The organism is Nostoc sp. NMS2, assembly GCF_017115105.1.
Lineage (GTDB): Bacteria > Cyanobacteriota > Cyanobacteriia > Cyanobacteriales > Nostocaceae > Nostoc.
On the sequence record NZ_JABXKH010000176.1, the window covers coordinates 57672 to 102361 of the forward strand.

At 40.5% G+C, this 44690-nt stretch carries 35 protein-coding genes and 2 pseudogenes (1 of these 37 only partly in view); 13 read left to right on the plus strand and 24 right to left on the minus strand.

The window, feature by feature from the left end; all coding sequences use genetic code 11:
• From HWQ36_RS32730 to HWQ36_RS32770, 9 genes are all read right to left on the minus strand, one after another.
• Positions 1-662 carry the 5' portion of a glycosyltransferase family 4 protein gene (locus HWQ36_RS32730; RefSeq protein WP_292710825.1) on the minus strand. The gene continues 490 nt to the left of window position 1, outside the view, so 662 of the gene's 1152 nt are visible here — the first part of the coding sequence; it begins with the start codon at positions 660-662; its stop codon lies beyond the left edge, outside the window.
• 114 nt (positions 663-776) lie between these two features.
• Complete coding sequence (locus HWQ36_RS32735; RefSeq protein WP_292710828.1) at positions 777-1670, minus strand: glycosyltransferase family 2 protein; 894 nt, start codon at positions 1668-1670, stop codon at positions 777-779.
• 76 nt (positions 1671-1746) lie between these two features.
• Positions 1747-2763, minus strand: coding sequence for a hypothetical protein (locus HWQ36_RS32740; protein ID WP_292710831.1), 1017 nt, complete (start codon positions 2761-2763; stop codon positions 1747-1749).
• Positions 2764-2787: 24 nt separating this feature from the next.
• Positions 2788-4059, minus strand: coding sequence for a glycosyltransferase family 4 protein (locus HWQ36_RS32745; protein ID WP_292710833.1), 1272 nt, complete (start codon positions 4057-4059; stop codon positions 2788-2790).
• Positions 4040-5314 (minus strand): O-antigen ligase, encoded by a 1275-nt coding sequence (locus HWQ36_RS32750; protein ID WP_292710836.1) that lies wholly within the window; start codon positions 5312-5314, stop codon positions 4040-4042. Before HWQ36_RS32750 ends, HWQ36_RS32745 begins: the two co-directional genes overlap by 20 nt.
• A 32-nt stretch (positions 5315-5346) precedes the next feature.
• Positions 5347-6273: a glycosyltransferase family 2 protein gene (locus tag HWQ36_RS32755; RefSeq protein ID WP_292710838.1), complete on the minus strand. Its 927-nt coding sequence runs from the start codon at positions 6271-6273 to the stop codon at positions 5347-5349.
• Positions 6274-6328: 55 nt separating this feature from the next.
• Positions 6329-7651, minus strand: coding sequence for a flippase (locus HWQ36_RS32760; RefSeq protein WP_292710926.1), 1323 nt, complete (start codon positions 7649-7651; stop codon positions 6329-6331).
• Between the two features lie 78 nt (positions 7652-7729).
• Positions 7730-8689: a glycosyltransferase family 2 protein gene (locus HWQ36_RS32765; RefSeq protein ID WP_292710841.1), complete on the minus strand. Its 960-nt coding sequence runs from the start codon at positions 8687-8689 to the stop codon at positions 7730-7732.
• Positions 8690-8752: 63 nt separating this feature from the next.
• Positions 8753-10957 carry a polysaccharide biosynthesis tyrosine autokinase gene (locus HWQ36_RS32770; RefSeq protein WP_292710844.1) on the minus strand — a complete coding sequence of 735 codons (2205 nt, stop codon included), beginning with the start codon at positions 10955-10957 and terminating at the stop codon, positions 8753-8755.
• Between the two features lie 1145 nt (positions 10958-12102).
• Here HWQ36_RS32770 and HWQ36_RS32775 point away from each other — a divergent pair.
• From HWQ36_RS32775 to HWQ36_RS32790, 4 genes are all read left to right on the plus strand, one after another.
• Entirely contained in the window at positions 12103-12519 is a 417-nt protein-coding gene (locus tag HWQ36_RS32775) for a hypothetical protein (protein ID WP_292710846.1), read from the plus strand.
• A gap of 185 nt (positions 12520-12704) precedes the next feature.
• Positions 12705-12977: a DUF3172 domain-containing protein gene (locus HWQ36_RS32780; RefSeq protein ID WP_292710849.1), complete on the plus strand. Its 273-nt coding sequence runs from the start codon at positions 12705-12707 to the stop codon at positions 12975-12977.
• Positions 12978-13628: 651 nt separating this feature from the next.
• Positions 13629-14648 (plus strand): RNA polymerase sigma factor, RpoD/SigA family, encoded by a 1020-nt coding sequence (locus HWQ36_RS32785; RefSeq protein ID WP_292710852.1) that lies wholly within the window; start codon positions 13629-13631, stop codon positions 14646-14648.
• 84 nt (positions 14649-14732) lie between these two features.
• Positions 14733-15233: an ureidoglycolate lyase gene (locus HWQ36_RS32790; protein WP_292710854.1), complete on the plus strand. Its 501-nt coding sequence runs from the start codon at positions 14733-14735 to the stop codon at positions 15231-15233.
• Between the two features lie 250 nt (positions 15234-15483).
• Here the strand turns inward: HWQ36_RS32790 and HWQ36_RS32795 are convergent, their stop codons facing one another.
• From HWQ36_RS32795 to ctpB, 4 genes are all read right to left on the minus strand, one after another.
• Positions 15484-15729: a CHAT domain-containing protein gene (locus HWQ36_RS32795; protein WP_292710857.1), complete on the minus strand. Its 246-nt coding sequence runs from the start codon at positions 15727-15729 to the stop codon at positions 15484-15486.
• 38 nt (positions 15730-15767) lie between these two features.
• Positions 15768-17051: a hypothetical protein gene (locus HWQ36_RS32800; RefSeq protein ID WP_292710860.1), complete on the minus strand. Its 1284-nt coding sequence runs from the start codon at positions 17049-17051 to the stop codon at positions 15768-15770.
• 630 nt (positions 17052-17681) lie between these two features.
• Positions 17682-18671: a glycosyltransferase gene (locus tag HWQ36_RS32805; RefSeq protein ID WP_292710863.1), complete on the minus strand. Its 990-nt coding sequence runs from the start codon at positions 18669-18671 to the stop codon at positions 17682-17684.
• Positions 18672-18819: 148 nt separating this feature from the next.
• Positions 18820-20160, minus strand: coding sequence for a carboxyl-terminal processing protease CtpB (ctpB, locus tag HWQ36_RS32810; protein ID WP_292710866.1), 1341 nt, complete (start codon positions 20158-20160; stop codon positions 18820-18822).
• Positions 20161-20470: 310 nt separating this feature from the next.
• Here ctpB and HWQ36_RS32815 point away from each other — a divergent pair, with 310 nt between their 5' ends.
• Complete coding sequence (locus HWQ36_RS32815; protein WP_292710869.1) at positions 20471-21169, plus strand: YdcF family protein; 699 nt, start codon at positions 20471-20473, stop codon at positions 21167-21169.
• Between the two features lie 138 nt (positions 21170-21307).
• Here the strand turns inward: HWQ36_RS32815 and HWQ36_RS32820 are convergent.
• Both HWQ36_RS32820 and HWQ36_RS32825 read right to left on the minus strand, forming a co-directional pair.
• Positions 21308-21571: pseudogene (locus HWQ36_RS32820) on the minus strand (ABC transporter); the annotation flags it as partial.
• Positions 21572-21669: 98 nt separating this feature from the next.
• Positions 21670-22443, minus strand: a pseudogene (locus HWQ36_RS32825) (ATP-binding cassette domain-containing protein); the annotation flags it as partial.
• Between the two features lie 404 nt (positions 22444-22847).
• Between HWQ36_RS32825 and HWQ36_RS32830 the strand changes: the two are divergent.
• Positions 22848-23543, plus strand: a complete 696-nt coding sequence (locus HWQ36_RS32830; RefSeq protein ID WP_190933944.1) for a response regulator transcription factor — start codon at positions 22848-22850, stop codon at positions 23541-23543.
• Positions 23544-24154: 611 nt separating this feature from the next.
• On the opposite strand, the gene HWQ36_RS32835 is transcribed toward HWQ36_RS32830, so the two are convergent.
• Positions 24155-24439: an Npun_R1517 family heterocyst differentiation transcriptional regulator gene (locus tag HWQ36_RS32835; protein WP_190933943.1), complete on the minus strand. Its 285-nt coding sequence runs from the start codon at positions 24437-24439 to the stop codon at positions 24155-24157.
• A gap of 890 nt (positions 24440-25329) precedes the next feature.
• On the opposite strand from HWQ36_RS32835, the gene HWQ36_RS32840 reads away from it, so the two are divergent.
• The 4 genes from HWQ36_RS32840 to HWQ36_RS32855 all read left to right on the plus strand — a co-directional run bounded on the left by HWQ36_RS32840 (position 25330) and on the right by HWQ36_RS32855 (position 31387).
• On the plus strand, positions 25330-25695 hold the full coding sequence (locus tag HWQ36_RS32840) for an NAD(P)H-quinone oxidoreductase subunit M (RefSeq protein ID WP_292710877.1): 366 nt from the start codon (positions 25330-25332) through the stop codon (positions 25693-25695).
• A 606-nt stretch (positions 25696-26301) separates the two neighbouring features.
• On the plus strand, positions 26302-28590 hold the full coding sequence (locus HWQ36_RS32845) for a protein phosphatase 2C domain-containing protein (RefSeq protein WP_292710880.1): 2289 nt from the start codon (positions 26302-26304) through the stop codon (positions 28588-28590).
• Positions 28591-29012: 422 nt separating this feature from the next.
• Positions 29013-30593, plus strand: coding sequence for a CHAT domain-containing protein (locus tag HWQ36_RS32850; RefSeq protein ID WP_292710885.1), 1581 nt, complete (start codon positions 29013-29015; stop codon positions 30591-30593).
• A gap of 146 nt (positions 30594-30739) precedes the next feature.
• On the plus strand, positions 30740-31387 hold the full coding sequence (locus HWQ36_RS32855; RefSeq protein WP_292710889.1) for a hypothetical protein: 648 nt from the start codon (positions 30740-30742) through the stop codon (positions 31385-31387).
• Positions 31388-31712: 325 nt separating this feature from the next.
• On the opposite strand, the gene HWQ36_RS32860 is transcribed toward HWQ36_RS32855, so the two are convergent.
• The 8 genes from HWQ36_RS32860 to HWQ36_RS32895 form a co-directional block, all read right to left on the minus strand.
• Positions 31713-33083 (minus strand): PrsW family glutamic-type intramembrane protease, encoded by a 1371-nt coding sequence (locus tag HWQ36_RS32860; protein ID WP_292710892.1) that lies wholly within the window; start codon positions 33081-33083, stop codon positions 31713-31715.
• 440 nt (positions 33084-33523) lie between these two features.
• Positions 33524-34126: a DJ-1/PfpI family protein gene (locus HWQ36_RS32865; RefSeq protein WP_292710895.1), complete on the minus strand. Its 603-nt coding sequence runs from the start codon at positions 34124-34126 to the stop codon at positions 33524-33526.
• 213 nt (positions 34127-34339) lie between these two features.
• Positions 34340-34792 carry a nitrate reductase associated protein gene (locus HWQ36_RS32870; RefSeq protein WP_292710898.1) on the minus strand — a complete coding sequence of 151 codons (453 nt, stop codon included), beginning with the start codon at positions 34790-34792 and terminating at the stop codon, positions 34340-34342.
• Positions 34793-35042: 250 nt separating this feature from the next.
• Positions 35043-35501 carry a phosphate-starvation-inducible PsiE family protein gene (locus HWQ36_RS32875; protein WP_292710901.1) on the minus strand — a complete coding sequence of 153 codons (459 nt, stop codon included), beginning with the start codon at positions 35499-35501 and terminating at the stop codon, positions 35043-35045.
• Between the two features lie 287 nt (positions 35502-35788).
• Entirely contained in the window at positions 35789-38002 is a 2214-nt protein-coding gene (locus HWQ36_RS32880; RefSeq protein WP_292710903.1) for a molybdopterin oxidoreductase family protein, read from the minus strand.
• 220 nt (positions 38003-38222) lie between these two features.
• Positions 38223-39725, minus strand: coding sequence for a NarK family nitrate/nitrite MFS transporter (locus HWQ36_RS32885; RefSeq protein WP_292710906.1), 1503 nt, complete (start codon positions 39723-39725; stop codon positions 38223-38225).
• A gap of 109 nt (positions 39726-39834) precedes the next feature.
• Positions 39835-39993 (minus strand): hypothetical protein, encoded by a 159-nt coding sequence (locus tag HWQ36_RS32890; RefSeq protein ID WP_292710909.1) that lies wholly within the window; start codon positions 39991-39993, stop codon positions 39835-39837.
• Positions 39994-40045: 52 nt separating this feature from the next.
• Positions 40046-41668: a ferredoxin--nitrite reductase gene (locus HWQ36_RS32895; RefSeq protein ID WP_292710911.1), complete on the minus strand. Its 1623-nt coding sequence runs from the start codon at positions 41666-41668 to the stop codon at positions 40046-40048.
• A gap of 474 nt (positions 41669-42142) precedes the next feature.
• Between HWQ36_RS32895 and HWQ36_RS32900 the strand changes: the two genes are divergently transcribed.
• The 3 genes from HWQ36_RS32900 (at position 42143) to HWQ36_RS32910 (ending at position 44475) form a co-directional block, all read left to right on the plus strand.
• On the plus strand, positions 42143-42556 hold the full coding sequence (locus HWQ36_RS32900) for a ubiquinol-cytochrome c reductase iron-sulfur subunit (protein ID WP_292710914.1): 414 nt from the start codon (positions 42143-42145) through the stop codon (positions 42554-42556).
• 107 nt (positions 42557-42663) lie between these two features.
• On the plus strand, positions 42664-43962 hold the full coding sequence (locus HWQ36_RS32905) for a HEAT repeat domain-containing protein (protein WP_292710928.1): 1299 nt from the start codon (positions 42664-42666) through the stop codon (positions 43960-43962).
• Between the two features lie 303 nt (positions 43963-44265).
• Positions 44266-44475: a hypothetical protein gene (locus tag HWQ36_RS32910; RefSeq protein WP_292710917.1), complete on the plus strand. Its 210-nt coding sequence runs from the start codon at positions 44266-44268 to the stop codon at positions 44473-44475.
• Positions 44476-44690: the final 215 nt, after the last annotated feature.

Genomic DNA, 44690 nt, shown 5'->3' on the forward strand with positions numbered 1-44690 from the left:
GACACAGACATATCATTACTTGGAAACTGAAATGTTTTAGGAGCAATAAGAATCACTATTTTTGCTGGTCTAAATTCTTGATAAGGGTCTTTGCTCAAAAACGATTCAGTATTTAGTAAGTCTTCAGTAACTCCATTGCCGATACTATAAATCTGTTGTGGAGTTTTACCATACCACTGAGAAATTAGTTTAGGAATTGAGTCACCTGCTGCAATAATTGGACTACCAGAAAATATCAGAATTCCCTGAGCAATATATGTCTTAATACATTGTACAAACTCCTTGAAAGGATTGGCAACTGAAAACAAGCGCATCCAGTATTCATACGCTGAAAATGTATGGAAATCCAAGACAAGAGAGGAATTTCTGTGTTTTCTAAGCTTAAGTGAAATTAAAGCAGCTAATCCAGGTAACGTTTCTTGAGCATAAACAATATCTGGACAAAACTCATCGATACATTTTTCTATAGTTTGAATATATGACTTCAGGCTTCTTGACCCAATCGAAATAGAAGGTGCATACTTAACAGATGAACAATCTAATCCTAGCTGAAAAACATCAAAATACTTAGTAAGATATTGTCCTAGATAAAAAGGTCTAGTAAATGCACCAAATGGTTGACTAGAATCAAGTGTTGAGACAATTAGTAAGCGTTTACCCATAATATACTAATGATTTCAATATTTAATAATTGATTTTTTAATCTACATTTTTTAACTTATTTAGATAGTTATGAATTATCCAAATACCATTAGTAAACGATCCTAGTAGCAGAATCAAACTTCTGAGTTGGTTTGGTTAATATCTTCAGAAAATGTGGGAGAAATTGCCAAATTTTTGTAACCAATAATTGCTCTTATATAGGGTAAAAACCAGTAAAATATCCATAATGGCCCAGAGTGTCTGATACAAAATATAGTCCAAGGCTTTAATGGAAATCCTTTAATTTGTAGTGCCTTTTTTAAGCGCTGTAATATACTTAAATTAGTATCTACCCAACTATTGCGGATAGAGTTTTTAGTACAAGTACCAATATATTCAGGAGCTACCCATATTTGACAACCTAATTTACGCGCTCTGAGGGCATAATCTAAATCTCCTAAACTGTGAATAAAAGCTGTATCAATATTGCCAACTTTTACTGCAACAGTTTTAGGGATTAGCACACAGTTCCCATACATAGCATCGCATTTTTGAATAACCGAACTTGGTTCTAAAAATTCAAACTTGTTAGAATACCACTTTTTAGATTTTACTGCTCCTCCATAGGTTGCTTTTCCTGTCATTGGGTCTTTAGTTGAACCAACTACAATTGAGTCTGGATAACCTTGTTCAGTCAAATCTTGATGAATTTGTAACAATTTACTGACAACATTGGCTTCTAGAAATGTGTCATCATTCAACCACAGATAATAGTCATATTGATTTTTTATCGCCTCACCAAAGGCGAGATGCATTCCTCCCACCCAAAATAAATTACCATTACCCTGAAGAATGTGTACCTCTGGATATTCTGCTTTGATAGCTTGTGTAGTCCCGTCAGAGCTACCATCATCAGTTAGATAAACATCACAATGATGTTTTTGCTCATATAAAGTATGTAGACAGGCGAGAGTTGTATTACGCCTGTTATGACAGGTCATAACTACAGCTATATTTGCTTTTTTCATCCTATTTACCTCATGTAATTTCTATGGAAACAAGCAATACAAATAATAAAGCTAAACGTAATTATTTCCATTACGTTTAAAGTTTAGCCATTTTTTCTATCCAGCCACTCAAATTAATATCTAAATTAAAGTTTCGTAATTTTTGTTCCATTCTTCTAATTACCAGCATATATCGATGCAAAACTGATACACGAGGCATTTTGAGTCTGACAACCTCTTGACACAACCATAGATATTTTTCGGAATCCATGTTAAGTTTTTTAAATTTTTTGATTTGTGCATTCCAATCGTTATAGAAGAATAAGTTGAAATAATGAATCGATATAATATCATTCCAATGTTTAATTTGCAATTCTGTTGATAAGCGGTTATGTAAAGGTAATGGATAACTATAATTAGCAGGAAGATGTTCGACGTTTTCTTCCAAGGCACATAAAGTTACAGACAAAACAGACTGCTCAACAAAATAAATACCTTGGGGAGGGGTGATATCAAGGCGCATGACTTTTTCAAAATTCTCTTTCCAAGCTGTAAATATACCCGCACTCCTTCTGACAACGACCAAACCAGAATTCCAGTAAGCTCTAATCCTTTTTTTACCAATTGGTGTTTCAACAAATACCTCACGCTTTACCCCCAGCACTTCATATAATTTTTGCCAGTACCATTCTTGAGAGTCTCGCAAACCTGTAGAACCAATTCCTTGACCATACTCAGGACGTAAACGAGCGTTACAATTAACAGGCAATAAAAACTCTTTTGGTTCAGAAAAAAAGCATTTATCACTGTCTAGAAAAACTAATATTTCTGCGTCGATATTTTGTTCTGCATAAGCACACGCCAGAGGCTTATTTGCTAAATAATATTCATGAAATTCTTGATTGATAGGGACTTGTTGATGATTTACCTGCAACGCTTCAAATGCTTTTTGGGTTTGCTTTGATATTGGTTCACCTACTCTAGGATGAAAACTATATATAGGTGTATCTTTCAATTCTCCACAGAACTTACGAATACTTTCTGCAAGCATTAAAGACTGAGCTTCTAAGCGCCCAGGTTCTGTACAAATTATAAAAGCTATAGGTATTGACATATTATGAAGTATTTATTTACTAAATTAGTTACTAAATGAAGATTTCTTGCCTATCATCAATATTTCCTCAAACAAAGCTGAATAACGACGTGCTTGAAGTTCTAGAGTGAATTCTTGTTCTGCTTTCTCACGAGCATAGAATGACAGCTTTTCTAACCTCTGCTCATTTTCAAGTATCCAGGCAATTCCTTTGGCGAAATCGCCAACTTCATAAGGGTTAGCTAAGTAGCCATTTTGCTGATGATCGACAATATCTTTTAAGCCAGTAGAATTAAATGCAACAACTGGAGTACCACAAGCGAGTGATTCAGAAGCTGTCTGTCCAAAAGATTCTTGCAGAGACGGCACAAGCATCACATCAGCTGCTGAGTAAACAGTTGCTAAAGATATATCATCATATAAATGCCCCAAATAGTATGTCTTAAAGCCTAAATCGGGTGGATTTTCCGGTTGAGATGCCCCAAAAATCACCACCTCAAAGTTGTCCTTCCATCCAGATTTACTCAATTCTTGTAGAGCTGGCTGCAACAAATGAAATCCTTTATTGCGATCGCTTGTTGCTTCTATGGCTCCAAAGAGAATCAGCTTCTTATCTTGAGGTAACTTCAGCGTTTCTCGGGCAAAATACTGATTAATAGGTCGGTATTTTTGAGTATCCAATCCGTGAGGAATCACCTCAATTCGCAAATTTTGGAACAAAGAACTGGAACGAGCGCACTCTGCTAACCAAGAACTTGGGGAAACCAGAGTTAAATTAATATTTTTCCAAGCTTTTACTTTGCGCCGCCATACCCAACGGGATAAATCCCACTCACTACTACTGTTGAGTTGAGGGCAAGCTCCGCAGGATACTTTGTAGCGATCGCATTCTCCAATAACGTGACACCCCCCAGTAAACCCCCACATATCATGGAGAGTCCAAACTAAAGGACGCTTCAGTTTAGGGAACGTTTCTATTTGCATAAAAGCCGCGCTAATCCAATGCAAATTGATTATATCTGGATTAATCTGAGCGACTTTAGGAATAACTCTATCTGGCAGCCATTGAATAAAAAATGGAGTATTTTTCTTTTGAGGATAAAGCTTTAATGGTAGGCTTTCAAATGTCAATTTGGCTTTGGCGATACCTTGAGATAGCCTAATTTTTGGGGCGATTACTGTTTTATCATTACTAGATTTTTCCTGAACTAGCATTTGTGACTGTAGTCCTATATCTTGCAAACCTGTATGCAAGCGATAGGCAGCCCTTGCAGCACCTCCACCAATATCGTGAGTACTAAGATGTAAAACTTTCATTTGTTTTAACTTCGTAATTACTAACTAAAATATTTTTACGATTTTGTTGATATTCAAGAGTCAAAGATAGAGACGTAGTGACATACATTAACCAATTCCAACTGGGAGTTAATAATCTTGCTTCTGAAAAATTAACTATTACAATAATAATTAGCATCTGCATTGGCCAATAATCTTCCGGTTTTTTAGCGACAGAAATAATTCGAGTCAATGCCATTACAAAGAACCGGAAAAACCCTGCGGCAAAAGTCAAAAAACCTAAGAATCCTAATTCTAACAATAGTTCTAAAAAACCATTGTGAGCATTACTTGCCCAATCATAAGTAGCTCTTAGATTAGATGCAGCAGGACTAGTCCAAAATCCAGAAAATCCATAACCTAGCCAGGGTCTTTCCCAAATCTTGGACATCACTAGCTCCCAGAGATCAGAACGTCCATTGAAGGTAAGGTCTTTGCCAGAAGTACCAACTATGGTATCGGCATTATTTACAAGTAACATTAAACCGATAATTAGTAACATTAAAGTCGAAGTAATCAGAATAACTTGTAATTTATAATTAGTTTTTTGAAATGATTTATAAACAGGTAAAAGTAATATCATTGTTAATATAATCGTCAAAGACGTTGTTGAACGTGAGAGGATAATTAGACATATAGATATCCCACATATTCCCCACATTAACCAACGATATCTATGGCTACTAAGAGCAAGGTGCAAAAAAACTCCTGCGCTCCAAGCCATCATGTATCCTAATTCGTTTTTATGACCATAGATTCCACTCCACATACCTACTAATTCACGTGATTGGTGAATATAACCCGGTATGAATGCAGAAAATATCATAGATAATAATGCAGATGCACCAAGCGCCCAAGCAATTAGTCTCATTTGTTCGCGGAGAGAATAACGCATTGCCAAATAGATTGCTAGAAAATATAGTCTGATTAAACCTCTCATATAAGTAAGACTAGAACTTAAGTCTCCTGACCATAGAATAGAAAATATAACTATTGTTAGTAGAATAAACTGTAATGGACTTTTAGTAGTTACATAAAGAAAACCTTTCCAGTATAAAAGTAGGAAATAAAATAGAATTAAATATGAAACTATATTGAATATAGTATCTAGCTTATCGCCTCCAAGAGTAGATATAGAAATTTCCTGTGCAGGGTGTATGGTCAATGCCCCTACAGTGATAAGTAATAGTAAGACAGTTAATATTTTTTCTGTTAATTTTACCTTAGTTTCTGACATTTTATCTGTCTATTAATTTACTAGATTTGTTGCTATTTTTTGACTGTTGAGTAATTTAGTTTTTTCTTCAATTCTTCTTTGAAAATATCCAATGCAGTTGCTTTATAGACTGTTTTTTGCGTAAAAACATCTGCCTCTATATTCCTCACAATAAATGGTGGATGTTTTAAGGGAAATTCCATTGCTTCCATCGACATATTAATGAACGAAAATTTTTGTTTGGAATTGAAATGAGTTGCGTCTGCACCAACACCAACATTAGAAATTAAATTGACATTGGGAATAATGCTTAAGCTACCCTGCATCCAGCAAGCGAATGTCCATTGATAATCCCAGGTTATTCCTGTAGGATTGTTATAAATAGACTGAAATATTCGTCGCCAATAATTTACTGCTTTTGTATCTATAAGAATGTCATATAAAATGTTTTCTGCTTGCACCTCTTTCCAGAGTTTCATGGTCAAATCATAATGTTGCCAAGCACGTCTCCAACTTGCCCAACCCCAGCAGTGGTTATAACGAGAAAAGTAGTAACTGTAATTTGTGCGTTTTCGTCCAAATTGAACATTTTGGGCAGATATTGTACTGATTCTAGTATCATATCTATATTTTTCCAGTAGTTCTTCACTAAATCTGAAAAAATTCGGATGAGGGATACAATCATCTTCTAAAATAATTGTCTCTTCAACATTATTAAATACCCAATCTAAACCACTAGATACTCGTTTTGCACAACCTAAGTTGATATCAGAATAATTTTTAATAACCTCACATTCCCAATCAACTCTTTCAATAATTGCCCTAGTTTCTTCACACTTTTCTGCCTCACCTTCGCGGTCAGTGCGCGGCCCATCTGCAATTACAAAAAGTTTTTTTGGCTTGGCTTGGCGAATAGCTTCAAAAACTTTCTCTGTTTTTTGTGAGCGATTGAAAATAATAATAGTTACTGGTGTTTGCATATTTAATTAATTTGGCTAATGTCATTAATATAGTATTAAAAATCAATAATAAGAATCAAAATTTATAAAAAGGAAGTAGCGATCGCATCTGAATTTTAAATATTTTTTGTGTTCTTTTATCAAACGCATTGCATAGAAAAGCAGCAGAAGCTTGAGATATTATTGTTGCGATCGCAGCACCAAATCCTGCATATTTAGGAATAAGCAATAAATTAAGAATAATATTCAATATCGCCCCAAATAAAGTTTTACCTAAAGAAACATGATTTAAACTTTCAGCAATAAACCACGGTGATGTCGCAAGACCCATAAATACAAACAAAGAAGTCCAAATATGAACTGCTAATATTGGACCTGCTTGTGCATATCCACTTCCAAACATCACCATAATTATCTTGTCAGATAGAAATGTCATTGGCAGAGCAATTGCAAAAGATATGCATGTCAATAGACGGAGTAATTGTCCTATCCTCTGATAATAAAGACTTTCTGATTTTTCCTTAGCTGCGTAAATTGAAGGAGCAACCGAAGAGACAATAGCCGCCGGAATAAAATACCAAATTTCAGAAACACGGACAGCAGCAGAATAAATTCCGACCTCGCTATTTCCGATCATTTGACCTAACATTACCTGATCGATTCTCATAAAAATCATGATGGCGAACCCCGAAAAAATTAGAGGTAAACTCTCTTTCAAAAGAGTTTTGGCAGCAGTAAAGTTCCAACGCCATGACGACACCGAAGCCCCTCTGACTTGGTAAACAACTAGCAAACCAATTGCACTCATTGCAAATTCTGCTAATGTTACCCAAGCAAAAGCTAACAATGGTGCTTTTGTTAAAATTAGTGCTATCTTGATGAGAGTATTTAGCAGAAAAGCTACATTCTTAGCGATTACACTGTATTTTGACTGCACCTGTGATTGAAACCACAGTTCAATAGTATCAGCCGCCCTAAAAATCCCTGCCATTCCTAAAATTGCAACTAGCCATATCTTCAGTGTTTCATGCTCACCTAAGAAGAACATACTACCAGCTGCCAATAAGACAGAAGCAATTCCACCGAGCAATTTTAGCCAAAAAGTGGTTCCTAAAATTTCCTCTTTATTTGATGATTGACGGACAATATGGCGAACTACTACATCGTCTAGTCCAAGAGTAAAAATCGGACTGAATAAGCTAACAAAGGCTAAAACATAGTTAAATAGACCATACTGCTGTACCCCTAAATAGCGTGCTACCCATACTCCTACTACTAAGCTTGCACCCATACGGAGAATGCGGTCAGCAAACAACCAACCTGTATTGGCAATAATTGCACGTAACCCAGAACGAGATTTTAATTGTGATAAGCCTTTAAGTCTTAATTTACTTAGCATTACTTTTTTTAACCATGTGACACTCTCTATAACAATATGCAAATTTTTATTAGCTTGCTAAATTCATCAAAATAATAATTATTGGCTACTATTTTTTAATTTTCCAGCCATCAAAATTTTAAAAAAGTAGTTTAATAACAAAATAATGCCCTTAATTTTCCAATAAAAGTTAGGCTCAAACAAAAATATTATTTTCAAATATGAAATAAAATCTTGAAGTTTCGGACATGGGATTGTTTTTAGCTCATCAAGAGAGGTGAAAGCCAATAATAATGGTAGGCTAAAGTTATTTGTTTTAATAATGTAATTAAATAAAGAATTGCGTTTCCAAAATCTTTTATATTCATAGTTTTTGTCTATATCTAAAAATTTCTTGTTATGATACTGATTATTTTGATGTATTCTATACATTACTAAAGGGTTAGACATATAAAACTTTTTAGCCCCTACCAAAGAGGCTCCCCATACCAGGCAGTCATCAGCCCTTACACGCCAATCTTCTGTATTTGGAATAGGTAAAAATTTTCTGATGATTTCTCGACGGATTGACAATGTTGAAGTTATAGAGCCAATCCATTCACCATTACATAAAGTTCGGATTACTGAATAACCCAAATCTAAATCAACTACATCAGCTTGAAATGTTCCTTCTTCTGCCCCGAATTTTTTATATGCACAAAATAGGAAATCACATTCACTACGTCTCTTATAAAAATTTAGGGCAGTTTCTAAATACTGAGGTTCATAAATATCATCGGCATCTAAAAAAAATATAATCTCTCCAGTCGCAGCTAAAAAACCTTCGTTAAAGGATGATAATTGTCCTTGATTTTTTTCTTTGAAGATACATTTAACATTATCTATTTGAGTAAATCTAGCAAGGATATCCACAGACTCATCTGTGGATGCGTCATCAACAACAATAATTTCATCAAATTTGACTGTTTGATTTAAAGCACTATCAATTGCCTCTGAAACAAATTCAGCATAATTGTAGTTATTAATTAAACAAGATGTTTTGATTTTGTTTTTATCCATATAGAAATACCTCCCAAATGCAAAACAAAATAAATTAAGATACTTGCAGTGACATTTATGCGATTAATGATCTTTGGTAAATTTGGTTAAACTGCTAGATACTAAATCTTGTTCAATTTGTCGTTTTTTGCTTTCAGGCAAATAATTATTAGACTCATTTTTAATATTCACACCATTAATGACTATCCCTAACACCTTTTGACCTGACTGATTTAAAAATTCTTTAGCTGCATTGGCACTCTTCAAGTCAACTACTCCAGGACGAACGACTAATAGGATACCGTCAGTGAGGGTGCTTAAAACAGCAGCATCTGCTATTCCTGACAGAGGTGGCGTATCAAAAATAACTAGATCGTAATCTCTACTAAAGTTACTTATTAATGTTGCCATCCGTTGAGAATCTAGCAGTGCTACTGGATTGGGAGGCAAAATTCCAGAAGTAAGAACTTCTAGATTAGGCATCACTTCTTGAACAACTGCATCTAAAGAAACTTGACCAACAATAACATTACTTAGTCCAACTGTATTGTTTAGACCCCAGACATGATGCTGTATGGGATTACGCATATCTGCATCCACCAGTAACACTCGACGACCCGCCTGAGCCATTGTCACAGCTAAATTTGCAGATACATCAGACTTTCCTTCTTTACCAACGGAACTTGTGATTACAACGCTTTTGAGCGGTTTATCAGAACAGAGGAACTTCAAGTTTACTTGGAGTATTTGGTAGGCGTTACCAAGAGGGAAATAAGGAATATCTCTGCCAATAATTTTGGGAATAGCTCTATCAATTCCTGCTATGGAAGAATGAGTTTTAGGATTTTTGCTTTGTGTAGGAATCACTCCTAAAACAGTGTATTTCAAGACTTCTTTAGCCTCTTTAACTGTCTTAACCGAGCGGTCTATCAAGTCTAAACTAAAGGCGACAATGATACCCAAGAAAAGACCAACTGCTCCTCCACCAACAATAAACAGGATTTTGCGAGGCCCTTCTGCTTTATCGGGGACTAAAGCTAGGGAAATGACACGAGCATTAGGAATCTTTTGGTTCTGTGCAATATCAATTTCTTGGCGTTTCTTTAAGAGGGTTTCGTAAGTCGTTTGAGCTGCTTGCAGTTTCCGTTCTAGCTCTCGTTGAGTCTGTTCTAGTCTTGGCAAATTATTTGCTCGTTTGATGTAAGCATCTTGCTGTCGCAAGAGGGTGCCAATTTGTCTTTCTAGACCGACACGTTCTGCTTGAGCGCGAGTAATATCTGCAATTAGGCTTTGGCGCAGTTGTCCAAGCTGTAAACTTCCCTCTGTTATCTGGGCTGTCCCAGCAACTTGTCCTGTCCGCTCTTTCAACAATTTCTTAAGTGCTACGACTTTTTCTTCTAAGCTTGTAATTGTAGGGTGTTCAGGTGAAAAACGAGTCCGCTCTATTGCTAGTTGACTTTCTGTTTCTTGGAGTTGGATAAGCACTTTTTGAACCCCAGGTGCTTGACTCAAGTCAGATGCGATTACACCTTGCCGTGAATCTAACTGAGCTTCACTGCCTAACTGTTGTAAACGTCCTTTGACATCATCTAGTTGAGCTTGAGCTTGAGAAATTTGATTTCCTAGCTTGGAAATTGTATCGACTGCTGCGGTTGCTTCTTGTTGCAGGACAACAACTTTATTTTGTTCTTTAAATACCCGCAGTTTTGATTCGGCTCTTCTAACGACTTCCTCAGCTTTGGGTACTTCTGTTACAAGAACCCCTTTGGCTGTCCGTGCTTCATCTTGGTTAGCCTGGATATTTAAATCGATATAACTTTTGATAACTTCATTGACGATTTTGGCAGCCAGTTCAGGATCGGTGCTTTTATAAGAAATTTGTACAACATCAGTGCCTTTGATTCCTTCTATTTTTAGTTGGCTTGCCAAGTCGGGAATCGATAGCATCTTGCCTTTATTATTTTTGAGGCTGAGGGTATTAATTGTTCTGTAAATAACTGGATTTGAGCCAATAACTCTCACTTGAGTTTCCAGGGGATTGTCGTTTATATTTAAAGCTTCCAGCCGTCCTATGTCGTCCGATAAGCCTGTGAGTGAGGAAGATCGATTTGTTTTAATCATCAAACTTCCTTCTGCCTTGTATGAGGGTTTTAGTGAAAAGGCATACAAGCATCCTAAGGTAACAGCTATGGTAAAAATTCCGACTAGAGGTAGCCAACGCCGTTGAACAACTTCTAAGTATTTCTGAATATTTACTTCTTCAAACTGTGGTAAAGATTCCATCGTCATAATAAAAAAGTTTTAAAATTAATGACTATTTGTATTGGTAGTAGATTTTTGTCGGGATTTTAGCGCAATGGTACTATAGATTACTTCATGTTGGTAATACATTCGACTTATCTACGCCAAATCTATTCGCTGCATATATATTAGATAGCTTAATAAGTAGCGATTTGAACTTACAGAGATTTATACTCTCCTACGAGAAACAACAGGGTAACTCACAATTTTTTTCGTAATTTATTAGCTAGTGTTCCTTTTTTTGGGTTAACTCAGTTTTGTGTTGATACTGATGTAATTATTGATTAGTAATCTAACATTCAATATCATATTATGTAAGAACACTTAATTGAATAACTTTACAAAAAATTCATATAATATGCCAGTATATTCCCTGCACATTCGCTAATCTTGAAAAGATAAGAGGAATTAATACATTAAGGGTAAGTAATATACAATTTTGCCAGCCTTCAAGCAATGCAAGGACTTCAGAGGTAGGCTTTGTGTAGTGAAAAGAAACAATTAGAAAGATTGTATGGATATTTACGTAAGCTTTTTAAAAGCTTTCAGCAACAATTAATTCTTACTCTGAATAACGATAAATTTTGGCAATTATGCGGGACTGGCAGTACTAATATTATGTTATTTGAGTATTAAAGTTGTAATAACTCGTACTCAGTTAAATTTGCTCAGACTTATGAAGGGTTTTTATGTGGCTTGGGGTGTGAAAATTACAACACAGTTCCCATCCTTGGGTTTACCTGTAAACTTGCAATCACCTTGTTTATATTCTGCAATAGAGGCAAAATAAGCTTTCCAAGATTTATCGTTTGTCTTATCTGTGTAACTGTATGGTAACATGCTTGATAGATAAACGGCTAGTAATACGGGTAACGAAATATTAATTAGTACAGTGACAACGGGAGATAGATAACAGGGTAGTGTCAAATTCAGATGTGTAAGAGAATGAATTGCTTAACTATCTCCTCCTGGATAAAAGTCTATGTACACTTAGACTCCACTATATTTTTAATGAAGTTTAGCCATACTCCATAGTACCTGTGTTAATCTGAAGTACTCAAACTAGACTGCTATTTTTGGGTGTCTGTGTTTAGCAAATTGTAATTATTAGACTGACATTAAGAAATTGAATTATGAAATCCTCTTTTATTACCTTAGTGGTTGTAATTAGCGCCCTTGCTCTACATCAGAGTGTCTATGCTAATCAAGAGAATGTTCCCATTGCAACAGTTGATGCTCCGAATGAGCCGTTTCACGATCGCAATCAGGCTGGAGTTTTATTGACGGAACCAGCGACGATTACCACTACATGGAGTAATTTTACAGGACAGACTAATAATCCCAAACAAACTGCTGAATCAATTTCGTTGGTGCAGGAGCGAGGATGCCAAAAGATGAATCCGCTTGAGTTCATCAATAATCCTGACGCTTTCTTTAAGGAATGTCAGAAGCCAGCAAATACCCAAAGTTCTCAAAGTACTGAGCCAATTGAGTATTTTAAGGTTCCTAAGCTCGATTCTGGTATTAGTGTGACAGTTACTAAATTTTGATATAGGAATTTTTTTAATCACAGATAACTAATTGTTGATAGTGTAATTTATCTAGATAATTTACGCTAAAATATGGATGAAATATTTATGTTGGCTGCTTTAGCTGAAAGTAGAAAAGCTTTGCCGGAATGTTTTGTTTGCCAAACCCCCAGGAGGCTGTGTAATCGTAGAGACCCAATAAGATAGTGTCTCTTGGGTACAGGCAAGTACCAGGAAAACACGATCCTGAGGCTGATGCACGTAAACCCTCTAAACGTAAATCTTTTCGTTTCAATAAGATATTAGTAGCGATCGCGGGTGTTACTGTCTTGCCAAGTACTATCCTTGGTGCTAGTGTTACCACTGTTACTACTTTTATTCCAAAAAATGTTTCTAAGAGCAGTCAAATTGATGATACCGCATTCAATGCAGATGTCTGCGTGCAGTATGACACAAGTACAATTGTCACAAATACCTGAGTCTTCGTCATCCTAAATCCCTAATTATTAAGTATTTAACCGGACTTTTAAAGGACGCTGTTCTTGAGCAGGATAAGTACGTTCGTTTATATTTAACAATGGGCTGCTATATATTGGGGTTAATATGATTTGATTATCTAACAAAAAATCGAAGCAAAAAAGGGGTGTTTTGTATTTAATTAATTTCACTTAATTTGGAATTACATAAAGTATAACCAAACTATAAGAATTTTAAAAATTCTGTGATTTAATAATTCAGAATTATGTTGGTATTTATTGTTAGGGAGTTATCTTGTGGAAATGAAATCGTTGCTCGGTCAATGTTTCATTTTTCCTTTAACTGCATTGAATAATTTAAGTAAACATAATTGTGTTTGAAAATATGCAATTTTCCAGAAGAAAATAGTGCGATTATTTCAAAGGATATGGTGATAATACTTTGGGTAATTGATTTGTGACTGGTGATAATGTTAGTATTAGGGGGTGGGTTGATTTTGGGTTTATTATCTCCAACAATTGACTTGTAATGTATCATAGACCAGAATTCATCAGTATTGCCAATTGATTGATTAGCAGTGTGAAATGGCTATGGGTCTAAATATATAGACTTGATACCAATAAATTGATGAGGTTACAGAGGAGCAAATAACCATGAGCAACTTAACATCTCCACCTACCGAAGTTCAAAAAACGAAGAAAAAAAGTTTAGCCGCAGATAAAAAACCTCGAGCTACAGATGATATTGTGCGTAGTTATCTGCAAGAGATCGGGCGTGTAGATTTGTTGACTCGAGAACAAGAGGTTATTTTTGCTCAACAAGTGCAGCTGATGATGAATTTATTAGCTGCTAAAGAAGAATTAGCTGTGAAATTAAACCACGAACCGACGCTGCAAGAATGGGCAGATCGAGTGGAGTTAGGTGTTGAGGTACTAGAGCAACAGTTAAGTCAGGGCCACCAAGCCAAGCAGAAAATGATTCAGGCTAATCTCCGGTTAGTGGTAGCAGTGGCGAAGAAATACCAGCACCGCAATCTGGAATTTATGGATCTAATTCAAGAAGGTACTTTGGGTTTAGAGCGGGGGGTGGATAAATTTGATCCTGCTCTTGGCTATAAGTTTTCTACCTACGCTTACTGGTGGATTCGTCAAGGAATCACGCGAGCGATCGCTCAACAAGGACGGACAATTCGCTTACCGATCCATGTCTTTGAGAAACTGAACAAAATTAAACGGGTACAGCGAGAATTATCTCAACAGCTAGGTCGCGTTCCCACTACTGCTGAAATTGCTAATGCGTTATCTTTGACACCTAGCCAAGTTAGAGAGTGTTTATACTTGGCTCGTCAACCTTTCTCGCTAGAGGCGCGAGTTGGCGAACAACAAGATACAGAATTGCAAGACATCCTAGAGGATGACGGCCCTTCTCCTGAAGACTATGCTGTTGAAGAATCTCTCCACCAAGACTTACAAGACTTGTTGGCAAAGTTGTCTCCGCAACAGCGAGAAATATTAACCCTGCGATTTGGTCTGACTGATGGCTATGAACTTTCTTTAGCACAGATTGGCGATCGCATGGGTATTAGTCGAGAACGGGTACGTCAGATTGAACAAAAAGCTCTTAGTCTCCTCCGACGACAAAAGGAACAAGTACGTAGTTATTTAGCTAGCTGAGGTTATTTTTCCACAATTTAGAGCCATAAAATTTGGTCATTTTGGGGGAAAATAAACCTAAGCAATCTCTATCAAAGATTTGGTATGGGCACATCAAAGACAGTGCAAGAATTGCAAGTAAAATGGGTGAGTTCTGAAAACTTTCGGCGTTATGGACAAGTAATTTTTGCAAGTCTTGATGGCAAAAGTTACGATCTGGAAGATGCCCAGTTAAACCTACAAAATGGGATTCCACGATTTTATATTATGCGGTTGGAGAAGAGAGGGCGAAAGTTTCACAAAATTACTCGCCATGTACAATGCACTCAATGTCTGGGTTCTTTGGAAGGTAAGGATTGGTTAATTGCTGTTTGTCCTCCTCATAATGATGTGAATGAACCAGTATTAGAAGAGATTGCTGCTTTCCGCATTCCGGGGAATTGTTTTATCAAGCTACATGAGGGTACTTGGCACGCTGGTCCACATTTTGACCATGAAGCTGTGGATTTTTATAATTTGGAATTAGCTGATACAAATGTGGTGGATCATTTCACTCATGATTTTTTGAAGAGTCATCAATTAGAGTTTGAGATGGTTTCATCCTAGAATCGTTGCAGTGTATCCCCTATTCGCCAACTTTATCTTCAAAGAAGTTGGATTTGGGCTTTCAACGAAGAGGCAAGGGGGAAGGGGGCAGGGGGCAGGGGGCAGGGGGAAATGACCCCAACCGAGAGCCGTGAAGCAGAGCGGAACATGGGTTTGAGTCCCCCACTTCTCATAAGTGGTTTTCATTCAGGTGGGGTCGAATCTTCCTTTCTGTTCTGTCTCCCCTTCTCCCTGCTCGCTTGCCTCTTTTTCAAAGCCAATTACCGATCGCAATCATTGATGCCCAATATACAGGATTATCATAGCGGGGATTTATCCCTTCGGATGACTGTAATTTTTTAGGATGAATCATTCTAATTTGGGCTTTTTGCAATGCCTCCGCAATACTCATGCCAGTATTTCGATAATTGGTGTAAAATGCTTTGACTAGTTCGGATGTTGAGTCATCTGTGACACTCCACAAAGATGCGATCGCACTTTTAACCCCAACTTGCAATGCAACTCCAGCTAATCCTATACCGCACTCAGCAACGCCTAATTTTGTAATTCTGATAGTTTCAAAGCATCGATGGTTTTAACTACTTCTGATAATTCCTTGGCGCGTCGTTCATCTGCGTAGGCGTAGCGCGTCGTAGACATCGCACCAACTTCTAGCAAATCCAGCCGCGACTGTGCCAAAGTACGATGCAATGGGCGCACAACATCGCGGAAGTCAAATTGGACATCTCGTTCGGCGGTTAAAATATCGCTGCGGATATCTTCTAGGGTATCAAATGCTCGTTGATACGATGCGATCGCTTCTTCTTTTCGATTCTGTTGATCTAAAATGCGTCCTGCTTGCCACTCCCACAAATACAAGCTATCTTTTGCACTCAACTTGTTATCTGCTGCGACTATTGCAGTTTGAGTATATTTTAATGCTGCTGTTTCTTGCTTTGGTTGGCATTCCCAGAAATGACCCAAAGCGCCGTTAGAATAAGAAAGTAGGCGATTATCTTGTAAATTTTGACTTGCTGATACTGACTTTTGTAGTAAGTTTAATACATCCGCATTGGGTAAAATAAATTTATTCGGACAGTAAGTAAAAGGCGAAGTTCCTTTAGCATCTGACTGCAAGTATGCTAAATCAATTGCCCCATAGACTTTTGTAGCTGAATCGGGTAAGATTTCAAGAACCTTCAAAGCATCATGAACAGTTTGGTTAAACTCTTGATCGTTAATAACTTTGTTCTTATTTGTCTGGGAACCCAACTGAATTAAATTTAACAATCCTCGCATCTCTGCTAAAGTTTGTTTTTGGTCGCTGGCGAGTTTTGCACTTTTCTGAAAATATTGGTGAGCTTGATTATAGTCTTCTACAGACTTTTGAGTAAATTCATTTTCTTTACTATAAATACCAGCTTTATTTGCAGAATCTGCTTGTAACTCTCGCAATTGAGCGCGACTTTTGTAAGCATTACCCAAACTATTTAACACCAAAAAGTCATAAGCTGGATAAAGTTGTTGTGCTACGTGCAAATATTTAATTGCTTGGTCATCATTGCCGATTAAGCGATATGCTTCACCGAGAATACCCAAAGCTGCAACTTGACCGCTTTTGTCGTTGTATTTGGTGGCAATTTGTGTAGCACTGTCTGGAGTGCATTCAATTTCCTGACTTTTATCGACCAGTTTACCACACAAAAGTGCGATCGCTTGGCGGGGTTGTCCCAAATTGCTGTAAACTTGGGCTAGCTCTGACTTCATGCGTGCCACTTGCTGGATATTTGCTACAGCGCCATGATTATCAAGGCTTTTATGGGTTTCGCTATTGCTCAAACTAACCTACTATTCTTCTTAAATATTAGTCAAACTTAATTTAATTCAATGGAAAAAAAGCGACCCGATTAATAAATTATCCATCTTGTGGGGTGGGCCGAAAAGCCATTGGTGTCAACTTAACGTGAAATCGTTGCAATGGCGTTATACCAATTCCACTCAATTACTAATTATCCCCTCGCAACCCCACCCCGCTTTTGTCTAGCGACAAAATCTCCCCTGCCCGTGAACGGGCAGGGCCGATTCATTCCCTAAAAGGCTTTAAAAATCAAGAGTTCTAGCAATTTAAATTTGATTATTTTGCTAAGAGCGTGTCGAGAGAACAGATAATTACACTGTTGTTTATGTGCTTAAAAGTCTATTCAGTCGCTACTCATACTTATGATTTTTATCGCTAACTATCTTGACAAATCCTGTTTAAGAGAGAACGAAACAGCCCTGCCGTGAACGGGGAGGGGATTAAGGGGTGGGGTAAAATGACTGTGGAATGAGCTTTCTGACTTAACTTGACACCAATGGCTTTTCGGCCCACCCCACAAAAATCCTCCCTTAATTCAGCAACGCCTGGATTCCTATATGAGATGTGATATGGAAATAATTGCAGGTATACTAGCAAACTCCGTAGTATTTTTACAGCCAATCAATTATCTTGGCATTCTCTGGTAATTTGGAGTCTCGTTGCCCAGCAGTACGCGCCCTCGCTGTGAACAAACCAATGGGAGTATTTAATAAATCTACAAGGGTGGCTTTATCTGCGATGCCTGCGGCGGGATGCGCCAACGCCTTTTTAATATCCCTTGGTACTTCTTTCAATAACCAACGTGCCAAACGATAGCCGTATTCTTTGGGTGTCATCTCTCGCATCAAATCTACACCGTGCAGTTCGTGCAGATAGCGATTTGAGCGTCCATAGCGCCGCCATTGACTTTGCAGTTCCTTAAGTGTGGCACGGTGGCGGTGCTGAACGATCGCATTCGGGGCAAATTCCAAACGCCCGATGTTTTCTCCCAAAATCCGCCAGCAAATATCGGCATCGCCACCAGTGGTAAGATAGGGACGAAATAAACCCGCTTTTTCTAAGGCGATGCGGCGAATCGCCAAATTAGCAGTTTGTCCATAAGGACGAAAGGAATGATTAAGGGTATGCTTTTGCGACAAAGTTTCTTCACGGTCTGCGTGTTTTTCTAGTAGAGTTGTGCCTGGTAATGCCAAAATTTCACCAGCGACAATTACCACTTCTTTGTTGACAAAAGGCTGAATTAATGCACCTAACCATTGCGGTTGGGGACGGCAATCTGCATCGGTAAAAACTATAATTTCGCTCACAGCAGCGCGAATCCCAGTATTACGAGCAGAGTATGAGCTTTGAATTTGATTTTCGCTCAAGGGGCGAATTGTGATTGGGCAGTTTTCGGCAGATGTTTTGAGGATGGTGAGAGTGCGATCGCTACTATTATTGTCTACCAACAAGTACTCTACCCGGTCTTTTGGGTAAGTTTGAGACAATAGACAATTGATTAACTCTGGTAAATCCGCCTCACCGTTATAAATAGGAACAACCACCGACACCATTGGTAAAGGGCTGGTGGCGGTGGTTGCATCAACTGGCTGATGATTCATAAATCTGAGATTTGGGAGATGGGATTACTAACTAGTATTCCCAAACCAAAATCTTAGAACGGTATATTAAGCAGTTTTCGTAACTCCAAAAATCTGGATTTGGGAATACTACTATATAAACACTTGGTAACAAATCATTTGCATCAATCTAAAATTTCAGGTTATCGGCGCGGCTCATGGGTCGAGTGGGCTGATTTGCTGGCGGTTGGGCAAAGTTGTTATTTGATAAAATTGCGATCGCACGGGCATATTGTGGATCGCTCTTAGTTCCGATTAAATCGGGATTAGAAGCTAACTGCCGCTCTTGTGCCTCTGTCAAGTCTAGCTTGATATCTGGGGCAATGCCTTTATGGTTAATATCTGTTCCCGCCGGGGTGTAGTAATGGGCAATGGTGACAGCCAAGCCGGAACCATCTGCAAGTTCATGAACTGACTGCACTAGGGCTTTACCAAAGGTTTGACCACCTACGACTACCGCCCGCTTATTATCCTTAAGCGCCCCTGTAAGGATTTCACTAGCACTAGCTGAATTACCATCGACTAAGACTGCCAAGGGACGATTTGTCAAAGCAGTGCGATTGGCTTTAGTTTCTTCAGTGCCACCCACCCGATCTACTGTCTTAACAATTCCGCCGTCATCATACCACATCCGAGCAATTTCAATGCTCGCTTGTAACAACCCGCCAGGATTTCCCCGCAAATCTAAGACATAAGAATCAACTTTTTTAGTGTTCAAATCGCGGATGGCTCGTTGCATTTGGTCTGCGGCGTGAGCGCTAAATTCCCGCAGACGGATATAACCAACGCGGCGATTTCCTTCTTGTCTGAGGGTATAACGTACCGTTGGTACTTCAATACTTGCTCTTGTCAGTTTCAACTCAAAAGCATTTTGCCTTGCTCGTCCCAGCCGTAGCTTGATGGGAGTACCTGCTTTGCCACGAATTAACTTAGAAGCGTCATCCACTTTCATTTTGAGAGTGGATTTGCCGTCAATTGCCAAAATTTCATCGCCTGCTTTGATCCCAGCTTTCAGTGCTGGAGAATTTTCTATGGCTTCGACGACAGTAAGGCGCTGAGTTTTTTCGTTTACTTCCATCCGAACGCCAATACCAGAGACTTCGCCAGATGTTTGGCTAGTCAAGGCTTCAAACTGTTTGGGGTCCATGAATCGAGTGTAAGGATCTCCCAACTTTTGTAAAGCTTCGCGGATGGCAGTGTATGCTTCTTCCCGGGAAGAATAGTCTTTGCTCAACAGGCTTTGCCTGGTTGCTTGCCAATCTTGTTGATTAAATTTGCCATCAACATATTCATGATTCACCAGTTGCCACACTTGGTCAACTATCACTTTCGGGCTGTCTTGTAGGGCTAGAGCGGCACGGACACCACGAGTCCAAGCGGAGCCGAATACAGACATCGTAGCAGTCGTAGCGATCGCTCCACCAATCAAGGCTACTTGGAGCGGTGAGTAACTTTTCGCAGATTGGTTCATGTATATTAACTGGAATAATTGTGTTGTTGACAGTTTAGCAATCAGGCTTTCCAGAAATTTTTAAGTTTTTATACCCCAAACTAAGCTATGCTTTCTTCATCATTTTTATCGTTGTAATGATGCCGAAAATCCTGCATTATTAACAACCATTTCTCAGTTTGTTAGCCGTCTCCGGAAGGCTATACTAAAGATGTGACACTTTGATTAGCGTCATGTTTGTACTGATTCATTACTTTTATAAGATAGCACTTTGATCGCTTAATTGCAGCGTTGTTAGACAGCTATTAAATCAGGTTTTCTTACCGAAGTCATGAAACGTAAATTTACCATCAAATCGTTAATTTCTATTAAAAAAAAAATTGCTAATCTGTGGCAATTGTTACAAAAACTAACTAGTGTATTGTACTTTGTCTTAGGCACTTGGCTGATTTTTACTACTATAACCTTAGTTTTTGCTTCTTCACAGCCAGTAGATGCCTTCTTGGTGCTTGGTGGCAGTATTCGTCGAGAAACTTATGTGGCCCAATTAGCAAAACAATACCCCCAAACCCCAATTTTAATTTCTCATGGTTCCCCAGACCCTTGTATATGGTTAATTTTTCAGCCGGAATTAGTAGAGTTACAAAACGTTTGGTTAGAAAAGTGCGCGAATTCTACCTTTGAAAATTTTTATTATGGTATTCCAATTCTCCGGCGTTGGGGAGTGCATAAAGTCATGTTGATTACTTCGCCAAGTCACTTACCCAGAGCTAAATGGATGGCACAGATTCTCTTGGGCGCTCATGGTATTTGGGTAGAGCCTGAGATTGTTGAGGAGTCGGGTATTCCTGGAAATAATGAATCTTGGAGCAAAACTGGATTAGATTTAACGCGCAGCCTGTTGTGGGCAATTTTAAGTCAAATTATTCAACCGCAATGCTCAAATGTGACAAAGCTTGCCGAAGTAGATATGCAAGCTTGGGAGCATAAAGGTTTTCATTGTGAACACCAAGGAGGGTTGGGGAGATGAGGGGCAGGGAGAAGGGGGTAGGGAGCAGGGAGCAGGGAGCAGGGAGCAGGGGGGAAGAATTAGAGACAAATTATTTATTTGTATCAGACATTTCGTGAAATGGTATTAAGCTGCTACGCAGCTTAATAACTCTATATTCTAGTTTCTAGAACCTATTTTCAAACTGGTTTTGATGTTATTTGCTAGTTGTAGAGAATAAAGGTTTGCATATACTCCCCTTTGCTCCATCAATTGTGTATGTGTACCTTGTTCGATGATTTGTCCTTGCTCGATGACTAATACCTTGTCTGCGTTAGTGACTGTAGCCAGACGGTGAGCAATAATAAAGCTGGTGCGACCTTAAAGTAAATTAGCGATCGCTTCTTGAACTAATTTCTCTGTTTGGCTATCAATATTACTAGTACCGCAGGGCGTAATTCGTAATTCGTAATTCGTAATTCGTAATTACTGTACCGTAAGGGTTTCATTGATTTGGAATGGGTGGTTTATTTACGCCGCGCTGTACTAGTTGCTTCGTCCAAAATCAAGATGCGCGGGTTTATCAAAACTGCGCGGGCGATGCTGATTAACTGTTGTTGTCCTTTGCTGAGATTTATTCCCCGTTCTCCTAATTGCGTTTTATAGCCTTGGGGTAAAGTCAAGATAAAGTCATGAATATTTGCAATCTTTGCAGCCGCTTCAATTTCTGCCGTTGTTGCTTGGGGATTACCAAAGGCAATATTTTCGGCAACGCTACAGCTAAAAATCATGGTGTCTTGCGAGACAACACCAATTTGACGACGTAGGCTTGCTTGGGTAACTTTTCGGATATCTATATCATCAATTTTTATAGCACCGCCTGACACATCATAGAAGCGGGAGAGTAGGCTAATTATAAAAGAAAGAGTTTCGGCTTCGCTGCGGATATCCAAATCACTAAATTCGCTTTCAATTAAGGGGTCAAGTTGTAATAATTGCAGCGCTTCTTCGAGACGTTTTTGGTTTACAGGCTTACCCGCCAGCCGTGCAATCCGGGAACGCACGTATGCAGTTTGCAATCTTTGTAACCCTAAAATAGAAATTCCTTCAAGTTCGCCTTCCACAACTTGGATTTGCACAACACCTCTAGCGATATCTTGATTGTTGAGAATAAATGCACCACTGGTGATATAACCATTATCAACATAGAGTTTGGTGATTTGCGATCGCAGTTGCAATAATTGCTCAAATGTGATGTTTGTATTTTCTAAGAGTTGTTTTAACTTGATGATTTCATCTTTTAAAACAGAATAGCCAACCGTTTCTTTAATACTCAGATTAAGGGAAATGACTAGGTAATGCATTCACAATTTATGCATATATAGTTGCATGAATTGGATGGTGCGATCGCATAATAGTACGTGCTATTTTGCAGAAAACTGCATATAGCATTTTGTAGCGTTGCCAATCAAAAATATACAGCACCTTGCAAGTAAGTCAGGTACAAATGCAAGACTCACACATTAGATAGGGGTTTCTACCTCCTGTCTCCTGCCTTCTGCCTCCTGCCTCCTGCCTCCTTCAATACAGAGGTTAAAGGGTTGAACGAGTCCAAGGTGTCAACTTTAAAAGTTTTAGGGGCGGTAGAGATGAATGTAGAATGTTCAATGACTGTCAACTTTCGCTAAATTGGAAAAAGGAAAACTCAAGGAAAGCTTAAATGTCAGCACAATTGTTACTGGTGGATGATGAACCAGGGATACGGGAAGCCGTGAAAGACTATTTGCAAGAGAGCGGTTTCAGCGTTCAAGTCGCCAGTAACGCCCTTGAAGGTTGGGAATGGATGCAGATGAATACACCTGACTTAGTGATATCCGATGTCATGATGCCCCAGGTGGATGGCTATCAGTTCCTCAAGCAACTGCGAGAAGACCCCCGCTTCCAAGCGCTGCCTGTAGTATTTTTAACTGCTAAGGGTATGACAGGCGATCGCATCCAAGGCTATCATGCTGGTGTTGATGCCTATTTACCAAAACCCTTCGATCCTGATGAGTTAGTGGCTATAGTCGAAAATTTGCTAGCCCGTCGCGCTGCTAAGGCTGCAACTACTGGAGATGACGGTGAAACACCCGACCTTGCCGAACTAGCCAATCAGATTGCCCAAATTAAGGCATTATTAACTCAAAGAAATGCCATTTCCCAATCGCCAGCCCCTTTTAAAATTGATTTGACTCCCAGAGAACAAAGTGTTTTAAACTTGGTCGCTGAAGGGTTGATGAACAAAGAAATCGCCCGTCGCTTGGAAACCAGCGTCCGCAATGTAGAAAAGTACGTCAGCCGTTTGTTTAGTAAAACTGGCACTAATAGCCGTACAGAGTTAGTTCGTTTTGCTTTAGAACACGGTCTGGCTAAATAGATATGGGGCATAAGAGGCAGAGGGGCAGGGGGCAGGGGGCATAAGAGGTAGAGGGGCAAGGGGGCAAGGGAGAAAATGAATTACCTCTTTCCCCTCTGCTCCCTGCTCCCTCATCTCCCTCATCTCCCCCTGCTCCCTTACTCTTAGGTAATTGGTAATAGGTAACTGGCTGCTAAACCATAACCTAATACCAGTAATAGATAAAACATAAGTATTTCAGCAAATCAGGCACTTAGCTAAAGTAAAAAGCTAAAAGAAAGGTTATTTATTTTTACTTTGGTCTTTTAGGTTTTCATTGGATTTGCGCCTGTTGTCCAATTCCCCATCTGTAAAGACACAGGTTTTTTGTTCCTGCAATTTTTTGATAAAAACTCGGTAAAATGCACCCGGTTGAGTTTGCTCTCAGATTCTACCAGTACCCTTTGCTACAAAGTTTTTTAATAGAGGAAACTATTCCTGGGACTTTGTGCTGCTAAATAAGACTTTCACAAAGTAGAAATCACAATATTTGATGAATTCTACTTGCTGCTTAGTTTTTATTGCAACGGGGCTATAGGGTCAACATTTGATTTGATGCCCAATTCATGCTTTTCACTACTCAAATTACACCTTTAAGGTTGGGGATTTTCAGCAGCATTACGCAAGCGCATAAGCTGACGTCGCATTTGAGGTGAAGCTTTAAACTCAGACACCTCCTGCGCTTTAACGGACGCTTGCAGCGTCTCTAGAAAGTCATCAGAACCTTCGGTCAAAGCATCAAGTAGCACTTGTAAGAGTTGCTCGCGATCGCTCAATAGACTCTTTTCCTCAATCAACCGGAATTTGAGATGGATTTCGCACTCATAAACACCTACTTCGAGATTATTTATCTGGCGTGGCAATGCTTTGGAGTTCATAGCTATTGAGATTCCTTTACTTGGTTGTCATGAGGGTAAGGAGGTAGATGTCCAGCAAAAATTCTTTATATCTCTTTTGAATCCAAAGTGCTTGAATTAAGAATTTTTCTTCATCAATCACTTTTGTATTACATTTCACTCTCCTGTGTTTTATTTACAAGCTAAATTTTCACTGTCTAGATTTTGATGTTTCTGTGCCAGATGTAGCTTATGGTAAGCCATAACTATTATTCAGTTTTTAAGATTCTACACAATAAAGTTTCTGTAAGAAGTTGTTCAACCTTTTTAAAGGTTTTTACATCAACTTTATGTGAACGTCAATAACAGTTTGACTTGTTACTTTAGTTTTGGTGTTTATACGTAAGTAAAATCGCTTAATTTTTTGGAACTTATTACAGCCAGAGGTCGATGTAGCGTTATTCAGTGAAACTACTTGATGTACGTTTTTTGCAATAGAAAATTCCGAATAAATTAGTGAGCAGAATTATTAAGGTAAAAACTTTTGTTCTCCAGAAAAAAATGTACACAGATCAAATTATTCCTTGTGAGTGCTTCACCTTACTGGCTTTTAGGCTTGATGAGTAAGAAAATCCTAGCAGTAGTTAAGATTCACACACCGCTTTGATTTGTTTGTATACCCTAAATAAAAATACTTTCCCAATAATTTTTACAGAAAAATAATTGGACTACTGTCAGTACTAGCTGCTAACTGCGTCTTCAACTCCTAACAAAAGTAGTAAGTTAATCAGTACAGGTGATATTTTTACTTATGCCCATTCAATATACCCTTTTGAAACTGCGTTCAAAGCTTGTAAATTGAGAGCATTCAAGCTTGAATATAGCGTTTACAATAATTTCAGTGTAATTCACCCAAATCTTACACCCTATTTATGGATAACCCGATGCTGCTCAAGTCCACAACCCGTCATGTCCGCATTTTTGCAGGCGAAATTGACCGGGATGGCGACCTAGTTCCAAGTCAACAGGTCTTAACGTTAGATATTGACCCAGATAACGAATTTAACTGGAATGAAGACACGCTGCAAAAAGTTTATCGAAAATTTGATGAACTAGTAGAAGCATCCAGTGGCGCAGACCTCACGGACTATAATTTGCGCCGTGTGGGGTCAGACTTAGAGCATTATCTGCGATCGCTCCTGCAACTCGGCGAAATCAGCTACAATCTTTCTGCCCGCGTTACCAACTACAGCATGGGAGTTCCCCAAGTTGCAATTGATGACAAACAAGTAAGCTAAAGAGTTGCTAGCAGTCTGGCTGAACCCTTCTGACAATTCAGCTCATCTGCAAATAACGATTAACCTAACCTCCTTCCCGACGCAGGAAGGGGGGAAATTCAAATTCTTTCTCCTAAGCTGCTACGGTTTACACACTTGGACAAAACCAAAATCGTTATTCTTAATTAAAGTTAATTGTTGCTATCCTACTTATAAACTAAATAAATGCCAACATTCTCTGCCTCTGAATAATGCGATAATTCAGCCAAAGCAAATAGCACAGTTATGCTTGGGTTATGCTTTGGTAAAAGGTTGGAGCTAGTTGCTTTGGCGATTGAGAGTCACAGAGCAATAGAAGCTGTCAGAAACCCTACGGCTAAAGCCGGGGGCTTGAAAAAAGCCCAAATCTGACCAGACTAAGTTCTTAACTGAACTACATGACGAGGCTGGAGGGTTGACTTAGGAGCGTGTTTTTTAAATAAGTTAAGTATTAGCACCTGCTGATATCCGCCAGCTAAAATCATCATTTAAAGTCTGGATATGTCAAGTTTAAGAAAGATGAGCGGTCTAGATTGTCCCCACTAATGCTGTTAAAGAAATTGCCAATCGCTGATCGGTGCGAAAACTATGGAAAATGACGCGGCAACGCTCTACTGTCCAAATGAAAATTGTCAGGCTGCAAACCCCCTGACTCACAAGTTTTGCCAGCGATGTTCCACGCCCTTACCCAAAAATTACCTCTGGGCTGTGGTAGATGGCCCAAGTGTGGGTAGCCCTGGAGAAATATTAGCCGATCGCTATTTAGTCGTTGATAAATTTATTCTTTTAGACACGAAACCTGGTTTATTAGCGCTAACGCCTGAGTTAGAGAATTTACAGCCGCTAAGAGCTTACCTGAGACTCATTCCCTACCGCTTACACGTACCACAGGTATATGGAGTGATTTTTATAGCTGACGGATCTTCCCATGAAAGAGAAATATTACTCTTAGAAAAACCGCCACTATTAAAACCGCCATTATTAGTAGATGACACAATCCAACAAGTGTATTTGGGCAGCGAGTTAACCACCGCTTGGCGTGATGCAACATCGATGCGCCAACTCAATTGGTTATGGCAAATAGCTCATCTGTGGCAACCTCTGGCAAGTGAAGGTGTCGCTTCTAGCTTGCTAGATTCATCTGTATTACGGGTAGAAGGATCGTTAGTCCGGTTGTTGGATTTGCGTTTCGACAGCGAAATATCACCAGAATTGCCGCAGTTAGGTGAATTTTGGCAGCAGTTGGTACATGAAGCCAAACCAGCCATAACTGAATTTGTTCAGCAGGTTAGCCTTTCTTTAATTCAGGGACAGATTAACTCAACTGACCAATTGATTGCAGTTTTAGATGGGGGACTGGCACAATTAGGGCGATCGCAAACGCCCACGATCAAAATTATCACCAAAACCGACACTGGCCCAAGTCGCCAACGCAACGAAGATGCTTGTAGCCCTCCCAGTGGAACTCTGATAAGCAAACCACCCCAGCCAACAGCTTTAGCAATCGTCTGTGATGGCATCGGTGGTCACGAAGGTGGCAATGTCGCCTCAAATTTAGCCATTGAAACGATCCAGCAGCAGGTACAGCAACTAACAAAAGTTCCCTACGACCACATAGACCCCTCACTACTGCTTAATGACCTAGAAAAAGCAGTGGCAATTGCCAATGACAAAATTAGTCAGCGCAATGACGGTGAAAATCGCCAAGGACGGCAGCGCATGGGCACGACTTTAGTCATGGCATTGCCTGTTGCACACGAAATGTACATTACCCATGTAGGTGATAGTCGGGCTTACTGGATTACCCGCAACGGTTGTTATCAAGTTACCCTTGATGATGATGTCGCTTCCCGTGAGGTGCGGCTAGGCTATGCCATTTACCGCGATGCTATACAACAAAGTTCTGCCGGCTCTCTCGTCCAGGCTTTGGGTATGGGGCCCAGTACTTCATTGCATCCCACATCGGCACGGTTTATGCTCGACGAAGATGCTATTTTTCTGCTTACATCCGATGGTTTGAGTGATTTTGATCGGGTAGAGGAATACTGGGAAACAGAAATTTTGCCGATTTTAGTTGGGGAAGCAAACATCGCCAATGTTGCCGATAGATTAATCGAAATCGCTAATACTAAAAATGGACACGATAATGTCACCATCGCTCTAGTCCATTATCAAGTCCAATACTGGGAACCAGAAATTACCATCAAAGCCTTCATTCCAGAGAGTTATTCTGCCAAAACTGTTGATTTAGCATCCAGGGCAACAGATCCAACCCTTTTAGGTAGCCCAAACCATAAAACTCAGGTGATTCCCGACACTGAGCCTGCTAAAAGTCGCCAATTACCGCTACAGTGGATTGTTCCTTTAATATTTGTGGTAATAGCAGGCTCTTTAGGATTCTTCGTGAAAGAATTGCGATCGCCATCAGGCTCATTTCCATTTCTCCCCAATCCCACACCAACTCAAAAGCCTACCACCGAAGCGACACCCGCAGCGCGATCGCTTGATAACCTTTCTCCTGGCTGGGTAATTAAAACTAACAATCAAATCTCCTTGGGAAACAACCAATCGCTTCCCCCTGGAGCTTTTTTACAAGTTATCAACACAAATCCAAATCCTAAACCTGCTTCTGGAAATTTTGCAGTGTCTATGCGGGTCTGTCCAAGCAAAAACACGCAAACTCCAGCTAATACTAATAAACCAGCAGTCACTTCCTCAGTTCCACCCAATTTGAAACCTTTACCGGAACCAGTATTGCTGGACTTATCCCAACTAAAACGCTTTGGTGTATCTGTTTTACAATCAGATGTACCAAATCCATGTGCAACCGTCACGCAACCGCCAGCGACTCCATCCTCTGATACCAGTCCAACTTAATCAAATACTCGATAAACTGGTAAAAACCTGGAATAATAACAAGTAACAATCAAAGTAAAAAACTTACAAGGTCAAAAAATAAAAATTTTTCACCTTGAAGAATTGTTATCAAAACAGAATTCAGGAGTCAGGAGTCAGAATTCAGAATGAATTATGTACCACTAGTAGATAGCGCAGCGTAAAGCCTACGGTATGGCTTCGCTGAGAGCGAGTATTCGATACTCCTGCGGGGATCTTACTACGCGCAGCGTCTCGTATGAGCATCGCGTCTGAATAACCGAGTTCAATACTCCCACCATATATCTAAGTTTGGTGCAAAACAATTAATGCCGGGTTTAAATCCCCCACTCATTTATTCTGAATTCTGAATTCTGACTTCTTCTATTAAAATTATTTGTTTTAGCTTTTAGTTTTATGAATCCATGCCATCCCTGAATTTGGCGATCGCCCGTCTCCTAAACACTGGCACTGACAACTTCGCTATTTGGGTGGTCAAGGCTCCCTATCCCAGTGGCTACGTTTTACGTGACTGTGTATGGCCTGTTGAACTCAATCAAGTCTGGCAAGAATGGCAGCAAATGTTTGCTGGCCATAGTCGGCTAGATATTTCCCCAAACTCAACATCTCAAAAGTCCAACCCATTCCCTATAGATTGGATTTCACCCCCTTCTGGTCAAACCACTGGCCCTTACAGCAGTCGTTTGATGCAATACTTGGGAATGAATTTATGGCGCTGGGTATTTGACGGGCAAATTCTCGGTAGTCTAGAACGGAGTCGCGGGATTGCTATGGGTCAGCATACACGTTTACGCTTTCGGCTAGAAATTCGTGACCCGGATCTGATCGCTCTCCCTTGGGAAATTATGCAGCGTGAACCTGGTCAATCGGCAATGTCTCTCTCACAAGATTTGCTATTTAGTCGCACTAGCAGTGAAGTTGACCCATTACCATATTTGCGAACTGACCAGGCTTTAAGTATTTTGCTAGTTTTAGGTCATGATGAAAAGCTGCAACTAGAACAAGAAGCGGCTATTTTACAGCAAAGTCTTGTAGATACATCTGTGGATGGTAATTCTCAAAGATATGCACCTTGTATAGTGAATCAACTCATACAACCAACTCCACAAGAGTTGATTCAAGAATTAGAAACCAAAGCATACAACGTTTTCTTTTACGCTGGACATGGTTTGCCAGGAGCAGACGGAGGGTTACTGTTTTTGCGACCAGATATGCCCCTGAATGGGATAGAATTGGCGCAAGTATTGACCCGTACAGGTGTGAAACTAGCACTTTTCAATGCCTGTTGGGGCGCACAACCAGCTGCTATCAATCATCAAGCCATACCTGCCAGTAGTTTAGCAGAAGTACTGATTCGTCATGGTGTGCCTGCCGTTTTGGGGATGCGCGATGAAATCGCCGATCACGAAAGCCACAGTTTTATTCAAGCGTTTACCGAAGCTTTGCGATCGCACAAACCAATTGATGAAGCCGTATCACTGGCTAGGCAAGAGTTATTAACACTGTATAAATTTAATCAACCAGCTTGGACTTTGCCTGTTCTCTACCTGCATCCAGATTTTAATGGCGAACTCATTAAGAATCTAGATGAAGGTATTACCGAACTACCAGACACAGCCATTCCTGATGTAAGTTCACCGCTTCCGACTGCTTCGTTGCGATCGCTCACTCCCAATGGTAAAACCTGGTTGGTGCGTTATGGAGTCACCCGCATCGGCCGCACGAGAGATAATGATATTGTCATCGCTGAACCATCTGTATCCAAACGCCACGCTGAAATCTTCTGCCGTAATACTCTTACTGATGCTACATTGGAGCGAACTTATTACTTGCAAGATTTTTCCACCTACGGTACAACCTGGTTTTTAGGCCCTAATGGATGGCAACAAATCCTCCGAGAGGAAGTACCTTTGAAATCGGGAATGCAGCTAAAGTTTGGAAGTGCTAGAGGTGAAACCTGGGAGTTTATTATTGAAGACTCCTAGTATAGCTATTGCATAAGTGGATTTTGATGTTTAACATCAGCTTTTAAAATCTATTTTTCCCAGAGAAAAAATCAACTGTTTTTGCGGAAATCTCTTGTAAGGAATTGTAGTTGTCAATACCACCAGATAATCGGGAGACAATAAAAATGGCTAAAATAATTAACGGCTCAGACACCTTCTCTTCTTTGCCGTCTCAAGTAGATTTAGATTTATTAGAAGCGCTACTAGAACCAGACGATGCTACTTATCCCTGGAATCCAGCCGATGAAGAATCAGAAGCTTATTTTCATGAATTAGAACAACAGTTCGGAATGCAAGATTTACTTGAGGAAGAACTGACAACGCGATCGCAAGATTTTTATAGCAATCTAGACACACTTTGGTCTAATATCTCCCTTACGTCAAGCTATCATGACAATCACCAACAGGCACTAGTACTGAATCTTCAAGAAGCACTACGTACTACTTTTGCCGCCTGTGTTCCCCAAACATTGCTCAATACCATCGCCCAGAAAGCTACTGAGATTTTTACTGCCCAGCAATCAATGGGTGAACAACTAGTTGAGTGTGTTCAGACAGTACTACCAACTTGGGGAACTGAGGATCTTTTAGTTTTAGCTCGTCCTTTTGCTTACGCTATGCGAAGTAGCGAATCGAAAAACGCGGCATCTGCCATCAGCAATCTTAACAATAGCGAGTGGACAGCTTTATCAGAAGTAGAGAAAGCAAAGGTTAGTTTAGCGATCGCTTCTTATGCTTTTACTCAACTCAACCAGTCTCAGCCTGAGGTATGAATGGGGAATTGGGAATCGGGGATCGAAAAAGTAGAGAAAGCTAAATTTTCATCATGCGCTGTGTTCGCATAGCCCACCCTTTGTAATCGCTATACGTTCAGAGTCATCTCTTGCAAAAATGTTGATTTACATTACGCAGAGAGGCAAAAAAAGAGTCGAAAATCAAGACTTTTGCAAGAAGTTGAATGATTTTTATTTTTTAGGCATAGCTAACCCATAGTAAACTTACGATACGCTTATTTTCTAGCCAGGCCATCTATCCAAAGATATAAATATTCAAATTATTCCCTTGCTCCTCTGCCCCCTGCCCCCTGCCCCCCATCTCTTATTTTGGCCCTAGAAATCGGGTAGCAAAATTTTGCGATCGCGTTGGTGATAGCGCCCGTGCCTTGAGAATTGCTGCCATTAAAAAGGCGTAAGATAACACCCCAACAACTACCAACAGCAAAGCATTGATAGATCCTGTAGCATTCCACAGAGCGTGGAGTGCAGCAGCACTAAGATAACCAATAGAAAGAATTTGCCAACTTCTACTGGGCTTGAGAACAGCCAACCCGATAAAATAGCCCAGGTAGCCACTATAAGCCATGTGTCCTGCTACAGAGCCTAAAATTCTCGGAATTAGCAGTTGTAAACCCGCGAGTTGACCAGCAGCGCCTATACCTACCTGTTGGGCAATGTCGGGCACATATTGTCCGAGAGTTTCCAATAGAGTAAAGCCCACAGCAGAAGCCGTTCCCAGGAGAATACCATCTAGAGGTTCCCAAACGCCGATCTTTTCCCGCCAAGGCGAAGACAACATTCTACCGATAGCAAACGCCCCTAACACAGGTAATGCCTTGAGTAACTCCTCCATCAACCCAGCACCAAAAAACATCCGTACCAGTAACTCTGTGAAGGTGGTAGATTCTTGAGGTGAGGACAAGTTTCCAGGAAGAATACCGCGAAACACGAAAATAAATACATCCAACAGTGGACTGAGTAAAATTAACGTTGTACTCAATGCCGCACCCATTAGCACCCACCAAGGCTTCTGTTTACCGCAAAGTTGGTAAACAAAATAGTAGGCAGCAAAGGCGATGTAAGTTGCAACGATAATTTGATTAGCTTGGGGCTGACCGACTGTAGCAAACATTAACACTACAAAGATTACGGTCAGTATTCCCGGTACGAGGTAAGCTTTCCGAGTTAAATCTTTACCAGTGGAAATAATGGGGAAAAGCTGAGTGAAACTAACAGAATCTGGCTGCTTTAATTGCGTATGGCCGTGGTGATTTGTCGCCGAAGGTAATGGTGTAACTTGGTTAACTGTTGTGGCCGGGGTTTGGTAAGTAAACTCGTACTCAAAAACGTATTGTGGGCCATCAGCACCTAGAGAAATGCGATCGCCTTGGTGCAATTCCTGACATTCATACAAGCGTTGTCCATTCAAATAAGTGCCATTAGCACTATTTAAATCACAAAGCACCCAGCTGAATTTGCTATCTGGCGATAAAGAGAGGGGACGAACCACCGCATGACGACGAGATACCATCCGGTACATCATGGCATCCAAGACAACTTGGCAGCTGGGGTCGCGTCCAATTACCATCTCTTTGCTGGGGGGCAGCGAGTAGCGAGATTCTGATCCAGAAGCTGCCCCATTACCAGACACTAGCCGCAGAAATGCATTATGTCTTGCGTTTTTGCCTGTCATCGAGTTAGTGTGCGTTTCTAAACTAATTCTTCTTCATATAATTTGGCAGCAGGACTAACCTTAGCCACATTAACAGCAGCATTGCTAAATCCACTATAGCTTCACTTACTGCTAAGAAATTTAAAATTATTGATGGGAAATTTCAAATTGTTTCACCTAATGTTAATAAGTATTCCATGTACTGAGAGTTTGTCCTAAATGGGCTTGTCAGGCGGATGAATCAGACTGTATAGTTTGCCTGCTTTTGACATCCTAGCTGTAAATTTAATCCCAGGCAATTTATCAAAAAACAGTAGTTTTTACTGCATTTAGTTTCATTTAGAAAATATATAATTTCTGGTGGTCTGTTGTCAGTTGTTTTTGCCACAGTCTATTTGAAGCAGGGAGTAGGTAAAGAAACTGCCCTGAATATCGCCCCAAAAGATTTTCGGTGTATTGGCTCAAACAACTGTAACCAATTCTAGGTTTTCAATCTTAGTTCCAAGTACTATCAGGAATTCTGCCAGCCAACGCGGGTGAGCAGGCCAAGCTGGTGCTGTCACCAAATTACCATCAACTATTGCCTCATCAACAGGGATATCGACATAAAACCCTCCAGCACTCTTGACATCTGGGCTACAAGCAGGGTATCCAGTACATCTCTTTCCTTGCAGTACATCAGCAGTTGCTAATAACTGTAAGCCGTGGCAGATGGCAGCAATCGGTTTATTCGTTTGGGCAAAGTGACGGGTGATTGTTAGCACCTGTTGATTCAGGCGGATATATTCTGGTGCCCGTCCTCCGGGAATGACTAAGGCATCATAGGTTGCAGCGTCTACTTCGGCGAAAGTAGCATTTAAAGTAAAATTGTGGCCGGGTTTTTCACTATAAGTTTGATCTCCTTCAAAGTCATGAACTGCTGTCCGCACCTTGTCACCAGCTTTTTTGTCTGGGCAAACTGCATGGACGGTGTGCCCCACCATTTGCAATGCCTGGAAAGGAACCATCACTTCATAGTCTTCTACATAGTCCCCAACCAGCATCAAAAGTTTCTTTGCAGCCATACTTTCTACCCCCACCTATTAGTTAATAGTCAATAGTTTAGAGTCAATATTTATCAGTTGTTTATAAAATAAATATTAATTTAGAGTCGAGTCCATTAGGCGTAAGCAGACGCACGAATTTTTGACACATTGCAGCACTAACTCTGCGGTAATGTATCATTTGATGGTGGCAAGTTAACAAAGTGTAATGCACTGGACATATTTGTTCTGTAATTAAAGCAGATGAAATTCTGCGATCGCAATGGGAAAGTTTTTGCTTTCATGTCCTGGGTGGCTGAGTTTGATTAAGGCAAAACGCTGTAAGGACGTTAAAGCTGCCCAATGTTGCGGTGTCAGGTTTACACCTATTTCTCGAGCTTTTTCCTGGAGGCTAGGTGGTACAGTGCTAGAGTCTAGCCATGCAGGATGTAGCTCGATGGGTAATTCTGTAGCTGGTATACCCGTGCGTTGTAAAATTAATTGTTGGATATGTTCGCGGTAAGACTGAATTTCCGTTTCTGTAGTGCAAGGTAACTCGACTAAAGCTTGACGCTCGGCTGTAGTCAGTTGATTCCAATCAGACAATTTTAGCTTAATGCCACAAGTATCTAAATTGCAACGCACCTGCATGGGGATACAACGCAGGGAATCAACAAAGTCTGCTTCAAATTGAAAAAAATCTGTCATAGTCAATTATTCAAAATTCTATTATTTAAATTAACGATTTTAAACTATCGACAATTTTTGAGATTTTCAGTTACAAAAATTAGTAATTTAAAACAATACTTAAGTAGCGATCGCGCACTAATAATTTATCCAAAATGCAGTTTTGGCTGTTCTTAATTATCCAGTATACTCTATTATTTGTGGGTAGATTCAGACCAAACTATATCTCCCTAAGTATTCTACGCAAAAACATCTGAATCAAGCTCTATTTTTAAGGAGTGTTTCGATCATTACTGAGACGAATTATCAAATAACTAATTGAGAGGGCGAGAATAGCTATTCCTAAACCAATTATATCAATACCTGTAACTTTTTCTAAGTCAAGAATAATAATTTTTCTGGCAACAGCAATTAAAGAAGTAACAATAACTAATTCAACATGAAAAACGTGCTTTCGCAAATAAGCTGTGATATTTTCTAAGATTTCTAAAGCGATTAAAATATTCAAAAATAAGCCAAAAATCTTATACAAAGTTATGTTAAACTTAGCGTAAGGGGCTGTCAATAACTCTTTAAAAATAAAAACTGCTAAGTCTCCGATCGCAACCAAAATTACAATTACCATAAAAATAGATAGAACTTTAGAAACTAGCACCTCTATGTTTTCAACAATGTGCATGAAGTTCTCATCTTTGGTAGCTCCGAGAATTCGCCTCAGTAACTTTTTCATTTGCTGCACCCAATTTTTAAATAAAAGAAAATCCCATAGATAAATCTAGAGGATTAAAGTAATTCGTAATTCGTAATTCGTAATTCAGATTTTTATTTTTGCTCTATAGCTAAAATCGACTTAGTAAAACCTCTTGTTACTAGAGATTTAGCCTCTTTAGATATGGTAATTGGTAACAGTCAAAAGTAGATAGTCATAAAAAATGATAATAACTATTAACTATTGATGATTGACGAAATTACCTATTGCTAGTTATAAATTACCACTTTATAGGTACAAGGAGCAGCTTACCACTGTAAGGACTGGAGTTGATGACTTTTGACTGTAAATTCTACAGAAATTGGTATCAGCTGCACAGCACAGGCTTTTAATTCTGGTTGCAGCGAATCTGGACAAGATTCTGGATGGGTGAGGGCGTTAGCTTCGGCATTATCTGCCCACAGTGAACCCCAGTGCATAGGGACAAAAACTGTACCAGGTGCGATCGCTTTTGTTACTTTAGCAGGAAATTGAGCTTTACCTCGACGCGATCGCACTTGCACACACTGATTATCTACAATACCTAACTTCGCAGCATCACGGGGATGAATTTCGATAAACGGTTCGGGGTGCATTTTACAAATTTTTTCAATGCGACCGGTACGTGTCTGAGTATGCCAATGTCCGTAAAGTCGTCCATTCGTTAGCACAAAAGGATAATCTGGGTCTGGTGGTTCTGCCAATCCTTTTGAGTAATATGCCCCAAACTGGGCGCGTCCGTCAGGGGTATGGAAGCGTAAATCTGTATATAACCGCTTTCCAGAGGTTTTTCCCCCTGCTTCCCCTGCTCCTCTGCTCCCCCTGCTTTCTTCGGGATGAGGCCATTGAGTCGGGCCTTCTGTTTGTAATTTTGCGTGACTGATACCTGTCATCTCGCAGGGGCGATTTTGAGTTAGTTTGACAAACTCAGCATAAACTTCAGCCGAGTTAGCAAAGGCGAACTCTCTTTCAAAACCTAATCTCCGTCCAACTTCAGCGAAAATTTCCCAATCGGCTTTAGCTTCTCTTGGCGGTTGGCGAAATGCTTGACACAGAGTTACCACCCGTTCTGAGTTTGTCATCACACCAGTTTTTTCACCCCACTGGGCTGCGGGTAACAGAACATGAGCATAGGCAGAGGTTTCTGTGGGATAATAAGCGTCTTGGTAAATGGTAAAAGGCGATCGCAATAACGCCTTCTTAGTCCGCTCCAAATCTGGCATACTGACAGCTGGATTAGTAGCCGCAATCCACAGTAATCCGACAGCATCATTTTCTAAGCTAGTAATCATTTCCCAAACACTCAAACCGGGATTGGGCGAAATCTGTCCTGGCTTTAGTCCCCAAAACTCCTCAACTTCTGCGCGGTGCTGAGGATTTTTCACCGTCCGATAACCTGGTAATAAATGCGCTAAACCTCCAGCTTCCCGTCCCCCCATTGCGTTTGGTTGTCCGGTGAGGGAAAAAGGGCCAGCCCCAGGTTTGCCGATTTGTCCAGTCATCAGATGCAGGTTGATGATAGTTCTTACCTTGGCTGTCCCTTCTGAGGATTGATTTACACCCATCGACCACAAAGATAGTACTCGCTGTGATTGACCCCAATAACGAGCTGCTGTTTCTAAATCTTCAATACTGATTCCGCATTGACGAGCTACCACTTCCGGGGGATAGTGGCGAATCACCTCAGCATAAGCAGGAAAGTTACTGGTGCAGTCGTCCATGAACATGGTATCAATGTAGTTCCAGCGCATCAATAAGTGGGCGATGCCGTTTAACAAATCGATATCTGTACCGGGACGAATGGCTAAATGCAAGTCGGCGGCTTCGGCGGTTGGCGTGCGTCGGGGGTCTACCACAATCATTTTGACCTTGCGGTTCTTTTTGTGATATTTCTCAAGTCGATTAAAAACGATGGGGTGACATTCGGCTGTATTAGTGCCAATTAAAAATGCACAGTCAGTTAACTCCAGGTCTTCGTAACAACAGGGCGGGCCATCTGCACCAAAGCTTTGAATGTAGCCAGCCACAGCACTCGACATACATAAACGGGAGTTGGCATCAAAATTATTAGTACCCAGACAGCCTTTCATCAGCTTCTGGGCTATGTAGTAATCCTCGGTTTGAAACTGACCGGAACCATACATACATAACGCTTCTGGCCCTTGAGTGAAGCGGACTGTTTGAATGCGCCGCGTGATGAGATTAAAAGCTTCATCCCAACTGACGCGCCGAAACTCTTGATCTAAAGAGTCTCGCACCATTGGGTAATGTAATCTATTTTTATCTAAAGATTCTGCGATCGTTGCACCTTTAACACAAACCATACCCTGACTAGATGGATGGGCTTTATCGCCGCGTACCCGCCAAGTCGGATTTCCTTGACCATCTCGATTAGTTGCTTTGCCGAGTTGGGCTGGGGGTGAAACTTCTAGTCCACAGCCAACACCACAGTAAGGACAAAGGGTTTTGGTAAATTCACTCATGGCAGTTGTACCATTTTGTTATTTTGATTGTGCAACCTCAAATGCAGCGCTAGCTTGAGAAACTTATCCTTTACACAAAAACTCTTTGAAACTCTTCTTTCTTGGCGTTCTTGGCGTTCTTGGCGGTTCGATAAATAACGAACCGCCAAGACGCAGAGAGCGCAGAGAAAAGATGAAGTGTTTAAATCTGATGGTTATCACTACTTCATCTTTCGGCTGATTATTCTTCAGTTAATAAGATAGAGTTTGTAGTTGCCGTTTCTGGTAATTCACTTTCATAGGCGGCGGCAAAGGAACCTTTTGGTTCTTTGAGGAAGAAGGCACACATAAAAGCACAGATTAGTGCAGCTATACCCATTGTGCCAAATAGTGTGGGAGCGTCGGTTAAGCTAAAAATTGTCAGGTAAACTACGCCGCCAAAATTACCGTAAGCTCCCACATTGCCGGCAATTTGTCCAGTGGCTTCTTTCTTAATCATGGGTACGATGCTGTAGGTTGCACCGCAGCCAGCTTGGGCAAAGTAAGCGGCAAACATTGTCACTGCGATCGCTACCGGAATCGGCCAGCTACTATTAATAAAATGTGCCATCAAGTAACTAAAACCGATACCAACGCTGATAATTGTCATTGTCCACTTCCGCGAACTAAATTTATCAGAAATTAAGCCACCACTAGGACGAGAAACCAAGTTTAAGAAGGGATAGGTAGCGGCAATCATCCCAGCAACAACATGTTCTAAACCAAAGGTTTTCTCAAAAAATGCCGGGAGCATAGAAACGGCTGCTAGTTCGCTGCCAAAGTTAGTTACATAAGTGAATTCGAGTAAAGCTACTTGACCAAATTGAAAGCGTTCAGATGCAGGGTAAGTTTTCTTGCCAGTCAGAAGTTCTCGGTTTACTTCCCAAGCTTTGTAACTTTGGTAAGCAAATAATCCTGCTAATACCAACCAAGTCAAATACATTTGACTCAGAGTTAGAAAGTGAATTTTCTTTTGTTCTAAACGCCAAGCTAATAAACCCAAGGCGAAAATCAAACCAAAATTCGAGATAATCATTGCCCAGAAGCTTTTGATGCTAGTCACTTCTAGGGAACCATTCTTTTTAGGTTTACTGTAGACTTTGCCTGTGGGCGTATCTTGGACAGTATTGTAATAAATTACGCCATAGATAGCTGCAATAATACCTGTAAGTGCGATCGCTAATCGCCAGTTAGAAGCGCCACCAGCGAAGAAGCTTGTAGAAACTGCAATCATCGGTAAGGCAAACTCTGCACCAAAAGCTCCAAAGTTGCCCCAACCGCCATAAATGCCTTGAGCAACTCCCATCTCCTTCGGCTGGAACCATTCTGCCACCATGCGGATACCGACAACAAATCCAGACCCGACAATTCCCATCAGCAAGCGACTGATGACTAATTGATTAAAGTCTTGCGCTAGGGCTGTTGCTAAACAAGGAACAACTGCAAACATCAGCAGCATTGAGTAGGTGATTCTGGGGCCAAAACGATCCAGAAGCATCCCAATGATTAGCCGGGCGGGAATTGTGAGGGCGAGGTTACAGATGCCCAAAGTTTTGATTTGCTCAGGGGCTAAATGTAGCTCTCTACCAATGGTTGTAGCGAAGGGAGCAAAGTTAAACCAACAGACAAAGGTGAGAAAGAAAGCAAACCAAGTCTGATGTAAAATGCGGTAGCGATCGCTGAATGAAAATAATTTTTTAAGCATTTCAATCTTTCTAATTGAGAGAATAGATAGGAGAAGATAAGCCTTTTTACTCGGAAGATGAGCCTTTTTACTCGGAGATTGAACCTTTTAACTCGGAAGATGAACCTTTTTACTCGGAGGTTGCACCTTTCAACTCGGAGATTGCGCCTTTTACCTCGAAGGTTGCACCTTTCAACTCGAAGGTTGCGCCTTTCAACTCGAAGGTTGCGCCTTTCAACTCGGAGGTTGCGCCTTTTAACTCGGAAGTTGCACCTTTGAGGCTGAACATTGAGCCTTTAAGGTTGAAGTATGAGTTTTGCTGCCCAATACTCCGATAAGCACTAGCAGTGACTAACTAGTAGGGCTTCTTCCTTGAGTTTTGCGCCAAAGTTGTTGATGAGTAATTCTTGCAATATTGGCTGCAAGTCTTCGCATGGTATGCCTTTGGTGATGCAAGTTCCTAAATGGGCATCTTTGCCGACTTTGCCGCCCATATAAATGTCAACGCCTTCGAGGGTTTTGCCATTTTTACGAGTTTTGGTTCCCATCAAGCCGATGTCTGCAACTTGAGGCTGGCCGCAAGAGTTGGGGCATCCTGTCCAGTGAATTCGCACTGGATGGATGAAGATTAAGTCTTCTTCTAAGGCTTTAATCATTTCCAGGGCGCGGTTTTTGGTTTCGATGAGGGCGAAGTTGCAAAATTGTGCGCCTGTGCAAGATACTAGCGATCGCGCCAGTAAACCTGGATTAATCGAAAATCTTTCTAGCAACGGTTCTGTTAAAAATGTTGCTAGCCGTGAGTCAGAAATGTTGGGGATAACAATGTTTTGCTCAACGGTAAAGCGGATTTCACTACTGCCGAAAACGTCTGCTAAACGAGCGATTTCAAACATGTCTTCGGCATACAGTCGCCCAACGGGAATATTTAACCCTACGTAATTTAAACCCGGTTGCTTTTGTTTATATATTCCGATGTGGTCGCGTTTTTCCCAGTCAATCTCGTCTTTTGCGGCTGCGGGTAATAATGATTTACCCAAACGGTTTTCTAATTCTGCTCGAAATTTTTCTAAACCCCATTCATCAATTAGCCACATCAAACGGGATTTTTGCCGATTAGCACGCGGGCCATGATCGCGAAAGACTTCCAAAACTGCTCTACATACAGCTACCACATCTTCTGGAGCCACCCAAGCATTTAGAGGAATCGCCGCCTCACAACGTTTAGCTGAGAAAAAGCCACCGACTAAAACGTTAAACCCGAAAATTTTGTGGTGTGAATGAGCAGAGGGGAAATTTTGCTCCCCTGCTCCCCTGCTCCCCTGCTCCCCTGCTTCTTGAAATGCTGGAACAAAAGCTAAATCGTTAATTTCAGCGTGAACTGAGTTGTCTCTTCCACCTGTGATCGCAATATTAAATTTCCGTGGTAAGTTGCTAAACTCTGGGTTTCCTTCACCTTTATTGGTAAGCATATCTTGAATTTGCTGTACCAACTCTCGTGTGTCGTACAACTCATCAGCATCCAACCCCGCCACCGGATCACCTGTGATGTTGCGGATGTTATCCATCCCTGACTGGATAGAAGTTAAACCAACTGCGTGAAATCTATTGAAGATATCTGGTAAATCTTCAATCCTGATCCCCCGTAATTGGATATTTTGTCTCGTAGTAATATCGGCACACCCATCATCCCCGTAACGCTGCACCACTTGGGCTAAAACACTCATCTGACTGCTGCTGAGAATACCGTTAGGCATCCGTAACCGCATCATAAACTTGCCTGGGGTAACAGGGCGAAAAAACACGCCTACCCACTTGAGCCGATGATCGCGATCGGTTTCGTCCATTGCTTCCCAGCCCAAAACGGCAAATTTCTCTATCTCGTCCCTGATAGCGAGTCCATCTTTTTGCGCCTTGAATTTCTCGAATTTATTGAGGCTGGTAGTCGTAGTTGTTGTGTCTGTCATGAGGCTGACTCTCGTGAGAATTTGTGGTGCTAATTGCCCAATATCAATCAACCCGTAGTTCCACCAAAGGTGTATCTACGAAGGTTAGGGAATAAAAACTTAAATATTCGATTACGGCTGATTATTGTTACTCAAAAGCATTCCAACGTGAAACTTCAAACCCGTGGTTATTAAGGAAAACTTGTCGCCATTTACATCTGGAAAATTTGTCAAGCACATTTAGATAATGTTCATGTAACAATTTCGATACTCATAACTTAAGATGAGTTTTCTGTTAAAATCGTATAAATTGTTACGATTTTTTAGTAAAGTTGCTGAAAACGAATACGTAATATGCGTTATTTGCATCAAAGTCAGCCAATGAGCCACACAAAGCGCTTGAAGAAGAGTGTTTGAGATGACCGAAGCGATTTTAGATTCACATAGATTAATCCAAAATCCAAAATCCAAAATCCAAAATTGAGTGTGGCACTTATGAAACGTCGTGATTTTATTAATTGGGTAGGTTTGGGTTTGATAGCGAGTTCTCTACCTGTAGCGATCGCAGCTTGTTCTTCTCAAACACCTTCTGCATCTAGAGATTGGCAAACAGTAGGCACTTCGGCAGAATTAGATAAAACTGGTCAATTGCTGGTTAAAAACTCACCTGTTGGGCCTGTGTTGGTAGTCGGCACATCTAAAGGCGCAAATCTGACAGCTGTTAACCCAACCTGTACTCATGCAGGTTGCACCGTCGCATGGAAAGCTGAGGCAAAAAAATTCGCTTGTCCCTGTCATGGTTCAGAATATGGATCTGATGGTAAAGTGCTAAAAGGCCCAGCTCCAAATCCTCTGACAACTTACACCGCTAAAATTGAGGGTAATTCAGTTGTAGTCAAGCCAACCTAGTGGAGGCAGGGGGCAGGGAGCAGGGGGCATACTTCGACTACGCTCAGTAACCGGGGGAGCAGGGGAGCAGGGAGCAGGAGGTAGAAGATTGATAATTAAAGCAGGGTATCGTGAGTAATATCAACCAGCTTTTGGTGCAAGCCCAGATAGCACATAATTCAGATGATTGGTCATCACTGATTCAATATTTACAACAATTAATTTTAGGGTCAGAATCGCAACATCCAGAAGTAGTTAAAAATCGAGAATATCTGCTGACATTAGCACTTTCAATGTTAGAGATGGGAGATTTTCAACAACGCTGGGAAATCACCAAGGTGTTGATTCATCTGGGAAATATTGCCATCTCACCACTTATTGACATCTTAGAAGATGAAGATGCAGAGGAAGAATTACGCTGGTATGCAGCGCGGACTTTAGGCGAATTTCAGCAGCCAGAAGCGATCGCACCTTTGGTTGAATTGTTGAAAAATGATGAGGATGAAGAACTCAAAGCGATCGCAACCACAGCACTAGGACAAATGGGTACTGTTGCGATCGCTGCCCTCTCTGAACTTCTATTAAATGAAGATACACGACTTTTAGCAGTGCGATCGCTTTCCTGTATTCCCCAAACCGAAACCATCACACCACTATTGAGTGTAGTACAAGATTCACAAGCAACAATCCGCACTGCTGCAATTGAAGCCCTCAGCAGTTTTCATGATGAACGGATACCACCAATCTTGTTAAACGCTTTGGATGATATTGCTGATACAGTTAGGCGTGCAGCAGTGCTTGGTTTAGGTTTTCGCCCCGATTTACGCGAAGCATTAGACTTGGTGACGAGACTGCAAGCCAAGCTTTACGACTTTAATCTTGATGTTTGTTGTGCAGCTGCAGTTTCCCTTTCTCGGATGGGTTGTGATGAAGCTGCAAAACATTTATTTGATTTGTTGATTTCACCCCAGATACCAACAAAGCTGCAATTAGAAACCATCCGTGCTTTAAGTTGGGTGGGGACGGTATCTAGTTTGGAATATTTGCAAACAGCATTTAATCAATGCACTTCAGAGACACTTTGGCAAGAAATTGTTACAGTTTTGGGGCGAGTCCAAAAGCTGCAAACTACACAAGCCGCAGAAATATTATTACAAATACTGCGATCGCAGCATCCAGCCACAGAGATTGTTAGTGTAAAAAGTGCGATCGCTTTATCTTTAGGACAGCTAGGCGAAATACAAGCAATTGAACCATTGATTTCACTGCTAGCTGATTCTAATGCATCGGTGAAACTACACGCGATCGCTGCACTCAAAAATTTGGATGGGGAAATTGCACATCAACAATTGCAGCAATTAGCAAATAATGCTGCACTCACACCAGATTTGCAACAAGGAATAGCGATCGCTTTGGCTGAGTGGTAAATTTTCTTCAAGAGAATGGGGAGGCAAAAAGAGTGATTTGTATAGGAAATTATGTCAAACCCAGATTTAAAGAAGTAGCCTCCAGAAAATGATATACTCTGCGCGATGAGAGGTGATAAGAGCAAGAATTATTCCTACGCCAGAACAAAAGACGCAGTGCTTTATATTGTGCTGCTTGTTTACTAAGTTTTACTTGCCCATAAATGTGGTTCGTGTAGACGAACGAACAGGCAATGTGTTCTTCTTGGCAGGCGATGAGAATATTATTGAAATATATCCCAATGGCAGATGGAGATACGTGCAATGAGCAAATCTAACTTTCAGGCTATGAGTCAGAAAGAATTGCAAGCCTATGTTTTAGCTCATCGAGATGATCGAGAAGCATTTTATGCCTATCTTGATAAGCTACACATAGAGGCTAACTGGGTTGAAATGCCAGCCTTACAATCTCTAGAGGATTTGGAAAATTATCCTGAATTTCTTGAACGGGTTCGTAACGGTTCGGAGTTATGAGATAGCGATTATAGGCACAATACCCATCTAGAGGTTTACAGTTGCTTATTTAGAAATTAATAGATCGATACGTGAACTACCTACACTGACCTTACGGTACAGTGTAGGCTTCCCAATTCAACGGGGATTGCCTCGGACTTCATGGATTTTTTACGTCCTGAAGACTTTGGTCTTACATCCCCTCCAAGGGCAGAAGCGCTAGTTCCTAACGCCCA

Coding starts and splice junctions, on each gene's coding strand:
- HWQ36_RS32735 (WP_292710828.1), bottom strand. CDS start 1,670: ATGAAAAAAGCAAATATAGCTGTAGTTATGACCTGTCATAACAGGCGT.
- HWQ36_RS32750 (WP_292710836.1), bottom strand. CDS start 5,314: ATGTCAGAAACTAAGGTAAAATTAACAGAAAAAATATTAACTGTCTTA.
- HWQ36_RS32885 (WP_292710906.1), bottom strand. CDS start 39,725: ATGCTTAAAAAATTATTTTCATTCAGCGATCGCTACCGCATTTTACAT.
- HWQ36_RS32855 (WP_292710889.1), top strand. CDS start 30,740: ATGGCTAAAATAATTAACGGCTCAGACACCTTCTCTTCTTTGCCGTCT.
- HWQ36_RS32870 (WP_292710898.1), bottom strand. CDS start 34,792: ATGACAGATTTTTTTCAATTTGAAGCAGACTTTGTTGATTCCCTGCGT.
- ctpB (WP_292710866.1), bottom strand. CDS start 20,160: ATGAACCAATCTGCGAAAAGTTACTCACCGCTCCAAGTAGCCTTGATT.
- HWQ36_RS32890 (WP_292710909.1), bottom strand. CDS start 39,993: ATGTTCAGCCTCAAAGGTGCAACTTCCGAGTTAAAAGGCGCAACCTCC.
- HWQ36_RS32875 (WP_292710901.1), bottom strand. CDS start 35,501: ATGAAAAAGTTACTGAGGCGAATTCTCGGAGCTACCAAAGATGAGAAC.
- HWQ36_RS32850 (WP_292710885.1), top strand. CDS start 29,013: ATGCCATCCCTGAATTTGGCGATCGCCCGTCTCCTAAACACTGGCACT.
- HWQ36_RS32765 (WP_292710841.1), bottom strand. CDS start 8,689: ATGGATAAAAACAAAATCAAAACATCTTGTTTAATTAATAACTACAAT.
- HWQ36_RS32910 (WP_292710917.1), top strand. CDS start 44,266: ATGAGCAAATCTAACTTTCAGGCTATGAGTCAGAAAGAATTGCAAGCC.
- HWQ36_RS32740 (WP_292710831.1), bottom strand. CDS start 2,763: ATGTCAATACCTATAGCTTTTATAATTTGTACAGAACCTGGGCGCTTA.
- HWQ36_RS32835 (WP_190933943.1), bottom strand. CDS start 24,439: ATGAACTCCAAAGCATTGCCACGCCAGATAAATAATCTCGAAGTAGGT.
- HWQ36_RS32805 (WP_292710863.1), bottom strand. CDS start 18,671: ATGAATCATCAGCCAGTTGATGCAACCACCGCCACCAGCCCTTTACCA.
- HWQ36_RS32830 (WP_190933944.1), top strand. CDS start 22,848: ATGTCAGCACAATTGTTACTGGTGGATGATGAACCAGGGATACGGGAA.
- HWQ36_RS32845 (WP_292710880.1), top strand. CDS start 26,302: ATGGAAAATGACGCGGCAACGCTCTACTGTCCAAATGAAAATTGTCAG.
- HWQ36_RS32745 (WP_292710833.1), bottom strand. CDS start 4,059: ATGAAAGTTTTACATCTTAGTACTCACGATATTGGTGGAGGTGCTGCA.
- HWQ36_RS32775 (WP_292710846.1), top strand. CDS start 12,103: ATGAAATCCTCTTTTATTACCTTAGTGGTTGTAATTAGCGCCCTTGCT.
- HWQ36_RS32760 (WP_292710926.1), bottom strand. CDS start 7,651: ATGCTAAGTAAATTAAGACTTAAAGGCTTATCACAATTAAAATCTCGT.
- HWQ36_RS32790 (WP_292710854.1), top strand. CDS start 14,733: ATGGGCACATCAAAGACAGTGCAAGAATTGCAAGTAAAATGGGTGAGT.
- HWQ36_RS32815 (WP_292710869.1), top strand. CDS start 20,471: ATGAAACGTAAATTTACCATCAAATCGTTAATTTCTATTAAAAAAAAA.
- HWQ36_RS32840 (WP_292710877.1), top strand. CDS start 25,330: ATGGATAACCCGATGCTGCTCAAGTCCACAACCCGTCATGTCCGCATT.
- HWQ36_RS32755 (WP_292710838.1), bottom strand. CDS start 6,273: ATGCAAACACCAGTAACTATTATTATTTTCAATCGCTCACAAAAAACA.
- HWQ36_RS32895 (WP_292710911.1), bottom strand. CDS start 41,668: ATGACAGACACAACAACTACGACTACCAGCCTCAATAAATTCGAGAAA.
- HWQ36_RS32860 (WP_292710892.1), bottom strand. CDS start 33,083: ATGACAGGCAAAAACGCAAGACATAATGCATTTCTGCGGCTAGTGTCT.
- HWQ36_RS32865 (WP_292710895.1), bottom strand. CDS start 34,126: ATGGCTGCAAAGAAACTTTTGATGCTGGTTGGGGACTATGTAGAAGAC.
- HWQ36_RS32770 (WP_292710844.1), bottom strand. CDS start 10,957: ATGACGATGGAATCTTTACCACAGTTTGAAGAAGTAAATATTCAGAAA.
- HWQ36_RS32880 (WP_292710903.1), bottom strand. CDS start 38,002: ATGAGTGAATTTACCAAAACCCTTTGTCCTTACTGTGGTGTTGGCTGT.
- HWQ36_RS32785 (WP_292710852.1), top strand. CDS start 13,629: ATGAGCAACTTAACATCTCCACCTACCGAAGTTCAAAAAACGAAGAAA.
- HWQ36_RS32900 (WP_292710914.1), top strand. CDS start 42,143: ATGAAACGTCGTGATTTTATTAATTGGGTAGGTTTGGGTTTGATAGCG.